Below are 57,671 nucleotides of genomic sequence, written 5' to 3'. Positions count from 1 at the left end.
CCCAGGACTATGATATTGCAGAAACAGTGGCTCTGGAGATCAATCTGGAGGTGCTGTTGAGGAATAAGCCGCAAAAGGTAAAATTCAGTGAAGTCAGCAAATATCCATCCATCAGCCGTGACCTTGCCTTTGTCGTTAAGGATGAGGTTAAGGTTGGTGATATCATCACTAGCATTAAGAAAAACGGCAAGCTGCATAAGGAAAACATCATTCAAAACGTAGAGGTGTTTGATGTATATACCGGTGAGCATGTGGAGAAGGGAAGCAAATCCATTGCATTGCGTATTGTCTTCCAATCTGCAGAGCGCACGTTGAAGGATGCGGATATCAATGAAATTCACAACAAGATTCTGGAAACACTGGAAAAGGATTTACACGCACAGCTGCGTGCCTAACCACAAACACAGATAACATATCCATTAACAAAAGGGATGGCTGACACCATCCTTTTTATGATTTCTGTGACCTGTATTGTTATATCACATGTGGATAGGTAAAACAGCATGAAAAAAACGTGTATAGGATGTTTTGTTCTTTCTTGACTCTGGTTATACGGGAATCGTGAGCTACAAAAGAATCGAGGGGTATCAAACCCTTTGAATGTCATTTCCTTTTTGTACCTTAACATGAAAACAACCTGATGCTTCCTTTGTCTTTTTATTTTACACTGGACGGCGATAAAAAAACTGACTGCTGTCAGTTCTTTGCGGCTTCATGCTGAAGTCGAAATATCAGAATTTGCGGAGGAGCCATCAGACGCATATCAATATCCTTGGTGCCCAGACCGTTGGATACATAAAGACTTGTACCATTGATATCATAGGAACCATGGTTATAGGTGGCTGCACCATCCATCGTATGCAGCGGCCCAAGTACCGGCAGATAAATCTGTCCGCCCAGGGAATGTCCTGCAATAATAAGATTGAGATACTGTGTATTGATACCGCTTGTTTTCACAATATCGGGACAGTGTGTAAGCAGAATGTTGAATTCATCCTTACTGACCTTTTTCATCGCCTTATCCGGCTGTGGATCTCCATTCAGCATATTGTTAAGCCCAATCAATGAGATGCTGGAATCACCCTTGTTTCTAAGGCGAATACTCGTATCACTCAAAATTTCAAAATCACTGTCATATAAAATCTGAGAAACGATGCTCTTTGTCTTGTCATTCGCCAAGTCCTCATCACCGAGCACCGCAAACTTACCTAGCGGGGCATCAATGCTTTTCAGGATGGTCGTCAGATCCTTACTCATTTGCGAATCCGGAGCCTTTGTTTGCGGATTGGAAAACATATCACCGCCGAAGATCACTACATCTGCTCCTACGGTATTGAGCTTACCGATCATACTGCTCAAACGCTCTTTATTCATATATTCATTGTATTTAATATCGCTGACAAATGCGATTTTTAAATCATTCATATCTTCTGGTATCTTACTGGAGGAAATCGTCTGGTAGTTGAGGTTGACGCGATCTACCGAAATATAGATAGAGTAGAAAAAAACGCCGGCGACGATCAAAGCCAGAAGTATCAGGACAGAAACGATTTTAAGTAGTTTTTTTACCATTACTGACACCTCATATTCTTTACTATTCTATCATAAAACAGCAGGCATTACCATAAAAAAAGACAGTCGTTTGACTGTCTAGGATTGTGCGTTTTGCGGTTCCTTCTTTTTCATTGGACGTTTTGTCTGTCTGGCAGCTCTCGCCTGTGCCATGGCAGCCATTGCCGTTTTGGAATTGATGATAACCGGAATGACGATCGGATTACGGTGCGTCTTATTGTACAGGAACGGCTCCAGTGTGGAGCGTACGCAGTTTTTCAGCTCGGAGAAGGTTGTCCGTTCTTTCATCTTTTCGTTTAAAGCAGCGTATACGATCTGTTCTGCTTCCCGCAGCAATCCCTGGGAATCCTTGATAAAGACAAAGCCTCGGGATACGATCACCGGCTTGCACAGCACCTTGTTTTCCTTGGAATCAATAGCGATGATGGCGGCAACCAGACCGTTGTCTGCCAGAATGGTACGATCCTTTAATACCGCTGTGGAAACACCGCTGATGTCGTTTCCATCCACATAGATGTCATCCGCCTGAATACGGAAGCTGCTTTCAAACACTTGGTGATTGCGCAGGATCAGTACATCCCCGTTTGCACAGGTGAAGATGTGGTCATCCGCAAGCCCGGTTTCCTTACCGGTCTCCTTATGCTGTACCAGCATTTTGTATTCACCATGGATCGGCATGAAATATTTTGGCTTAATCAGCTGCAGCATGAGCTTTTGTTCCTCCTGGGAGGCATGTCCTGTGGTATGCAGGTTACTCAAAATGGATTTGGTCAAAACATTGGCACCGGCACGAAACAGCTTATTGACAACCTGGTTGACACTGGCTCCATTGCCTGGAATCGGACTGGAGGAGAACACCACGGTATCTCCCGGTATCAGCTTGATGTAACGGTGCGTTCCGTTCGCAATACGGGACAGGGCAGCCAGCGGCTCTCCCTGACTTCCAGTACAAACGATACAGGTCTTATTCGCAGGTGTGCGGGACAGCTGATCCGGACTGAGGAAATGCTGCTCGCCGACCTTGATTTTGCCCATTTTGCGCCCGATGGTAACCACGTTTTCCATACTGCGCCCGAAAATAATAACCTTCCTGCCGCAGGCAACGGCAGCCTCCAGAATCTGGGAAACCCGGTATACGTTGGAAGCAAAGGTTGCGACGATCAGACGACCGTTCGTTTTCTTCATTGTATCCAGGATTTCAGCCGCTACCTTTTTCTCGGAAATAGAGAAATCCTCTACACCGGAATTGGTGGAATCACTCAGCAGCAGGTCAACACCGATCTGTCCCATATAAGCCATGACCTGATAATCGGAATTGGTTCCTACCGGGGTAAGGTCAAATTTGAAGTCACCGGTATGAACGATACGTCCGTTCGGTGTATTGATTAAAATTCCCAGTGAATCAGGAATAGAATGCGTTGTATTAAAGAATCCGCAGGTAAAGTGCTGCATTTTAACAGAGCTGCGATCATTGATTTCAATGATTTTCACACTGCGCAGCATTCTGCGCTCCTCCAGCTTCTTGTTAATCAGTGCCACCGCAAAGGCAGGGGCATAGATTGCCTCGATATCCACACTCTTTAACAAAAAGGGGATACCACCGATGTGATCTTCATGTCCGTGGGTAATGACAAGAATTTTTCTTTTTCGGTTGTTTTTTACCAGATAGTTGTAATCCGGTATGACATAATCAACACCGAGAAGGTTTTCCTCAGGAAAACGAACACCAGAATCGATAATCAGTATCTCGTTCTCGTGTTCAAAGCAGTACATATTTTTACCGACTTCGCCCAGACCACCCATAGCATAGATGAGTGTATCTCCGCGTTCCGTACTTATTTTATTATAACTGTTCTTTGTAGTCTCCTGATTGTTTCTCGGTGCAGTACTTCTATTATTACGATGATTGTTATTCATAAATAACTCCTTTCTTACATATCAAAAATGAATCTGCACCTGATATCTTTTACTATTATAGCATACCCAGAGGCATGGTGCATAATACTTTGAAAAAATAAACGTGTTTTCCTGGTGATTCCCCTATGTAAGCGCGTATCATTTCTCAAAATCGGCGCTTCAGCCATAAGAAAATGCTCATTTCTGAGCATTATTCAATGACGATTGCGTTTGGATCCTCCCGCCATGGATCCTGTTTGTTTATGCGGTCATAAAACAACGTTCCTGAAAAATGGTCGATTTCATGCTGAAGGACAATGGCAAGATAGTTCTTCGCCTTGATTGTGATTTCCTGCTTTTGCAGAAGGTCATAGCCCTTTACTGTTATACGTGCAGCTCTTGGCACGATCCCTTCATGCTCCTTCTCAACAGACAGACAGCCCTCTCCGTTTTTCAGATAGGCGCGCTGTACTGATTCTGAAATGATACGCGGATTGACGAGCGCATATTCATCAATATCCTCATCATTGGGCACCACAACAGCCAGCATCCGCTTTGCCACACCAAGCTGTATGGCAGCGATTCCCACTGCAGGGCGCAGGTTATTCGCCTCAGCTAGCTCTGCATCCTGAGAATCCCGGACGTAGCTGAGCATGTCCATCAGCAGTGCTTCATCCTCAGCAGTGAGGGGAAGCTTTACGACTTCACTTTTCGTACGAACGATTGCATCTGTATCCTTTACAATATCATCATAGTTCAAACTCATATGCAAACTCCTTTTCTTACCATACTATTTTAAACGCTTTTCTTCGAGAATGGAAGTGTTTTGCGAAATTATTGTGAAAAAACATGGAATCTATGATATTATAAAAGATACATGAGAAATGAAAAAGGAGAGGAATGCGCATGCGAATAAAAAATATTGTATTGACATTGAAAATGCCGAAAAAATTTGATTTTCTGATGCAGTTTGCGGTGCTGATTCTGATCCTGTTCGGTACCCTGATGATCGTATCCACCAATGTCGGAAATACGACAAAGGATCCCTATATCATCCCTAAGGTTCTGGCGAAGCAGCTGTTTTTCATCGTCATATCCTATGCGCTGATGACCTTTTTTGCGAATAACTTTACGATGAAGCGGGCGCAGAAGCTGTTTCCGATTTTTGGAATCGGCATCATCATCGCTCTGTTTTCCACCCAGTTTTTTAAAGGTGTTCTCGGAAGCAAGGCATGGATCCGTATTCCGGTGCCTGGTCTGGGAGAAATGACGATTCAGCCCTCTGAGTTCGCAAAGGTTTATATGGTTGTTGTCATGGCGGTGTTTGTGGAGCTGACTGCTCGCAAGCGGAAGTTTAAATTTTGGACGATTGTCCGGATTCCCGTATATTTCTTTCTGGTGATAGCAGCGGCGATTCTGCTTCAAAAGGATCTTGGAACCCTCTTTGTACTGATTTTGCTTTGTGCTATCTGCTTTCTGATTCCTTCGCACAGCAGCTTGCGGAAGCAGCAGCGCTGGGTACGGCTGGGGCTTGTGGTCGGCTGTATCAGTATCGTATTTATCATGAGTGAGCCGGTTATCAATTTCTTGAACAATATCGGGCCCTTGCAGCACGTTGCGGTGCGTATTGAAAATGCCTTAAACCCGTTCACAGACCCGCATAACAACGGATATCAGCTGATCAACGGTCTGTATGGCTTCGCACGCAGTGGCTTCACCGGTGTGGGACTGGGTAATTCCATTCAAAAGTACGGCTATCTGACACAGTCGGATAATGACTTTATTCTTTCCATTATTGTAGAGGAGCTTGGAATATTCGGCCTTTTAATTGTCATTCTGGGCTATGTGATCATTTTGCAGCGTTTGTTTTACTATGCATTTCACACAAAGAGTGAGGGATATAAAATCATTCTGGTTGGTACTGCTATGTACATCTTCATCCACTTTACATTAAATGTCGGAGGAATTAGTGGTCTGATTCCGCTGACTGGTGTTCCACTGCTGTTTATATCGAGCGGCGGCTCCTCGCTGATGTCCATCATGACGGCAATCGGTATTTCCCAGTCGGTAATCGCAAGAATTCGCAGACAGGGCAGCGTGGCCGTCAGTGCTGCGACAAAAGCACAAATCCCGAATAAATAAAAAAGAGCCCTAAGGGGTAAAGGGCTCTTTAAGAAAGGGAAGAGGAGAAACAAAGATTGGGGGGTAACAGCCGTTTTACCGGCTGCACTATTATACTTCCCGTATCCATTTGCTTTATACATAAGGAGTTGAAAAAAATGAGAATTGTTGCAGGGGAATTTCGATCCCGTGTGATTTCGGCTGTCGAAGGCAATAACACACGGCCTACAACGGATAAAATAAAGGGTGCCATATTTTCCCGCATCGGCCCTTATTTTGAAGGAGGGAGTATGCTGGATTTGTTCGGCGGAAGCGGCAACATGTCACTGGAGGCGATTTCCCGCGGCATGGAGCATGCTCTGATTAGTGATGTCAGCTATTCCGCTATTTCCACGATTCGCAAAAATGTGAAGGTGCTGGGCGTTGAGAACCGCGTGACGATATGGAAGATGGATTACCGTCAGGTGCTGGAGCAGGCTTCAAGGAGTGAACAGACCTTTGATCTGGTGTATATAGATCCTCCTTATAAGAAGCAGCAGATTCTCTGGATCCTGCAGTATCTGGATGCACATGATATGGTGAAGGAGCAGGGCGATATCGTGTGCGAAAGCCTGAAGGAGGATGAATTCCCGGAGCAGGTCGGTGCCTTGCATAAGGTTAAGGATGTCACCTATGGCATTACCCGTATAACCTATTATCGAAAGGAGCTGACAGAATGAAAACAGCTATTTTTCCAGGCAGCTTCGATCCGGTAACGCTGGGACATCTGGATATCATTGAGCGTTCCAGCAGGCTGTTTGACCGGCTGGTTGTGGTGATTTTGGAAAATTCCGATAAGCATGCCACCTTTTCCATAGAGGAGCGTCTGGCATTCTTGAAGGCCAATACTGCTCATTTGCCAAATGTCGAGGCTGCAGTGGATCATGGATTGACTGTGGATTTTGCACGCCATAAGAAGGCCTGTGCCATCGTACGCGGTGTGAGAAGCGTAAAGGATTATGAGTATGAGCTGGATATTGCCAGCGTTAACCAGCATATTGCTCCGGATGTGGAAACGGTACTGCTCTATGCGTCGCCGAAATATTCCTATGTATCCAGCTCCATCATACGGGAGCTGGTAAAATACGATCAGGATATCACCGCCTATGTCCCAGATGATGTATGTGCGGCATTTGCACAAAGGAAAAAATAGGAACATTTCAGGCTGTGCAGCTTTCTGTCTGCAGCATGCAGTCACAGGTACGCACGTACGATATACAGCATCAAATAATTATTTCTCCGCATATGCACAGGTATCCTGATAAAAAATCAGACGTTCCTTTATCATCTAAGAATGATACGTAGGAAAAGCAGGTAATTCAACATCGCCTGTTTTTTTTCAGTAATTCTCTTCACTGCACTCTTTTTCATTATCCAATACAGCTGTTTCCGGAATGTAATATGTGAAGCAGCTTGCATCATGTTTTTGCTTATATTCCTTTCTGTGGGTCATAAACCGCCATAATAAAAGTACTGATCTGGCGGCTTCCACAAAGAGAAGCAGGATGGTTAACTGACACAGCGCTTTTATAAAGCCTCTGGTCACTATTTTACGAAAGATCGCCAGCAGATACAGCAAAAAGATATAGATAAATATAGAACTACTGATATAGCGGTATTTCCTTTTATGTACCCATATTTATCTGTTTTTTTCAGCATGTGAATAGGCGTTTATTCTTCAAATTGTAAGGAAATTTTCAGATGGGGCACATAGTATTTCATAGAAAAGCATGGTATAATAACAAGGATATTGCAGAAAGGATGAACCGTATGAGTTCGATGCATTTTCAGCCGCCGAGTCGGGATGCGGTTAAAAATAAATTTATCACCTCCATGAGTATGCTGCTTATTGTTATCAGCCTGTATGTCACCTGCTATATGCTGTTCTTCCGTACGGTGGAGGTTGACGTTACCCGCGATGCCGGTATTGAATATCGCGGAGAGGATGGTTCCGCAAGTGTGCGTGTAATCAACCGGAATCAGAATTACAATCAGCGGATTCAGGAATTCATGGACTCCATCACCTATGAGGTAACACCTGCCAAAAGGCTGAAAAACAATGATGTGCTGACCATAACCGCAAAGTATGATGAAACACTTGCCAGCCGCTATCATGTGAATCCTGTTGCGGTCACCCGCAAGGTAACGGTTGAAAATCTTCCGGAGCGGTTTGCGGATGTAAGCGAAATACCGGCTTCCTTTCTGAAGAAGCTGGATGAGCGTACGAAAAGCTATCTCAATAAGAATATGGATCAGATTCTGGATGAGGATTTCACATCCTTCTTTATCCGCTCAGAAGTGGAGCTGGTGGATCAGAAGCAGATATACCGTGTATTTCTGGATGGTAAAAAATCGAGTGCAAAGGATAAAATCATTGATATTTATGCCATAACGGCAAAGGGAGAGGTCAATACCTCCAGTAAAAAGGAAACATTGAAGGTGAAGGAAGATACCATTTATTATATGATTACGTATAATGAAATCAATACGTCCCTCAGCATACTGGATGAAAACGTATATGGGGAAAAGCTGATCATCAATGACGCTCTGGACATGAATAAAGAAAATCAGTTTATTGACTTTATGAAAAGCAAATATAAAAGCATGTATGAGCTGCATATTATGAAGTCGTCTGTATAATTGCTTCCGTAGTAAAACAGAATGATAAAAAAGACTTATTCCTACAGATCCATTTTGTTCTGTAGGACAATAAGTCTTTTTCTGCTTTCGTGAAATGTAATGGTTATCGAAGCAAGGCTGCAACCTCATCCAAATCCACCGGAGCGCTTTCGTCAAACCGGATTACACAGGCATCCTGTTCACTGTAGCGGGGAATCAGATGGACGTGGAAATGCATGACGCTCTGTCCGGCTGCTTCATTGATATTGCTTAGAATATTCATTCCCGCTGCATGGGTGCGTTCCATAATGCGTACAGAGAGCATCTGGGCGACCTCCATGACATGCTTCATCAGTTCCGCATCACAGCTCATGAAGCTTTCTGTATGCTGCTTGGGAATCACCAGTGTGTGCCCTTTGGTCACCTGTGAAATATCGAGTATGGCAATTACGGTATCATCCTCATAAATACGGCTGGAGGGGATTTCCCCGTTCACAATACTGCAGAAAATACACATAAATATCCTTCCTTTCCTTTTCCCGTATTATATCAGAAACAAGGAAAAAGAAAAAGAGCACCTGGCTCTTAATCCTGAACGATATAGGATTCATTTGCGGATTTGATTCCATCATAGACATCCTTATCGTAAATAGTAAAATCATATTTCTTCAGATAGTAAGCAGTAGCTGCCGGTTCAATGTCACTGGAAGCTTTTTCAGCAATACTGTTAATCGCATCCTTCTCAAAATCCTTTGGTGTGACGCTGACTACGTTTACAACATAGTATTTCTTGTTTGTTGTATCCTCAATCACGCTGTCAATCAATCCCTTTTTATTGGTGGATTTGATTTTATCGAACACGGTTGTAGGCAGTCCGCTTTTGGAATTATAGATTTCCTCAGTACCCTTATAGGTTGTTGTCGTTCCATATTCCTTTACAGCTGCCTTGAAATTTTTATCGTCCTTTAAAGCCTTCAAGGCATTCTCGGCTTTCTTTTTGGAATCTGCTTCCAAGATCTGTGCCTTGACAGGATAATAGCTGTTAAACAGGGAGCTTTCCTTAGCCTTAATGTATTTTTTGTTTAATTCCTTTTGCTGCAGTCCCGGGTAAACGGATTTCTTCTTGTAATCCTCCAGATCATCATAGCCGTATTGCTTCAGTGTTTTCTCCAGATTATCGCCATACATGCTTTTCAGGGATTTTACAGATTCCTCTGCTTCCTTTTTCATCGCGTCGCTAACCTTGATGTTTTCCTTCTTATAAATCTGTTCTTTCACCAGATTCAGTGTTTCTGTAGCGCCGGCGCTTGTTTTGATCAGCCCATAGATATCGTCATTGGTGATTTTATTGCCGTCGATAGTAATCAGTGCTTCGCTTCCGTTTGAAATTCCTGCGGTTGCGTCCTTGCAGCCGGCCAGGGAGAACAGCATCATAGCGGCGAGCAGTGTATAAAGTTTTTTCATAGCTCTCGTCCTCCTATTCCTTTACGTCCAGGATGTCCATGATCTGTTTCTTGACATCATCATTTGCATATTTGATATCCAGCTTCTTTGCGGCTTCCCACAAATACGTGTTGGACAGGTTTTGTGTACCGTTGGCTATTGCCTTGTACAGAGATTCCTTTGCTTTTTTATCCTTTTCCAGCTTCGCCTTGTCTGTTTCCTCGACACGGATCAGATGCCAGCCGTTATAGTTGTCATTGCTTTCCTTGACCCAGTCGCTTGTTTCACCGGCCTTCAGCTTGAAGGCTGCATTTTTAAAGCTGTCTACATAAGAGGTATCGGAATCCATGTAGCCCAGGTAACCGCCGTCACTTGCACTGCTGTCATCGCTGTATTTCTTGGCAACATCCGCAAAGCTGTCACCCTTTTTCAGTGCATCCTCCACCTTCTGAACCTTTTCCAGCTCTTTCTTGGTTGGATTCTTGGCGTCCTCCATCTTAATCAGGATATGAGAAACCGTACGAGATTTCTTTTCCTTGTAAATTGGTGTGAACAGCTCGTCCAGATGCTTGTCGATATAATCGTTCTGCAGCTTTTCCATCTTTGCCACTGTCATGCAGTACTCATACAGCTGATCGGATGTAAATCCGTATTGCGCAATATTCTGTGCAATCAGCGCATCTGCATCCGCACCACTGCTGGATGCCTGGCTTTGCGCACTCTGCTTGATGTTGGATTCATACGTTTCTGCCGTTTTCTTCAGTTCATCACTCGTCTTGACGCTTTTGTTGATGACCTCTGCCTGAAATTTCATAAACAGCATGCTTTTTCCGTATGTTTTATTCAGATTCTTATACAGTTCATCGGCAGTGATATTGATATCACCCTTCAGTCCTGCAACTACATCCTTGCCGTCAACACTTTTTCCAGGCAGCTTGCCCTTGTTTGTGTCATAGACGCTGAAGATCGCAAAACCAATAAAGATCAGCGCAATCAGTACGACAAACCATTGCTTTTTCAGTATCTTGATCATAATGTCCTCCTAAATGAATACCGTAATATTATAGTGTATTTACCCTGTAATTGCAATTTTTTGGAAGTCTTTCCTGTAATTTCACACAAAAGTTCAGAAAGAAAACACACGGGAACGGGCATAATGAATAGAAAGGTCGGGATTTGTAAAATGAGCCGATATTTGCAGGTTTTTATGACAATCCCTATTTCTTTTGTATGAAATACGCTGAAATCAATCGTTTGAATTGTGAATTGTACAAAAATTTGGTATGATAATAACCGGACGAAAGGATGATGATTATGAGTTGTTTACGTATTCAGGATCTGCATGTCGATGTGGATGGAAAAGAAATTTTAAAGGGGCTTTCCCTTGATATACATAGCGGAGAAACCCATGCGCTGATGGGGCCGAACGGGAATGGAAAATCCACCCTGCTGGCGGCCATTATGGGAAATCCGAAATTTCACGTTTCCAGCGGCAGCATTCTGCTGGATGGGCAGGATGTGTTAGCGATGGATGTGGATGAGCGAAGCAAGGCCGGACTGTTTTTGGGAATGCAATATCCAAGTGAGGTCAGCGGCGTAACAAATTCTGATTTTTTACGGGCGGCGATCAATGCGCGCAGAGAGCGTCCGATTCCATTATTCTCCTTTATCCGTGAGATGGAGAAAACAATCAAAGAGCTGCAGATGAAAGAGGATCTGGCACACCGCTTTTTGAATGAGGGCTTTTCCGGCGGTGAGAAGAAGCGCAATGAAATCGTACAGATGAAGCTATTGAAGCCTGCCATTGCCATGCTGGATGAAATTGACTCCGGGTTGGATGTCGATGCATTGAAAATCGTGGCAGAGGCAGTGAACACGATGCAAAGGGAGCAGCAAATGGGACTGCTGATTGTTTCCCATTATGCCCGGTTCTATGATTTATTAAAGCCGACGCATGCACATGTACTCGTCGATGGCCGTATCGTTGTCAGCGGGGGCAGTGAGCTGGTTGAAAAAATTGATCAGCAGGGCTATGACTGGATTGAAAAGGAATACGATGTGCAGGTTGTCAGAGAGGAAGAAAAGAAAGTTGAGCTGCTTGGCTCCTGCGGCGCAAGCAGAGGTGTTTAGCTATGGAATATACCGTACGCAGCGGATTTGAGACACTAAAGCTCAGCTCCAAGATTCAGGAAGATGTGCAGCTTGTAGTGGACGAACGCATAAACGCTTCGCTGCTTGTGACATACAGTGGAAGGAAGGAGCTGCAGGTGGAGATACTTGCAAAGCCTGGAAGCTCTCTTGTCGTCATGCTGAAAAACGAAGGCAGTGAAGAAGTATCGCTGCAGGTGCGCGGAAGCGTATATAAGGATGCCGCTTTGACACTGGCGCTGTGTGAGCTGAATGCAGGGGATACCCGCGCTGAGGTTGCACTGGAGCTGCTGGAGGAAGGGGCAAGCGCTATGCTGCGCAGTGCTTGTATTGCGAAAAGCCGGAAGGAGTTTCAAATGCAGTGTACGCATCATTGTCCGCATACGGAGGGATTCATGGAGAATTATGCCGTTGTGGAGGATGGTGCACACTATCGCATGGAGGCTACCGGTAAAATCATCAGGGGTGCTTACGAAAGCAATTCCCATCAGAAAACAAGAGTTCTGACGATGAGTGAGCAGCATGACAGCGAAGTGGTTCCCGTGCTTTTGATTGACGAAAATGATGTTAAGGCAAGTCATGCGACAACGCTGGGGCAGCCCGATGAAAACCAGCTGTATTACCTGCAGACACGCGGACTTTCCCGCAAGCAGGCGCTGGGACTGTTGACAGTGGGCTATATTATGCCGATTACGGAGCTGTTTGAGCAGGAAGCTATACGAAATGCATTGAAGGACGAAATCGAAATGAAGGTGGGTCTACATGCTTGACAATGCAAACATAAGAAAAGATTTTCCCATGCTGCAGAAAACGATGCAGTCACATCCGCTCGTTTACCTGGACAGCGGGGCAACGACCTTAAAGCCCCGGCAGGTCATCGATGCGGTCGTTAATTACTATGAGAATTACGGTGCCAATGCGCACCGCGGCGATTATGATCTCAGCTATTTTGTAGATCAGGAATATGAACAGACACGCAAGGATGTCGCTGCCTTTCTGCATGCGGCAGATCCGCGTGAAATCGTGTATACCAGCGGAGCAAGTGCCGGATTAAATCTGGTGGCATACGGCTATGGCCGTAAGTTTCTGCAGGAGGGCGATATCATTTTAACGAGTGTGGCGGAGCATGCCTCCTGTGTACTGCCATGGATGCGGGTGGCACAGGATACCGGAGCGATTGTGCAATACGTGCCGCTGGATGAGGAAGGCCGTATTCGCCTGGAGGCGGTGGCTTCCATGATGAGTGAGCGGGTCCGGGTGATTGCGCTTGCCCACATCAGCAACGTACTCGGCTATCAGGCACCGATGAAGGAAATATGCGAGCTGGCACATCGCTATGGCGCAATCGTTGTCGTGGACGGTGCCCAAAGCGTTCCGCATATGCCCGTGGATGTAACCGATATGGATTGTGATTTTCTGGCGTTTTCCGCACATAAGCTGTGCGGGCCGACCGGAATCGGCATTCTGTATGGCAAGCTGGAGCTGTTAAGTGCCATGGATCCGCTGTATCTGGGTGGTGACAGCAATGCGCGCTTTGACATGTGTGGAAATATTCAGCTGAAGAATGCTCCGTATAAATTTGAGAGCGGTACCCAGCCGATTGAAGGAATCTTCGGTCTGCATGCGGCTTTACAATATATCCAATCCATTGGATTAGATAATATTCATGCGTGGGAGATGGAGCTGCATGAATATGCGATCCGTGAGCTTGGCAGGCTGGACAATATCGAGGTATATAATCCCCATGCGGATACCGGGATCATCACGTTTAATGTAAAAAATGTATTTGCACAGGATGCAGCGACCTTCTTTAATGCCAACGGGGTTGCTGTGCGCAGCGGACAGCACTGTGCCAAGCTGTTAAACAATATGCTGGATACGTCCGCAACCATACGTGCAAGCTTTTATCTGTACACATCCTATGAAGATGTTGACCGTTTTCTGGATGTATGCCACAGGGCTACGATGGAAGCCTGCCTGGATGTCTTTTTTTAGGAGGCCGTAACGATGAGTGACTTATTAAAGGATCCGATGATTCTGCGTTCCATTATCATGGATCATTATGAATATCCGAGAAATCATGAGCTGACAAAGGAGGACGGCTATGTGCAAAAGCATATGGCCAGTGAATCCTGCATTGATGATATCTATGTACAAAGCAAGATACGGGATGGGATTGTGGAGGACGTGCGCTTCGATGGTGTGGCATGTACGATCTCCACTGCCTCCACCTCTATCATGAGTGAGCTGCTGCGAGGAAAAAGTGTGGAGGAGGCAAAGGAAATCATCGCCAATTACTTCCATATGATCGATCAGCGCGAGTATGATGAAGAAAAGCTGGAGGAGGCAGTGGCGTTCCATAATGTGGGAAGTCAGGCAAACCGGATCAAATGCGCTACCATCGGCTGGAAGGCGATGAAGGAAATGATAGAAGAAAGTGAGGAACGTCATGAGTGAAACCAAGATTCCTGTAAATGAAGAATACAAATACGGCTTCCATGACGAGGATGTCAGTATATACAATACAGGCAAGGGATTGACCAGAGAAACGATTCTGGCTATTTCTCATAAAAAAAAGGAGCCGCAGTGGATGCTGGACTACCGTCTGCGTGCCTTTGAACAGTTTGAACGCATGCCGATTCAGACCTGGGGGCCGGATGTGACCAATCTGGATTTTGATGATTATACATATTACATCAAGCCGAGTGAGCAGACGGAAAAAAGCTGGGATGATGTTCCGGATACGATTAAGGATACCTTTGACAAGCTGGGGATTCCGGAGGCGGAGAAGGAATTTCTCGCCGGGGTTACCACCCAGTATGATTCCGAAGCGGTATATCACAATATGCTGGAGGAGGTGGAATCCAAGGGGGTTATTTTCCTGGATACCGATACAGCATTAAAGCAGCATCCCCATCTGTTTCAGAAGTATTTCGGTAAGCTGGTTCCTTATACGGATAATAAATTCGCAGCGTTGAACAGCTGCGTATGGAGTGGAGGAAGCTTTATTTATGTTCCTAAGGGCGTAAAGCTGGAAAAGCCGCTGCAGTCCTATTTCCGTATCAATACGGAGCGTATGGGACAGTTTGAGCGTACGCTGATTATCGTGGATGAGGGAGCAGATGTGCATTACGTCGAGGGCTGTACAGCACCAACCTATTCAAAGGATTCGCTGCATGCGGCTGTCGTGGAAATCTTCGTGCATAAGCATGCACGCTGCCGTTACTCCACTGTGCAGAACTGGAGTGACAATATTATCAATCTGGTGACGAAGCGTGCCAAGGTGTTTGAGAGTGGCAGCATGGAATGGATCGATGGCAATATCGGTTCGCAGACGAATATGAAGTATCCGGCCTGTATTCTGGCAGAGCCGTATGCGAAAGGAACGTGTATTTCCATCGCGGTAGCAGGGAAGAACCAGATACAGGATGCCGGGGCGAAAATGATCCATCTGGCAGATCATACGTACAGCAATATTGTATCAAAATCTGTTTCCCGAAACGGTGGGGAAGTCAATTACCGTGGTCTTGTACTGCATGGTCCCAATGCTGCCTACGCCAAGAGCAAGGTGGAATGTGATACGCTGATTTTGGATAAGCAGTCACGCAGTGATACGATACCGACAAATATTTCCAAAAATATGACGTCTCAGATCGAGCATGAGGCTACCGTATCCAACATCAGTGAGGAGCAGCTGTTTTATCTGATGAGCCGTGGGTTGAGCCGCAGTGCTGCGACGGAAATGATCGTCATGGGCTTTCTGGAGCCGTTTACCAGAGAGCTTCCGATGGAATATGCTGTTGAATTGAATCAGCTTTTGAAGCTGGATATGAGTGAGTCCATTGGATGACATCAGAGCCAGGGTGCTCAGGCGTCGAAATGCATTATCACCGCAGTTGCGCGAACAGTACAGCAAGGTGATCTGTGAGCGTCTGCAGCCGCTGCTAAAGGGGACGGTTGCCGCCTATTGTGCTACGGGAAGCGAAGTGGATCTTTCTTATCTGGATACAAAGGGAATACGCATGTGTCTTCCTGTATGTGATAAAGACTCCATGAGCTTTTATTATGTGGATGAAGCTACCGCATATCAAAAAGGCAGCTTCGGTATCTGGGAGCCTGTGCATGCACAGCAGGCAGAGCCGCAGGAGCTGGATATCCTTCTGGTACCGCTGGTAGCCTTTGATGAGGCCTGTAACCGTATGGGACATGGCAGGGGATATTATGACCGTTATCTACCCCAGTGCAGGGCAAAAACGATTGGGATTGCCTTTGCATGTCAGAAGGACAGGCTGCAGCTTCATGCGCAGGATGTGCCACTGGATATGATCGTAAGTGAAGAAACCATTTATACTAGAACGTAAACCGATGTGTGTATGCACACGGTTTTTTCTGTATCGGGTGAATAGGCTTTCAAGAACGGTCTTTACAGCAATCGGCTTATTATTCTGCCTGATGTCATTGCATCATGCACTATTTTAATGCCGGGTCTTTTATCCCCTGCAGAAGCAAGTTCGCCGTAATTTATCTATAAGCTCTATAATATAGCGATATACGCTTGGTATCGGATAAAAAGATTACTGTGTTATTCTGATGAGGGGCTGAACAAAACCCGTGCCTTTGCTAGAAAACAAGGGGCAGGTGATTGGTATGCCGTAGGGCTTCTTACTGTCTGGTTTTGATTCCAAAGCCGGTATGCTCTGCATATAAAAATAGCATATTGTACCTATTAAAAATTCAATTTGTCAGCTGGGAGTACCGCTATGACAGTCCTGCCTTTTGTGGCCTGCACGTTTTCTGTTGTATTATGCTTCAGGATGTAAAAAGCAAAAAGAGTGTACCAAAACGGCAGCAGGTAGGGTATACTGTAGCTGTTGGAGAGTGATGATATGGAACAGGAGTCGACACTATACCGGCAGATTGCCAGACAGCTTCTGCAGGATATTTATAAGGAAACCTATGCATACGGTACCAGACTGCCTTCTCTGCAGGCATTGTGTGAACGCTTTTCCGCCGGGCGTAACACTATTCGCGCCGCACTTGCTCTGTTAGAAGCGGATGGTGTGGTACACAGGGAAAAGGGCAGCTGTGCCAGAGTACGTCTGGATATTCATCAGCTGGAAAGCAATCCGCATTTTCTGTACCGCATGGCTTGCAGCAAACAGGGGATTGCGCATGCTTATGATGCACTAGGCATGTTGATGCCGGTGGCAATACAGGAGGCTTTAAAGCAAAGCGATGCCACTCAGTTGGAGGAGCTGCAGCAGGGGGTTCGCCAGCTAACACAGCAGGAGCATACGCTTTATGAGCTGAATGAGGCGTTGCAGCAGCTATATCTGAAGGTGCTTGGCTTTCTGCATAATCCCTATCTGCAGGATTTGGTGAAGCAACTGCTTGACTTTCTATATCTGCCCTATGCACATCATGCACATTCCGAGGAGGTACTGGCGGATAACAAGGTAAAGCTATCGGATACACTCGCCCGGATTTTGCTCTTTGTGGTGCAAAACAATCCCTTTATGATGAAAAAAACGATCCGTTATTTCTGTGATATAACAAAGAAAAACAGCAACCGTTATTTGAACCGGGTATGTGCCGGTATCACTGCACAAAGGGTCATTGAATTTGAATGGTATACGGGACGTGAGGTTTCCTATTTATATATGCAGACTGCCGGCTATCTTCTACAGGATATCGCAGAAAACTGTTACCCAAACGGACAGCTGCTTAATCTGGAGCAGCTCGCAAAACGCTATGCGGTATCGCTTCGTACCATGCGGCGCACTATGAAATTCATGAATGATTTGAACCTTGTGGCAACCGTAAACGGTTTGGGAAGCCGGTCGGTGTATTCCTGTAAGCAGACAGCCGCCTACCTGCAGGATGCACAGGTACAGGCACTGCTGGAGTATTACAGTTGTTCACTGGAGCTGCTGGAGCTGGTTGCGAAAGCGTCTCTGGCTTCGTGTATGGAACGCTGTCCAGCAAAGGAGCTGTATGCGATTGGAGAAGCAGTCTGTACGCAGCAGAGTCTGTCTCCTAAGCTTGTACTGCACATTTTGAAGCATCATGAAAATCCATGTATATGTAATATTGTGGAACAGATAGAGGCAGCAATGAATGGGAGCATGCTGATTCGGACCCTTTTACAGCGCAGCCCCGATGCGCAGACACAAACGGCACTTGCAAGCTGGAAGCAGCAGTTGAAAAACAAGGAGATCAAAAAGGCAGTACAGCTTACATTAGAGCTGCTGCAGGAAGAATGCAGCTACTGGAAACAGCAGAGGGATGATAATAGAAGCGGTTGAAAAGCATTGAAAAAAGCATGGAAAGAGGCTGTTAACGAAGCTATACCCTGTAAGGTGGCTACGTTGAGAGGAAGCTAGAAAACGCACATGTACAGATATGGGGAACAAGGAATGCTCAACCAAGGAAGCTATGATTGGTTTTGTATAAAATATGTGACATGCGTTATAGGTTTATAAAGAAAAAAGCATAGCAGCTCCGTTTTTTACAACGATAGAATGTCATGTCAAGCTATATTGGATAAATATCGAAATACCAGGGAAAAGAAAAGCAGGCAGGTTTGAAGTAAACCCCATAATTTGGAAAAGCAAATTATGAAGGTGCATTTCAGTTCATTGTCTGCTTTTTCAGCTTGTTGAATTAACATAGTTTACCAGGATATACACGTCTGGCTGGTGTGAAACAGGGAACAGGCAATCGACGGACGACATATAACACAGGATCTATTCCAGGTACACGGTTCTTAACCGTTGCGTATATGATCGCATAGGTGCTTTGTATTTGGCTTTTTTTAGTCATCAGTTTAATTATATATTGAAATTATCACATATGCGTCATATAATAAACAGAGATACTATTGCAGACAAGGACGATGAACAAAGCGTATATGGGAGTTTGAGTGTATGGGAATGATAACAAAACCTGATGAAAGCGTGCAGAAGACGAGACGGTACCAGATAGCGGATGAGAAGCAGTCACAGCCGATTTATGAAATGGTTCCATATTATGAGGAAGCTTTGATCCTGGGGGACTCTCTTGCGGAATCTATCCTGGATTTTCGCTTGCTTCGGAAAAACAATGTCGTAGCCAAACGGGGACGCTGTATTGATACCATTCAGGGGGATCTGCTGTTCGCCATCGCCATGGAGCCCGCAGTTATTTTCATGGAATATGGAAAAAATGATATTTTGCGGCTTCAGCGAGCTCCGCAAAGCTTTATCACCTGTTACCGCAGTCAGATTGCCTTTTTAAAAAAAGCCTTACCGGATACGGCGATATATATAAATTCCATCATTCCGGTACGCAGTGATATTATGGAACGCAATGGGGGAGAGCGGCTTTATCGTCTGTACAATGAGGCATTGCAGCGGATGTGTGAGGATCTGCAGCTTGGCTTCATCGATAACAGTACATTGATGAAGTGGAGAGACGAGCTGTATGAATATGACGGTATTCATCCCAAGTATCCGTATTATCCGCTATGGCTTCGCCACATGGCAAGATGTGCGGGATTGTTAAAGGATTTGATTGAGACATGAAAAAGGGAAGCATTCCCTGTAGAAACACTTCCCGATATCTATTTATTTCAGATATGTATGCAGAATGGCATCAAGCTGTTCTTTTTCTTTTGCCAGCCATGTCGCAAAATCCGTATGAGCCGCTGTTACAGCATCTGCGATTGCTGACAGAAACAGACACATATCGTCTTCAAGGATTACGCCCTTAATATCCCCGAAGCGTTCCTGAAGCAGACGGTCATTTCCGCTGACACTGAGTGTAAAGGCCGGATACGGCTTACGCTCAATTACCTTGACAGTTCCCTGAAAGCCGAGCTGTCCGATTTGATTGGTACCGCAGGAGCTTGGACATCCGGATATAAAGACCCTCGGCAATACATGATCCGGATAATTTTTCTCTCGCAGATACATGATAACATCTTTTAACACCCCCTGGGAATCCCGCAGACCCACCTGACAAGTGGCAGCTCCGATACAGGCTGTGCTTTCCTCAAATTCATTGCGGGCACCGTCATTTGTCACTGATAATACACGTTCAGCCTCCTGCGCTGTGCAGTTGATGATATACATGCCCTGCTGTGGCGTCAGGCGCACCTCCACAGCCTCCATATCCTGTATACAGTCATAGATTTCCTGCAGCTTCTGCGGTGTCAGACTACCCCCGATGGGATGATAGGAAACAGCATACAGACCCTTCTGCTTCTGTGAAAAGATACGGCGGTCATGGATTGCTTCATCCGGCCCTGTTTTGCAAATCGTTTCTTCCCTTATCGCGATATCAAGATTCTGTCCGGCAAGGGAACGCTGCAGCCGCTCCTGATAGGCCTTTACAAAACCTTCGCTGCCCAGTGTTTCCTGCATATAGCGCGTTCTTGCTTTTGCACGGTTTTCATAATTACCAAATTCCATAAACATCAGCACCATCGTGGACACATAATACAGCAGCTTTTCCGGTGCGGCATGCTCTTCCACACAGACACCCATACGCGGGTTGTTTCCCAGACCGCCTGCACAATATACCGCAAAGGTATGATCACGATTAGCGATAAAGCCTAGATCACGGAAGGTCGCATGTGCTTCATTTCTGTCGGAATTGGTAAAGGCAACCTTCAGCTTGCGGGGCAGTGTGTATTTGTTGACAATGGACAGCAGATATTCACCGACACGAGCCGCATAGGGAAGTACATCAAAGGTTTCTTCCGGATCGACGCCGCTTAATGGTGAACACATAACATTGCGGGGGAAATCTCCGCCTCCTCCTCGGCATACGATACCATGATCCAGCGCATCCGACATGATATAGGGAATCTCCATACCACTGAGGTCGTGCAGCTGAATCGTCTGGCAGGTTGTGATATGCGCCTTGCTGACATTGTGCTGTCGGCATGTATCACATACAAATTTCAGCTTTTCCTTTGTCATAACGCCCTGGTTCATACGCAGACGCAGCATAAAGCTGGTAGCACCGCGCTGGGCATAGCTGCCAAAGCCTCCGGAATAGCCCTTAAATTCCTTTACATTCAGTTCCTTATCCAGAAACCGTTTGGTCTGTGTACGGAAATCCTCGATCTCCGAACGCAGCTCCTCTCTCAGATCCTCGTTCATAAAATCCTCCTTGTTGATTTTTGCACTCAGATATCATAGTAGCACGTTTTTAAATCACCGACAATTTTTTCTGTGTTATAGGGGTATAAGGAATTCTTATACCGTTTCCATAAAGCCTGCTTGTATCTGCCACCTGCAGCCTTTATAATATATCTGGTCAGTATTTGAAAAAAGAGGTGTTATCATGGAATTCGGGGTACTTGGTGTTTCCTATAAGGAAGCATCTGCGGATATTAGAGATTTAACAGCTTTCACGGATACAGAGAAAATGGAGCTATATAACCGCCTGCTGGATATTGCTATTACACAGGCTGTGCTTGTGTCCACCTGTAACCGCAGTGAGCTCTATATTATATATGAAACAAGGAAGCAGCTGGATGAGGCGAAAAGGCTGTTTCTGCAGGCTGCCAATCATAACGTGCCATTGTTTTTAAAAACCGGCAGGGATGCGGTCCTATATTTGTTTGAGGTAGCAGCCGGGTATCATTCCATGGTGCTTGGAGAGGATCAGATTCTGGGACAGATACAGAGCAGTTATCTGCTGGCAGATCAGTGTCATGCCTGTCAAAAGCAGCTGCATCGTATATTTCAGAGCTGCTTTGCGGCAGTCAAGCAGCTGAAAGCAACCTATAAAATCAGTGAACACCCGCTTTCAATCGCTTATCTGGCAATTAAGAGCATCCGCCGTACAATATCCTTGGATAATGCCAGCATACTGGTGATTGGCAGCGGGGAAATGGCTTCGCTGATGCTGCAGTATTTGCAGGAGGAGCCGCTGTCAGCACTGTATGTATGCAGCCGCAGCAAGGAAAAGGCAAAGCGGGTGATGGCATCCAGGATGGACTATACTCCATTTGAAAAACGCTATGAGATACTGGAGCAATGTGATGTGATATGTTCCATGACTGCTTCTCCTCACCGCATTCTGCGAAAAGAGGATATGCCGCAGACACAGCGAAAGCAGCTGTATGTGGATCTGGCAATGCCAAGAGATATTGATCCGGATATCGCAGATGATGCATGGCGTACGGTGATTGATATCGATCATCTGCAGCAGGAAGCGGATGATCAGCTGCAGAAACGAAAAAGCCTTTTGCAACAGGCACATGGAATGCTGGAGCAGGCAGCGCAGGAAGCCTATGAACGTCTGCAGGGACAGCAGATGGATGAGCTGATTCAATCGCTGCAGCAGCGCAGTGAGCAAATGGCGGCAGATACCTTTGCATTGCTGCAATCCAAACTGCAGCTGAATTCGCATGAGGAGCAGGTTTTGAAAAAGGTTTTGCATACATCCTTTCTGCGTATGGTAAAAGAGCCGATGCTGACGCTGAAAAAAGCAAAAGGGCAGGATCAGCGACTGTATGCGCAGGTTTTGGAAACGATGCTGAAGGGAGACTGATTATGCATATACGAATGGGAACAAGAGGAAGCGCTCTGGCGCTGGCACAATGCAAGGAGGTAAGAGACCGTCTGCAGGAAGCATATCCGCAGCATACCTTTGAGCTATGCGTGATCTCTACCAAGGGAGACCGCAATCAGCATGTGGCATTGGATCAGATGAAGGATAAGGGTATTTTTGTAAAGGAAATTGAACAGCAGCTGCTCGAGGGAACGATTGATCTTGCCGTGCACAGCATGAAGGATATGCCCTCCACACTGGATGCGCGCCTATGCTTTACGAAGACGCTTCTGCGTGAGGATGCCCGTGATGTGCTTGTTCTGCGCACTGCCCCGACACTGGAACAGCTGCCGCCGCATGCACGTATTGCCACAGGCAGTAAACGCCGCAGCTATCAGCTTTTGCGTCAGCGAAACGATTTGGAAATCGTCGGTATCCGCGGCAACATAGAAACACGGCTACGAAAGCTGGAGGAGCAGCAGCTGGATGGAATCGTTTTGGCAGCTGCCGGTTTAAAACGGTTAGAGCTAAAGCCGTATATCACCCAGACGCTGAAGGAATGTATCATGGTACCAGCCGTGGCACAGGGGGCACTGGCGATAGAGGTATGTAAGGAACGCGAAGATTTGATTCAGCTTGTCAATGCACTGTGTGATCCGGCTCTGGATGAGGAGGTCTGTGCAGAGCGTGCCTTTTTACAGGAGCTAAACGGCGGCTGTCATACACCGCTTGGCGCACGCTGCATCCTGCATGATACAACCGCGGAGCTATATGCTGTTTATGGTAATGAGGACGGAACAAGACTCAAACAGCTGCATATCAGCGGTGCCAGAGAACAGGCGGTAGAGCTTGCCATACAGGCGGCAGCTGTCCTGCGGGAACAGGTAGGTGGGAAACAATGATTTATCTATGCGGAGCTGGCTGCGGGGATTGGGAGCTGATGACGCTGCGTGCTATGCGGATGCTTAAACGTGCGGATTGTATTCTGTATGACCGTCTGCTCGATCCGGAAATACTGCAGTTTGCACCGAAGCACTGCGAATGCATTTATGTCGGCAAGCAGGCTGCCAACCATGCCATGACGCAGGAGCAGATACAGGATTTACTGATCGAGAAGGGCAGACAATATGAAACGGTTATCCGGTTAAAGGGCGGAGACCCTTGTGTGTTTGGCAGAGTCGGCGAGGAAGCACAGGCGCTTGTACGCGCAGGAATGCCGTTTGAGATCATACCTGGAATTTCCAGCGGTATCGGCGGGCTGGCATATGCCGGTATTCCGATTACACATCGTGATTATGCGACAGGCGCACGCCTGATGAGTGCACACGGCAAGCAGGATACGCTGCCAGAGCTTGATTATGCAGGGATGGCGCATACCCGTGATACGCTGATTTTTTATATGGGACTGAAGCAGTTGTCCGCAGTTGTGAACGGATTGCTGGCCGCCGGTCGTGATCCCAAAACACCCATTGCGCTTGTCAGTAATGCCAGCCGTGCCACGCAGACAATGGTTTGTGCCACCCTGTGTGATATTGAAAGCAGAGATCTTTCCGCAATCATTTCTCCGGCGCTGATCGTCATCGGTGAGGTGGTTTCTTTGCATGAGGAATTAAATTTCATGGAACACCGTCCATTGTTTCAAAAGCGGTATCTGCTTCCCCGGTTTGCGCATGCAGATCGAGGGCTGCAGCTTCAGCTGCAGGATCTGGGTGCACTGACAGCATGTGTGACAACAGGCTGTATTGTGGCTAATCCAAATCTTTTAAAGGAAATTGCATTAAAGGACACTACCGTCCTGGTATTTTCCAGCCGCAATGCCATTGAGCTGTTTTTTGAACAAATGCTTGCCCAGCACATAGATTTACGGCAGCTTCATGCGATCAGGCTTGCCGTTGTCGGAGAAAAAAGCCGTCAGGTGCTGGCACGTTATGGGGTACAGGCGGATATTCTGCCAAAGAAGGAGGACAGCGAGCATCTTGCGCAGGAGCTGATCAAGCAGCTTACGGCAAAGGATCACGTTGTGCTTGTCAAAGCGGATAATGATAACGATGTATTGTATCTCCGGCTAAAGGAGGTTGCCACTGTTCAGGTCGTAAGGGCATATACGGTGGAATCGCTGCCGTTTCAGCTAGAGCCGCAGACCTATGATGGTGCACTGTTTACCTGCAGCTTTCATGTACACGCCTGTATGCAGCAGCTGAAAAAGCAGCAGGATATCACAAGTCTGCCTGTGTATTCCATGGGCTCGCATACAAGTAAAGCCCTGCGAAGCTATGGCTGCAGGCATATCATTGAGCTGCCAAGGGCGGATAAGGCGCTGTTTGGCCGTTGTATCGTAGAGGAGGAAGCACATGTATAGAGGAAGAAGATTGCGTAAAAATGCAACCATACGCTCCATGAGCAAGGAAACGGTATTATTGAAAAGAGATTTGATTTATCCATTGTTTGTAGTGGAAGGTGAGCATATCTGCCGGGAAATCGAAACACTGCCGGATGTCTATCATTATTCGGTTGACTGTCTGCCGCAGGTGCTGGATGAAATGAAGGAGGCAGGTATTCTTTCCTGTATTCTGTTCGGGATTCCAGACCATAAGGATGCCTGTGGTTCTGCAGCGTATGATGCGAATGGTATTGTCCAGCGGGCGATTCGTTTTATAAAGGAGTATGCACCGGAAATCTATGTGATCGGGGATGTATGCATGTGTGAATATACCGATCACGGGCACTGCGGTATTCTCGATGAGGCAGGGAATGTGCTAAATGATGAAACACTGTCCTATCTGAATCGTATCGCGTTAAGCTATGCGGCTGCAGGCATAGATATGGTCGCACCGAGTGATATGATGGACGGACACATTGCATCCATTCGCTCTGCCCTGGATGAACAGGGCTATACCGATGTGGCGATCATGGGATACAGTGCAAAATACGCATCCAGCTATTACGGGCCGTTTCGTGCCGCTGCCAATTCCACACCCTGCTTTGGAGACCGCAAGGGGTATCAGATGGATTTTGCGAACAGCAGAGAGGCTCTGCGTGAGCTGGAGGCAGATCAAAGGGAGGGGGCAGATGTGCTTATGGTCAAACCGGCTCTTGCCTATCTGGATATCGTGGCACTGGCGAAGCAGCGGTTTCAGCTGCCGCTTGCGGTATATAATGTGAGCGGGGAATATGCCATGCTGAAAATGGCAGTGAAGCAGGGACTGGTTCAGGAAGCTGTTATTTTTGAAAGTATACTGGCGATGAAGCGTGCCGGTGCTGATTTCATCATTACCTACTTTGCCCTGTATCTTGCCCGGCTGATCGATGAGGGGGTGCAGTGATGAAGCATGAGAAAAGCCTGGCATTGTTTCAGGAGGCAAACCGTGTGATGCCCGGGGGAGTAAACTCTCCGGTACGTTCTTTTTCCAGCGCACATGCACCCTGTCTGTTTGTCGAGCGTGCCAATGGCTCCCATATTGTGGATGTTGACGGGAATACGTATCTGGATTATATCGGATCCTGGGGGCCGATGATTCTGGGACATGCGCATCCATTGCTCAGTACGCAACTGGAGGACATCATACAAAAGGGAATCAGCTACGGTCTTTGTGCACCGCAGGAGGTGGAGCTGGCACAGCTTATCACACAGGCTTATCCGGGTCTTGCAAAGGTACGGATGGTAAATTCCGGTACAGAAGCAACCATGTCCGCAATCCGTGCTGCCAGAGGATTTACAGGCAGGGATAAAATCATTAAATTTGAAGGCTGTTATCACGGTCACAGCGATGGCTTGCTTGTGAAAAGCGGGTCTGGGGCGCTGACCTTCGGTATGCCGACAAGTCCCGGTGTTCCTGCGGATATCGTGAAAAATACACTGGTAGGCACCTACAATGATCTGCCTTCTGTTGAAGCGCTCATTGCGGCAAACAAGGGGGAGATCGCTGCGATCATCCTGGAGCCGATTGCGGGAAATATGGGCGTGGTAGCTGCTGAGCCGTCGTTTCTTCAGGGCTTGCGCAATCTTTGTGATGCACATGATATCGTGCTGATTTTCGATGAGGTAATCAGTGGCTTCCGTATCCGTTATGGCGGCGCTGCGCAGCTGTATGGCATCGTACCGGATATGGCGTGCTTTGGAAAAATTATCGGAGCGGGGCTGCCGGTTGGCGCTTATGGAGGAAGAGCGGATATCATGGATACCGTAAGTCCAAGCGGTGCAGTGTATCAGGCAGGAACTCTCTCCGGAAATCCTTTGGCAATGCATCTGGGCTGCCGTCTGTTACAGTATTTGAAAGAGCATCCGCAGGTTTATACACAGCTGGAGGAGAAGGGAGCCTATTTGAAGGCAGGAATGCAGCGTATACTGGATGAGCTGCAGCTGCCCTTTCAGATTCATCAGGCAGGAAGCTTACTGACACTGTTTTTCACCAAGCAGCCTGTTTACAGCTTTGCGGATGTACAAACCTGTAATGCGCAGCTGTTTGAACGATACTTTCAATATCTTTATGATCACGGTGTCCTGATTGCACCCTCTCCTTATGAAGCGATGTTTGTGTCGATGGCGCACACAAACAACGAATTGGATTTAACACTGGATATCATGCGAAAGGCATTACAGCAGCTATGAGTATGTGTGTACAACTGCGTCTGACAGGAATCCCGGTGCTGGTGGTTGGCGGTGGTCAAAGTGCCTATCGAAAATGCTGTCAGCTTACACAGGAGGGGGCAGACATCCGGGTTATTGCAAAGCGCTTTGATCCCTGCTTTGCGGATGCTGTATTTCCATGTATTATGGATGAATATCGTCCGCAGCTGCTGCAGGGAATGATGCTGGTGATCGCTTGCTGTGACCATGCCACAACCAATGCGCAGATATGTGCAGATGCCAGGGCAGCCGGTATATTTGCCATGAGTGTACAGCGGGATACACAGGCGAGCATGCATGCGCTGGCTGTTCAGGAGACAGGAGAGTATGTTCTTGCCGCCGGAACTAAAGGGGCAAGCCCGCTGCTTGCAAAGAAAATGCTGCAGGATATGGAAAACGTGGTAAAGGAACAGTATGCGGACCGTCTTGTTATGCTGAGAAAGCTGCGTGCCTATGCGTTAGAGTATGTCCCACAGGAAGCCCGTCGTGAGCTTATGCATGGACTGGCAGACCTGTCAAAGCAGGATTTATGTATTCTTGAACAGGTGCTGCAGGGGAAAACGCTGCTGCTTTTGTGCTTTCACGGTGTTAAACATTTGGCTTTGCAGGAAGTGGAGCCGTTTTGCGCGTCTATTGAACAGCGCTATCCGGGCGTGGTAACAGCGATTGCTTTTTTGTCCGCTGCTGTTTCTAAGCAGAGCGTGCAGCAATCGGTGAGTGCTTGGATGCACATACTGAAAGCATTCAAGGTGCAGCCGATTTTGATTCCGATGCTGTTTCAGCAGGGACGCTATTTTGAGCAGCTTTACTCATGGAGGACATCGGCCTTTAATGTGAAACCGATTATGTTTCAGAGTAAAACTGAGGTGGCACAGTGTCTGCGGCAGGTGCGTTATGATAGCGGCTGCTCCTGTCTGCTGGTTATCTATCATTCTTGTGTGAACGGTGCGTTTGAAGCGCTTCTTGAAGCAATCACAGAGGAGGATACAAAGATGTATGCGGTTCACGAAAAACAGAGTTCGGTATGTCCTTTACCCTTTCAGGCTACAAGTGTAGCGGTACTGCCGTTGTATATGCTGCGGGGAATTCATTTTCAAAAGGACAGTGAGGAAAATTCTGATCTGATCTTAAGGTTACAGAAACAGCAGTGCAGGGTGGAGGTTGTGACAAAAGCATGTATTGAGCTGGAACCGTTTCAAAAGCTGATGATAGAAAAAATGATGGAATGACACAGGAGCATTCCATCATTTTTAATAGATTTTAATTTAATAGATTTTGAAGCCGCCAAGCTTACGGATAGTTTCTCTGCCAGTTGTTTTGTTTTTGAATTTTACATACACACGACAGCTTTGCTTTCCCTTTAAATTTATGGTGGAGCCGGATTTCCATCCGCCTGTTTTTTTATAAGCCTTTCTTTTTTTTACAACTTTATATTGTACCTTGTATTTATAAGGATCACCATAGCTTGCGGATATTTATTTTATAAAAGTAATAGCTTCTTTGGCTATTTCCTCTTATATACAGTATTCGTATTTTTTATAAGGATATTATAGGAAATAAAAGCGCTTTCGTAGTATAATGAGGGTATAGAAAACGATGGAGATGAAGGAATACTATGACAACACAGCAATTTCGTATTGAAAAAGATTCTTTGGGGGAAGTGCAGGTTCCTGCGGATGCCCTATATGGGGTGCAGACAGTGCGTGCAACACAGAATTTTCCCATCACTCAGCTGCGGACACATCCGGTGATGATCCGTTCGCTGGGAATGATTAAGAAGGCCTGCGCAATGGCCAATCATGAATGCGGACATCTGGATGATGAACGCACAGGCTATATCCTGACAGCCTGTGATGAAATCATTCAGGGGAAGCTGGATGCCTGGTTTATCACCGATGTAATTCAGGGAGGAGCAGGCACAAGCACCAATATGAACACCAATGAGGTTGTTGCCAACAGAGCGGCACAGCTTGCCGGTAAGCCGTTGGGGGTGTATGACTATATCCATCCCAACGACCATGTGAATTTTGGTCAGTCCACCAACGATGTATTTCCAACCGCCGGAAAGCTGACATCCCTGTTTCTGGTGGAGGATCTGCTGGAGGAGCTGATGCTGCTGCAGGAAGCACTGCTCGATAAAAGTATTGAATTCAATGATGTGATCAAGCTGGGGCGTACGCATCTGCAGGATGCTGTGCCGATTCGCATGGGACAGGAGTTTCATGCCTTTGCGACTGCAATCGTTCGTGATATCCGCAGAATCAAGGTTGCCTTTTCCAACTTGAAATCTGTAAACATGGGAGCCACCGCTGTCGGTACGGGAATCAATACCGATGAGCGCTACAAGCGTATCTGTGTGAAAAATCTGTGCGACATCACGCAAATTGAACTGACCAGTGCGCGTGATTTGATTGATGGGACAAGAAATGTCGATCCGTTTGTATTTGCCCATGCTTCCCTAAAAACTCTTTGTGTTTCCTTATCAAAGATGTGTAACGATCTGCGTCTGATGGCCAGCGGGCCGAAAACCGGACTTGCGGAAATCGTGCTGCCTGCCCGCCAGCCGGGAAGCAGTATTATGCCGGGAAAGGTGAATCCGGTTATTCCAGAAGTATGCAATCAGGTGTGCTTTCAGGTATTCGGAAATGACGTAACGATCACCAAGGCGGCAGAAGCAGGACAGATGGAGCTCAACGTTTTTGAACCGGTGCTGTTCTTCAATCTGTTTCAATCCATAGACCTGCTGCGCAATGCCTGTCATACGCTGCGTGTCCATGCCATCATGGGCATTCAGGCGAACACGGAGCATTGCCGTGAGGTGATGGAAAACTCTTTAGGCACTGCAACAGCGCTTGCTCCGCACATTGGCTATGCACAGGCGAGCCGTATGGCTAAGCTTGCACTCAAGGAAAATCGGAAGCTGAAGGAGCTGATACTGGAAAACGGCTTGATGAGCAAGGATAAACTGGAGGAAGTACTCAACATACGGGAAATGACGCGTGCCGGCATACCGGGTATGCATAAAAAAGCCAAAAAACAAACCGGCCGCTAAACATAAAAAACATACCGTTTGCATCATCAGCATACATACCGTTAGGAAGCATACAGGGACAGAACATGCAAATAAATATTCTGCCCCTTTTCCTATGGAAGATAAACAATTCTTTTTTCATCCTTTTGACATAAGCCATTCATTTTCCCATATACTTTACTGAGGTAGATGCAAATGAAAAAACTAATTGTACTGTGTCTGAGTGCATGTCTTGGTATGGGACTTTTACCGCAACAGCTTCACGCACAGGAAGCGGAACCAAAGCAGCAGTCTGCACAAAATTCACAGGATCTGGCACCGAGTGCCAAAGCTGCGTATCTGGTTGAAAACACCACCGGAAAGGTGATTTACGCCAAGCATGAAACAGATAAGCTGTACCCTGCCAGCATGACGAAGATGATGGGTCTGCTGCTGATATTTGAAGCCCTTCACGATAAAAAAATCACATGGGAGGATTCTGTATCCGCAAGTGAATATGCGGCCAGCATGGGTGGCAGTCAGGTCTTTCTGGAGCCGGGAGAAGCCATGAGTGTACGCGATATGGTAAAATCCATCTGTATTGCCAGTGCCAATGATGCCATGGTAGCTATGGCGGAAAAGGTGGGTGGCAGCAATGAGCGCTTTGTCGAAATGATGAATGACAAGGCGAAGGAGCTGAAGCTGAGCAATTCCCATTTTATGAATGCGACAGGACTGCATGACCCCGAGCATTATACGTGTGCAAAGGACATGTCCGTGATTGCCCGCGCACTGATCGCTGAGGGCGGTGAGGAGCTGCTAACCATCACGTCCACCTATGATGCCTACATCCGGGAGAATACGGATAAGAAATTCTGGCTGGTCAATACGAACAAGCTGCTGAAGCAGTATGAGGGCGTGGACGGATTAAAAACAGGCTTTACCACTGAGGCGATGTCCTGTATCACCGTTACGGCAAAGAAAAAGGATTTGCGCCTGGTTGCTGTAGCTATGGGGGAACCTAGCAGCAAACAACGAAACGCAGAAATCAAGCAGATGCTGGATTACGGCTTCTCGCAATTCGCGCAGGGTCTGCTTTATCCCAAGGGTACCAAGCTGGAAGCATATACGATGGAAAACGGTAAGCCCGCTACCGTGAATCTGATCACACTGAAGGATCTTGTCTATGTATTTGAAAAAGGCAGTGAGCCGAAGGAAAAGAAAAAGGAAATCACGATAACCAAGGATACCCCGCCTTATAAAGCAAAAAAAGCAATCGGCAGTGTGAAAATCACCATGAGTGATGGCTACACCATGGAGGTGCCAGTCGGTGTCGATCAGGATGTGGAGCAGCTGAATTATCTGGATATTTTTATGAAGGCATTCAGCGATACCCTGGCCTGATTGTCAGAACTTGGCGTGTGTATGCACGAATGAGATATGCATAGACACATACAATAGAAACAGAAAAGAGGGATATGATGACAAGTATATTATGGATTGTCGGTATCGCAGCAGTCTTCTTTCTGTTTGTTCTGCTGTATGCGTTATGCAGAGTCAGTGCGGATGCCGATGAGCAGGCAGGCTATATGGAGGAATACAGCCGTGACCTGGATGAAGGCTTTGATGAGGATGAGCTGTAAGGGCTCCTCCTTTTTCTTTCCTCAAAACGGGTAGTAAAGAAAATTTCTGTCGAACCTGTGGATGCTTTGTCGAATATCCCCAAAGGAATTTGAAAACGTGGTACTATGGTCAGCGGAGGGATGAACATGAAACATCAGTATATTGACGGTATCCTTTACTTTTATTTTTACGGGGATCTGGATAATCTTACCGTTTGCAATCTCAAACAGATCTGCATCGACCTGATAGATAAATATCAGCCCAAGACGGTAAAGCTCGATTTTGAGGAGGTCACATTTGTGGACAGCACCGGCATCGGCTTTGTGCTGGCACGCTACAAGCAGCTGCAGAAGCTGCACGGACAGCTCATTTTGTGCAATCTGTCCAGAGTCAACCAGACGCTGTTTAAGATGTCCGGGATCTTTCAGATCATGAAGCATGAGAGAAATGAGGTAAAGCTATGAATACGATGAAACTGGAGTTTGTAAGCAGATTGGAAAATGAAGCGTTTGCGAGAACGAGTGCGGTAGCTTTCCTGATGCCGCTGAATCTGGATATGGAAGCAATCATGGAAATTAAGACCATGCTTGCTGAGGCGATTGTCAATGCCATGATCCACGGCTATGAAAGCAGAGAAGACGGTACCATCGTATTGCAGATCACGTATGATGAGGAATACATATATATGAAGGTAAGCGATGAGGGCTGCGGCATTGACGACCTGCAGCTGGCGATGCAGCCATTGTATACGAGTAAAAAGCATATGGAGCGAAGCGGTATGGGAATGACGATCATGCAGACCTTTGCGGATGATTTCCATATTGAATCGGAAAAGGGAAAGGGAACGCTTGTCACGATAAAGAAAAGAATCCATCATGGAAAAGACAGCGAGCAATGAGGAGCTGATAGAACGGATCCGATTGGGGGATGAAGAAGCGAAAAGCTGCTTTGTTCAACAGAACAGCGCGCTTGTCTATTCGATTATCCGAAGGTTTTCCCGACAGCGAATATCGAATGAGGATCTGTTTCAAATTGGCTGTGTCGGTCTGATGAAGGCTTTGAATAACTTCGATACCAGCTATGAGGTGAAATTCTCTACCTATGCGGTACCGATTATCATGGGAGAAATCAAACGGTTTTTCCGTGATGACGGCAGCATTCGTATATCCAGAAGTCTGAAGGAGGGCTATCTGCAGATGGTTAAGACCAAGGAGATGCTGCTGCAGAAGCTGAACCATGAGCCTACCTATCAGGAGATAGCCGATGCGATGGAGCTGGAGGTGGCGGATGTTATTCTGGCATTTGAAGCAAACCAGTTTATCTATTCACTGGATGAAACGATTTATGAAAATGACGGATCACCGATTCTATTAGAGGATAAGGTTTCCAATAAGAAGGAAGAGGATGTAGTGATGAAGGTTTCCCTACGTGATGAAATCCAAAAGCTGGATCAGCGGGAGCAGCTGCTGCTGCATTACCGCTATGATTTATCTATGAAGCAGGAGGATATCGCGAAGAAGCTGAACATTTCTCAGGTCCAAGTAAGCCGTCTTGAAAAGAAAATTATCAAAAAGCTGAAGGAGCGTCTGGCGGTTGCCTGATGCTTTTTTAATATGACAGCCCTTCAGATATGGAAGCTACAATATGTATCGACAAAAGCTTTTGCTTGTCGCGTTGTTTAAAGTACAGCATAGGATAAAGCAATAATGAAGCAAACAATATTTTTATGGAATATCTTAGCGTGCTTGCTATAGAAAACTATGAAATATGAAGCAGCTTGTGAGAATCTGTTAAATATATATCCCGCTATCCCTGTTCTGTAATGCGTGCTGTTCGTACAGTAAACGATTATTATTTGATAACATCCCTGTATAGAAACCACGGTTCCATGCGGGTATTACAGCACCTGCATCTTTTAGCTTTCACAGCGTCCGCATCATCCTTGTGCCCGAGAATAAAACATGCTATAATATGGGTTCGAAAAAAAGATTGGATGTGTAACCTATGCCGTTATCTGAATTTTATCTGATGAATGACGAGCAGATTGCCACACTGCATATGCAGCTGGCTGAAAACTTTTACGACGACGACCTGTATAAGACCGTGTTCATGGACGATCGAACAAGGCTGAAAACACTGCGGTATTTATTTCGCCACTATCTGAAGGCACTGAAGCCGTACTGTCATTTTTTGGCAGACAGTGAGGAATGCAGAAGTGTCATGGTAGTATGGGACTCTACCCTGGAGCGTCCGTTGCCGTATCATTTGCAATTACTGTGGCTGAATATGAAAATGATTCCCATGCTGCTTGGACTTCGTTCTTTAAAAAGCATGAAGCATGTCGTGGAATGCTGGGATATGTTTACCAGCCGCTGGATCGCAGAATTCGTACAGGGGGATTATTTGCATCTGGATCTGTTTTTCACACAAAAGGAATCACGCGGAAGCGGTGTGGGAACCATGATGCTGCAGGCCCTGCTGAAGCATGCACAGAAAATCGGCAAGGATGTCACCATGGAAACGCACCATGCTGAAAATCTCTCCCTTTACTATAAAGCAGGCTTTGTACTCATGAGTGAAATCACGCATCCCGATCATGACATCCATCAATATAATCTTATGCATAAATGCAGCAGAGAGGAGAACTTGAATGAATAGTAAACATCGTGTACAAAGCTTCTGGAGCTATTTCCTTACCATACAGGAGCCTTTGGAGGCTGCTCTGCGTGCGCAGGATCAGCACGAATATAAGCATTTGCTCAATGATATCAATGAGCATCTGAAATCCGTTTGCGGCTGTAAGCTGGAGGTGGAGCTGAGTGAAACCGGCTTTTTTGAAATGACATTTGCCACTGGGGGAGATAAGACGGCACAGCTATGCAGTGCCTTATTGAAAAAGGATGCTCCCAAAGAGCTCAGTGAAAACTGGATCATCAATGCATTTCGACCGCCGTTAAGTGAGCGGGCATTAAACAGCTATCTTCAAATACAGGATAAAACGGTTCGCGGTGCGGATTTTAAGGTATATTATACCATCGATGAGGAAAGCAAAACGGTGGAGCTGAAGGTGTATTGTGAGGCGCTGCTGTCGCTTTCGGACACACAGAGAGAAAACATCGTTGCCTATATGCTGGAGTTATTCATCGGTGAGCTGGAGCTGGAAGCGCGTATTTCCCGCGTGGAAATTCTGGAGGAGGAAAGCGATGAAGAAAATGTCTGTCTCCTTCCGAATTTGTATGAGGATCTGTGTGATATCATCGTTGATCAGGAGTGGATGGAATATCATGATCCGCTTTCTATTTATATGGCCTATAAGCTGGATGAAAAGCCGGTCAGTGAAACACTAAGAAGAGATATGAAGCTCATTGTCACCACGAATCCGCAGCTGCAGGAGGAAGTGCTAAACAAGGAATATGCGACCTGTAAGGATTTTGCGGATAAGGGCGGAGAGTACGGCTATCTGTATTATGAAAAGCTGTACGAGGATGAAAAGGAGGCTCTTGTACGCCAGCAGCTGGAAAAGGAAATCAATGATTTGCTGTATCCGATGTCCATTGCCCGTACCATGGGAGGAGCCATTGGAATCTATTACTCCTATATCGATGTGGCTGTCTTTGACCGCGACGGATTTGGCATAGCCCTGGAAAAAATCAATGAAAAAATGAAATTCAAAATTTACTACCATTCCTTTTTGGAAGACTAAAGTCCTGTACGGGACTTTTTTTCGACATAAAGCTACAGCATTTCCCATATACTGGTAACAGGTGATCGTATGTTTACAACAATATTTGAAGTATTATCCAATGCTTTGTGCTATGTGGGCTATATCCGCAGTAATTCCTTTCAGCAGCCGCTTGATAAAGAGGAGGAGGCCCGCTGTATCTCTTTGCTGAGTGAGCACGATGAGGAGGCCAGAAACAAGCTGATTGAACACAATCTGCGCCTGGTTGCGCATATTGTAAAGAAATATGATATCAAAAAGGAACAGACAGAGGATCTGATCAGCATTGGAACCATCGGTTTGATCAAGGGAGTGGATTCCTTCAAGCCCGAAAAAGGGCATAAGCTGACAACCTATGCATCCAAATGTATTGAAAATGAAATTCTCATGTATTTGCGCAGCAGTAAAAACTATTTTCAGAATGTTTCCCTAAATGAGCCAATTGCCACCGATAAGGATGGCAGTGAAATCACATTGATTGATGCGATTGCATCTCCCGAGGATACCAGTATTATCGATGATATGATCGTAGAGGACAACATTGCAAGGCTGAAGCGCTTTATCCATGTTCTAGATGCCCGGGAGCTGGAAATCATTACCAAGCGCTTTGGCTTGTATGGACAGGAGGAGGAAACGCAGCGGGAAATTGCCCGCCAGCTGCATATATCCCGTTCCTATGTGTCCAGGATAGAAAAACGCGCCTTTATGAAGATTTATCGGGAATTTCAAAAGGAAGAAAAGCGCAAGGAGCGTGCCCGTCAGAGTAGAGATGAGGATAACAAGAAATCAGCTGCATCATAAAAAAAGACCATGAATGGCATGCATGGTCCTGATAGAAAGCGATACCGATTGCAGGCATCGCTTTTTTTGTTATTGCAATTCACAGATGCTCATGAATATATGATGTATTTATGAGCTATTGGATTCGAAAGGAAAGGCTAGAGCTCATATGGATCATACCTTTTATTTGCTGATTGTGAACTGTTTTCAAATGCTACAGTAGATCGTTTCATTTCCTCTTACATGCGAATACTTTTCCAGTATCCAAAGGGCTGTGCATAGGGGCTTCATTTTCCTGGCTTAAACACTCATCAGATAGGCATACAACAGTTTGGCTGTTTGTACGATACTGGAAATATGACAGCGCTCCATGCCATGGGAGGCAAAGCAGCCCATACCGAAGGCAGCCGCATACACGTTATTTCCCGAGCGAATTGCAGCGGAGGCGTCTGTTCCGTAATGGTAAAACACATCCACGCTGTAGGACAGCTCTTGTGCTTTTGCCAGCTCTATGAGCTTTGTGGTAAGTGCACGGTCGTACGGTGTATAGTTATCCTTTGCACAGATACTCACCTTTGTTTCACTTCCGCAGTAATCCGGTCCGATCAATCCGATATCCAGTGCGACATATTCACTGACATCTTCCGGCAGATATGCTCCGCCGTGCCCGATTTCCTCATAAAGCGGAAAGGCAAACAGGGTGGTATACTGCGGCTTTCTGTTTGTTTTTTTCATATCCTCAAGGACGGCGAACACTGCAGCTACCGCAGCCTTGTCGTCAATAAAGCGGGATTTGATAAAGCCGCTTTCCGTGTAATGATATTGCGGATCGATGGAAATGATATCCCCATGCTCTATGCCCAGAGCACGTACCTCCTGTGCACTGTATACCAGCTCATCCAGGATTACCATCATATTGCTTTCCTCACGCACTGCACTTCTTGCATCATCGAATACATGCGTGGAATGTGAGGTACAGGCAAGCAGTCCGGTATAGGTCGTTCCCCCACGCGTATGCACCTGCACGCTGCAGCCTTCGATATTGTTGTAATTGATACCGCCCAGATTACGCAAAGCAAGGGTACCGTTATCGTTGATGTGCCGGATCATCAGTCCAATCGTGTCCAGATGCGCGCCTACGCAGACGGTTTTTGAGGTGTCCTCCCCCTCCACACGGATATAGGCAGTACGCTTACGGTCATAGGTGATGGTATAGCCAATCTGTCGGGCAATACGCTCCATCAGGGGATGAATTTCCTCATAATAGCTGACCGGGCTTGGTGTTTCAATCAATTCTCTTGTGAATCGTTCAATCGTTGCTTCTTCTACATGATAGTTCATGATATGCCTCCTTAAACGTATTTATTGTAGCAGGACAGCATCCATTTCACAATCATTTCCTATGGATTTCAAGGCTTTTCTGCTCAGCAGGGAGATCATAAGGGAGGCAAGGCAGGCACCGGTAATCAGGAGTGCAATGCTGGAGGAAAAGCGTTCCATGAGCATACCATATACGGATTGTCCGATTGGATAGGAGCACATCACAACCATTGTCACCAATGACGCAACTTTACCCAGCAAATGATTGGGTGTGGATTTTTGAAGAAAGGTCTGTGCGTAAATATTAAACAGAGCGGCAAACAGCATGATGCAGATGCTAGATACAAAGATGCAGCCATAGGCAATATATACCGGAGCTTTAAAAAACAGAACGAGCGCCATCGGTAAGAGAAACAGACTGCCGCCCATCAGAAACCGCCAGGCTCCGGATATATCCACCCGTTTCATAACAAAGGGTACTGTCATGCTGCCGGCGATGGAGCCAATACCGATTGCGGCCTCCAGCCAGCCGTAAAAGGCAGGGGACAGGGCAAGGGTGATATTGGAAATCACAGGAAGGCCCACCGTGATAAAGCTGGACAAAACAAGATTGAGGGCTGCCAACAGCAGCAACAGGCGAATCAGAGCCGGATTTTCATAGCGCAGGAAATGCAGGCTTTCCTTCATATCGGTACGTATCACAGCCAGCATCCTGCCGCCTGAGGGTGCGCTTTGAAAGGGAATCCGCATGATACATTCCAAAATAGCGGATAGAAAGAAGGCGGTCGCAGCTATATTCAGCAGCAAGGAGAAGGGAAGCAGCGAAAACAGAAGACCACCGAGAATCGGCCCCAAAAGGGTCGCCAGTGCATTGATCTGAACAACGATTCCGTTTGCCTGCATGAGCTGTTCCTCCTGAACAAGCAGGGGGATGCTGGCCTGTACGGAGGGCTGATAAAAGGCCTGTATCACGGACAAAGAAATCATGAGTACAGCTACTAGGGGAATGCTGAAATGCTGTGCACTGATCATGGAAAAAGCGAAAATTAAAAAGGAGGTCAGAAAATCAAGTCCAAGCATGATGGTTCTGCGGCTTACACGATCTGCCAGAACACCTCCAAAGGGGGAAAGCAGGATCGTTGGAAGGATGGAAACGGCCAGAATCGTGGCAAAGATGGAGGCGCTACCGCTCACCTTCAATACATACAGGGAAAGCGAAAAGCGTAGAATTGCATTACCGAACAGGGAAATGATCTGCCCGATGATCATGAGTTTAAAATTATGATTATAAGCGTTCATGGGAAGGTTCCTTTCTTTTATGATACCGAACGACGGTATGTATATTGGTTAAGAGAAACTACCCGATGGGGTAGTCTTACATAGAATTGGCAAGGGTACGAAAATAAGCAGTCAGCTCCTGTTCCAGTATGTCATCAATAACCGGTATGCCGATGTCATCGCACAGCTTGCGGAAATAAGAGACCTTGGCAGGAATGGCACTTCGATCTGCCAATACAACAGGAGAACAGATCCAGTAATTCAACAGCAGCATCAAAACCTGTGCGGCACATTGTGCATCCTGCTTGCGGATACTACCATCCTCCATGCCTTCCTTTAAAATCCCTTCCACGATTTGGGAATTGACGCTCATATTTTCACTCATTCCGTTCATGAAGATTTTGGGATTCTTCCACAGGTTTATGGAGATTGCGTCAATCTGCTGCTTTTCCTCATTTTGAATCTGGCGGTACATGATCGCACGCAGCTTTTCAATACCGGTTTTATCACTGGCCCTGCGCAGCTGCTCCAGCTGTACATCCCCGTGATAGCATCTCTCACTCAATGCCTCGATAATCTCATCCTTGGATTTGAAGTGGTGATAAATGGCACCCTTACTCATGCCGAGAGCATTGACGATATCCTGGATTGTAGTCTTTTCATAGCCCTTTTCATTGAAGAGAGCCAGGGAAACCTCCAGGATTTTTTCCACGGTTCTCTCGGGGTATTTATTGCGTGCCATAGCTCCTCCTTTAACATACATACGTTCGGTATGTATATATTCTAACATACGATCCTTCCACTGTAAAGGGTGCATGTGAAAAATCAGTTTGAAGTGATGTAGAAATATGATAAAATAGATATGGTTTATACAAAGAATAGGAGAAATGAGGATGCTGAAGCTGTTTACACCCGATTATTATATACATAGCTTTGCGGCATTGCGGCCGCAGTATCTGAAGGAGCATGGTATCCAGCTGCTTGTCTGTGATATAGATAACACGCTGGTTCCTCACGATGTAGCCGTACCGGATGAAAAGGCTGTCCGTTTTATTCGCGGTATGCAGGAAGCGGGGATCAGAGTCGTGTTTATCAGCAACAATGTGGAGGAGCGCGTCATGACCTTTGCGAAGGGTCTGGATGCGGATTGTTATCCCTTCGCCATGAAGCCGCTGCCAAAAACGTATTGGAAAATGCTGAAGGAACAAGGCGTTGAAAAGCAGGAGGTTGCGGTTATTGGAGATCAGCTGATGACGGATATTCTGGGTGCAAACCTGGTTGGTCTGCATACGGTCTTAACAGCGCCTGTGGTTACCAGAGACCTGTCATTCACAAAGTTTAACCGTTTTTTTGAATCAATCGTATTTCAGCTGCTGCAAAAAACCGGGCGGCTTCGCAAAGGAGAATTTGATGAGTAAAATATGTAAGGGCTGCGGCGTTGTGCTGCAGAATAGCGATGCAAACAGCATCGGATATACACCGAAAATGGAGGCAGACTATTGTCAGCGCTGTTTTCGGATTCGGCATTATGATGATGTAGTCATCAGTATGAAGCAGGGAATTGACAGCGATGCGGTATTGCGGAAAATCAATGCCATAGATGCGCTGGTCGTTTGGGTTGTGGATTTGTTTGATTTTGAATCCAACCTGTTGCCGGGAATCAACCGCCACTTACTGGGAAAGGATATTCTCATGGTGGCAACCAAACGCGATCTGCTTCCGGCAACCCTGGGTAATGACAAGCTGTCTGCGTTTATGCTGCGACGTTTAAAGGAAGAAGGCATTGTTGTACAGGGAATCGTGGTATGCGGAGATTTAGCGGCTCATGCACGGCGCGAGGAGAATGCATCCGTGGATGAGGTGCGCTCAGCCATTGCACACTATCGAAGAGAACGTGATGTTGTGGTGATGGGCATGGCAAATGCGGGAAAGAGTACCCTGTTGAACGCCATCTGTGACCATACCGATCTGACGACCTCACGGCATCCGGGAACGACGCTGGATTTTAATTCCATTGCCATGGTGGGGTATCAGCTGTATGATACGCCGGGTCTGACGCGTATGGATTCCCTGTTGACCCATGTCGATGAGCGCCTGCTGAAAACCGTCATCCCGTTAAAGCCCTTAAAGGCAAGGGGCTATCAGCTGAAGGGGAATCAGACATTATCACTGGGCGGTCTTGTCCGTTTGGATCTGATTGGCTGTGAGAGTGTCAGCTGTGTTGCCTATTTTTCAGAGCGCTTGAAGCTGCATCGCAGCAAGCAGGAAAAGGCGGATGATTTATGGAGGCAGCACTATGATGAAATTTTGTCTCCGGTAATCGGAGAACAGAAGGATATGAAAAAATTCTCCTATGGTCATGTACAGGAGTATAAAGTGGATGTTGTTATTCATGGCTTGGGCTGGTTCTGTATCAGCGGCCATGTCCAGGAGCTGCATGTCTACGTGGCAGAGCAGGGAAGCGTAACGTTTAGAAAGGCGATGATATAATGTTAACCGGAAAACAGAAAAGTGAGCTGCGCGGGATTGCGCAGACAAAACGGCCCCTTTTTCAGATGGGAAAGGATGCTGTCAGTGAAAATTTGATCAAGACGATTTCAGATTCTTTAGAGGCGCACGAGCTTGTAAAGGTCTCTCTTTTAAAAACCTGTGGAATCAGTGCCAATGAGGCGGCTATAACCATCAGTGCAGCGACGCACAGTGAGGTGGTCCAGGTAATCGGGCGCACCTTTACGCTGTATCGCAGAAGCAAGAAAAATAAGCTGGGGATGTAGGGTATGCGAATTGCTGTATTGGGCGGAGCCTTTGATCCGATACATAACGGACATCTGCAGATTGCCAAGCAGGCAGTAAAGCAGCTGCGCATTGATGAGGTCTGGTTTATGCCGAGTGCCGCAACCCCTTTGAAACAGGAACAGGCAGCCTCCTTTCAGGATCGTGCAGCGATGATTTCCCTGGCGATTGCGCCTTACCGGCATATGAAGCTGTGTACGCTGGAGCAGGAGCTGGAAGGCGTTTCCTATACCATACGGACTGTGAAAACGCTGTTTCAGCGCTATCCGCAGCATTCCTTTTGCTGGCTGATCGGGGATGATCAGGCGCTGCAGTTTGAACGATGGAAAAGCAGTGATGAGCTGAAACAGCTGCTTCCGTTTTATGTGTTCACAAGAGACGAACAGGATATTTCGCTGCCGGACGGTCTTCATCGTGTGCATATGGAGCTGCTTGCGGTATCGAGCAGTGAAATACGGCAGGGACAAAAGCTGTATCAGGTGCCTGATCGTGTACGGGACTATATGGGAGCACACGGGTTATATCTGGAACGCATGGTGCGCCAGCGAATGAGTGAAAAACGCTTTTTGCACAGCCAATCGGTCGCTGCGCTTTGTGTACAGCTGGCAAGGGCTCATCAGCTGGATTGTCGTGTTGCCTATCTAATGGGCATCACCCATGATGTGTGCAAACAGCTGCCCTACGCGCAGGCAGAGGCCTGGATGCGATCCCATATGCCGGATTCCTTACAGGAAGCACCTGCCATATGGCACGGCTATATCGGTGCGGATTATATAAATAAAGTGTTCCATATACATGACCGCCGGATATTACAGGCTGTTTATCATCATGTAAAGGGAAGAAACCGCACGGATTATGATCGTATTCTGTTTATTGCAGATAAGCTGGATCCCTCACGCGGCTATGATTCCAGCAGGGAAATCGCAATCAGCATGCGCAGTCTGAAGGAAGGCTATCGCATTGTAAAAGAACAGCAGGAGGCCTACCTGAAAAAGGAAGGCACGCTGTAAGAAAATAAGGAGCTTGTATATGGAAGAACTGGTACGTATCGTTCAAAAGGCAGTGGATGAAAAAAAAGGAGAGCGTCCGCTGCTGTATGATTTTCGTGAATTAAATCCGTTTATTGACCATGTGGTGATTTGCAGTGCACAAAGCGTGCGGCAGGTACATGCCATAGCGGATAATATCAAGGATCGCGTCAAGGAGCATGGCTATGCGATCCGTGCAATCGAGGGAAGCAGTGAATCCCGCTGGGTTCTTGTGGATTTGGACAGTGTGGTGGTGCATGTGTTCGTAAATGAGGAACGGGAGCACTTCCAGCTGGAAAAGCTGTATGCCGATTTACCGCATGAGGATTTTTCCCTATGATGTATGAGCTGCTGGCGCATGTATACGATGCGCTGGTCAAGGATGATGAGGCGACGCAGGAATGGGTGTCCCTGATTAAGAAGCATATCAAAGGGAAGGAACTGCTAGAGCTGGCATGCGGAAGCGGAGAGATTACCATTGCGCTTGCACAGGAAGGCTATCAGGTGACTGCCAGTGATCTGTCCGCGGATATGATTGCCGAGGCAAGGAAAAAATCCGGCAGTGAGCTGGTTGAATGGAGCGTTATGGATATGTGTGAGCTGCATATGGAGAAGCAGTTTGACGGTATTCTGTGTCTGTGTGACAGCTTCAATTATGTATTAAAGGAAACACAGGTGCGCGCTTTATTCCAGGGGGCATATGCGCATCTGAAGCCGCAGGGAGTCTTCCTTGTGGATATGCATTCGCTGGATCGTCTTGCGGAGTTTGAAGAAGAATACAACGAAGCAGGACAGGTAAAGGAGCTGGATTATCAATGGACGATCACCAGTGAGGAGGATCGTATCTATCAGAATTTCGCGTTTTATGATGCCGAGGGAAGAATCACACTGGAGCAGCATGAGCAGCGGGTGTATGCGCCTGACTGGATTCTTGCGGAGCTGGAAAAAAGCGGATTTCAGGTAGAAGTCTATACTGATTTTACAAAGCCAGGTATCTGTGAAGGTGAAAAACAGTTTTATATATGTAAAAAAGGCGGAGGTGTACAATGATTGCAGTAATTGCAGCGATGGATACGGAAGTGGATGCAATCGTATCACTCATGGAATCCCATGAGCATCTAATCACAAGCGGTATTGAATTTGATAAGGGAATGCTGTCCGGCAGGGAGCTGATTGTGATGAAAAGCGGAGTCGGCAAGGGAAATGCATGTATGGCAACGACGATTCTTTTGGAGAATTATGCGATTGATTGCATTGTGAATATCGGAACAGCCGGCGGTCTGAAGGCAGAACAGAATATCCTGGATGCAGTAGTCAGTACCCGCATCGTTCAGCATGACTTTGATACGAGTCCGGTAGACGGCAAGGAAGGCATCGGGCTGTATTTTGAGGCAGATTTAGAGCTTGCAGCGCTATGTGAACAGGCCTTGCAGCAGCTGGAGGTTTGCGTACACCGCGGTCTTATTGCGAGCGGCGATCAGTTTATCGCACGCAAGGAGCAGCTATCCCGCCTGCAAGAGCTGTTTCCGGAGGCAGTCTGTGCAGAGATGGAGGCAGGAGCGGTTGCGCAGGTTTGTGCACATTACCATATCCCGTTTGTAGTGCTGCGCTCGCTGTCTGATATCGCACCCCGCACAGATTCTCACATGGATTTTATTACGTACGTGAAGCATGCCTCTGCACGCAGTGCACAGTTTTGCAAGGCGCTGATGAAGCTTCTGGCATAAAGGCGGAATATCCGTCTTTTTTCTTACAATTTGCAGTTGTTATAGGCAGAAAATACAGCTTCTGGTATAATAGAACAGGCAGTCTTCAAAACAGCGTTTTTTTAAACCGGAGGGCTTTTTCAAGACAAATTCTCTAAAATTGTGTATAATAAAAGACGGAAGAAAAAAGGGCTTTTACATGAAAACGTAAAAGGACCCATCCGTATTAAGATAAAAGAATTTCAAATATCGTATAAGCTCGATTCGTTTTTATGCTTTCGTAATCTGAAGCGCCAAAGCAGTAAGAACAAAGATAAATAAAGGAGGTCCAAAATGAAAATCAATGGAAAATCACTGGCGGTAAGTGTTGGATTGATCGCAGTACTACTGGTTGTGCTGCTTGTGGAGTCCTCAATCTTTATCAGTGGGCCATCCCGAAAATATGAAGAAAAGATAGCCGAGCAGATGGCAGCTATTCAGGGAACCTATAAGGAAATAAAAAATCTGCATCGTGATGCATTTTATTATATCACATATGTGGGGGAGGATGCGGACAATTATGTCTGGTTTAACGATGCGGGAAAAGCAATCGTATCAAGAAAAAAGGATACGATACAGATGGATAATGTAAAGCAGGAGGTAGAAAAGCGCTACGGGGCAAAGGATGTTCAGGTGGCACTGGGATATGGCTATGATAATCCGGTGTATGTTGTTAATTGCTCTGTCGGGCAGATTCTGCTGGATTATGACAATCTGCATGAGGTGTATTATCTGAAAAAGGGAGAGGCATAATATGGAAAAGTGGTGGAATGAGCGCTTTATCAATCGCAGGGACTGGATCCTGGATCATTTAAAGGATCTAAGTCTGACGATTGAAGAAACGATGGTCGTGCTTGTTATTGATTTTATGAATGAGCATCAGATACCGATTACGCATGGGATTCTGGCGGATAAGCTAAAGAAGGATACGGATGATATCGATGATATTCTGTCGCATCTGACTGCGAAGGGATATCTGGCTCTGCAGTTTCAAAATGGAAAGATTTTGTTTAATATCGACGGTGTTTTTGCGGATAACAATGAAAAAAGCCTTGCATTTGATCAGTCGCTGTTTGATTTGTTTGAGTCTGAATTTGGCAGACCACTGTCACAGATGGAGCTGCAGCGTATGGCTGACTGGCTGAAGGATTATGAGCAGAAGCTGATCTGTTATGCATTGCGGGAGGCACTGACCTACGATCATAAGAGCTTTGATTACATAGAGCGTATTCTGGTGGAATGGAAGAACCGTGGAATGACGGCTGAAAAATATGAAGGAGGGGAACGCTGATGACAACGGATGAAATTCTGGATATTTTAGAAGAGATGTTTCCGGATGCCCATTGTGAGCTGGAGCATAAAAACCCGTTTGAGCTGCTGGTGGCAGTTGTCCTGTCTGCACAGACGACAGATGCGGCAGTGAATAAGGTTACTCCTGCACTGTTTGAAGCCTTTCCGACACCGCAGGCGATGGCAGAGGCGCAGCTGCAGGATATAGAGGATAAAATACGCCGTATTGGCTTATACCGCAATAAGGCGCATTCCATTCAGAATCTCAGCCGTTCACTGCTGGATTCCTTTGACGGTGTTGTTCCTGAAAGCATGAAGGATTTAACATCACTGGCAGGTGTCGGCCGGAAAACGGCAAATGTCGTGCGCAGTGTCTGCTTTGATATTCCCAGCATAGCTGTTGATACACATGTAGAGCGCATTTCCAAGCGGTTGGGGCTTGCAAAGGTGCAGGACAGTGTGGAAGTTGTGGAGCAGAAGCTCAAGCGGAAGCTGAAAAGAGAACGCTGGAACAGAGCACATCATTTATTCATCTTTTTCGGACGTTATTTCTGTACCGCAAGAAATCCGAAATGTGAGGAATGTCCGTTCAGGGAATTTTGTAAAAAGGATAAGCTGGAAGCATACCGCAACGCAAAGAAGGCATAAGGAGCAGGGCGTTTCCTTGCTCAGGGTATATGAGGATTGTGAGCTACAAAATAATCGATGCTTCTCAATTCCTTTGTATTCCATTTCCTTCCTTGTACCATAAAGTAAAGGAACCGAACAGGGTACGATCCCTGTTCTTTTTTGCTGTTTCATCCCAGCTTATGTGAAGAAACGACAATAAATTGCGTGTGTAATTACTGAAATGAGTGAAAACAAAGCATATACATTTTGAAGGCAATGTCCTTTTGTATAAGAAAAATCCCCGGAAAATGCGGGGATTTTGTGATTTACTGTGCAGGCTTTAAAACCTCTGTTAATGCACTGTTTATTTTGGCTGTCTGATCGTCAATCTGTGCCTGTGTAGCATTGGCATCACTGTATACGGCTTTTGCGTCATTCAGTATATTTTCAAATTGCACGATACTTTCTGCTGTATAGGAATTGCGGTTAATAGCGTTTCCCTTATTGATTGCCTCATTCAACGCATCTCTGCTGATGACTGGTTTCTGTACCAGGGTATTGATGGCATTGTTTACCGCCGCTGTCTGTGCATCGATTTGTGCCTGTGTGGCCTTTTTATTTTCATTGACAGCCTTAGCACTGTTTACAGCAGCCTGTAAAGCACTTATGCTCTCCGGTGTATATAGGGAGGTATCAATGCCTGCAGCCTTGCTGAGTGCAGCATTTAGACTGCCTTTATTGGCACTGGATACAAGGTGATCCATAGCGGCCTGTAAATCAGCTTTTGCCTTATCGATGTCCTCCTGCGGTGCGAGATCATCCTTTAAAATCTTTTCCGCAGCTGCGATCGCCGCCTGCAGCTTACTATAGGTTTCTGCAGTATAATCGCTGGCTTTCATACCCTTCGCAGAGCTTACGGCAGATTTTAAAGCCTTGTTGTTCGTCTTGGAATTTGCAATAGTCAGCGGATTATTTTTCTTCGCACTTGAAAGCCACTCACTCTTAATCATACCGCCGCCATAGCTACTGATACCGCCCGGACTTGAAATCATATGCTCATTTCCGGTAGCGATACTATCCAGCATATACTTGTTGATCCAGCCTGGTATATTAGCATTCAGAATTTCATTGCTGATATAGGTTGGCTTACCCTCGATACCTCTGTCAAAGCCGCTCCAAGTGGCGATGGTATATTCACTTGTATAATTGATCATCCATTCATCCTTCATCGGACCACCATATTTCCAGGCATCATCCGCCCAGTCACTCGTTCCGGTTTTTCCGTATACCGGATAGGCTCCGAATCCTAACTGACTCATCAAATTGAGCCTACTGTCATTCCCGAAAATGGCTCGGTACAACAAATCACTCGTCATATAGGCAGCCTGTGGTGATAATGGCTGATGGGTTGCGACCTTTGCCTTGATGGTTTTATCTTCATTTTTATATACAATTTTACGTACCAGATGCGGCTCATTGTATGTACCGCCATTCGCAAGTGCTGCATAAGCTGCCGCCATTTCGGTAGGGGAGGCCATCATACCGGAAGCCCCTATGGAATACTGAATATCCATATTTTTAGCAACATCCGGATCAAAGCCCATCTTTTTCGCATAGCTGATCATTTCATCATAACCGGCATGGTTCAAAAGATCATCAAATGTACTTACGGCTGGTGTATTTAACGATTGCGCAATAGCACGCTCCATGGATACCTTACCATAGTAACCGCCGGTAGCGTTGATAACATTCCAGTTTCCAAAGCTGATAGCCTTATCCACGAATACACGGGAGGTACAATACCCGATTTTATCAAAGGAAGGGGCATAATCGAAAATCGGCTTGATACTGGAGCCTGGCTGATGCGGCTCACGGAATCGGAAATGCACCTGTCCATCTGCGGACTTGATATCGGTTCTTCCGGCACTGACCGCTACGATCTCACCATTTCTGTTATTCAATACAGTGAATCCAATCTGATAATATTTATTATCCGTTAATCCGACAATCTCACCGGAGGATACCTTGTTTGCGGATTTTTGCGCATGGATATCCAGTGCCGTATAAACCTTCATCGGTGTTGTGGCGGGATCGACTCCATATTTTTGTATAATCTCATCCGCTGCAGCCCGGACATAATCCTTATACGGATCGGTTTTTGTGGAATCCGGCTCTCCGGCAATCTGGAATGCCAGCTTTGTTGCTTTCGCCAGCTTGTATTCCGTTTCTGTTATGTATCCGTGATTCAGCATCTGATACAGCGTTTCATCCCGCCGCTTCATTGCCTGCTTATAGTAATTCTCTCCATCAAGGATACCATTGTATGGATTGTTATTGTTCGGTGCATTGATAACACCTGCTAGAAAGGCGCTTTCCGATAAATTAAGATCCTCTACATTTTTTCCGAAATAATACTCCGCACCCTTTTGAATACCGCGCGTATGCTGACCGAAATTGATCTGATTCAGATATCTGGTCATGATATCCTCCTTACTCAATTCACTGTCCAGACACATGCTCAGATAGATTTCCTGAATTTTGCGTTCAATTTTTTCCTTCGTGCTGAAATATTTTCCTTCCATCTGCATCTTGTCCTCCACCGGCTTCATGATGAAGTTATCGACCGTCTGCATCGTCAGCGTAGAACCGCCCTGTGAAAGGTCACCTGATTTCAGGTTATTGATCGCACTGGAAATGAAACGGGGAAGGTCGAAGCCGTTGTGCGAATAGAAGCGGGAATCCTCAATCGCCAAAAAGGCGTCAATGGTCGACTGGGGCACCTGCTCATATGTAATATTTTCACGGCTCTCCTCGCCCAGCTCTCCGATAATCGTTTTACCGTCACTGGCGTAGAACACAGAGGGCTCGTCGCTTCTCATCTGCTCAACCATTCCATCCGGATCCGCCTTGTGGGCGATATGATAAAGCAGGTAGGCACCGGTACTGCTGCCAAGCAACGCAATGGCTAGAAAAGCAATGATGATGCCGTTTACGATTTTGCGTCCTCTGCTCAGCTTCGGCTTATTTTTCTTTTTCTTCGTTTTCTCTGCTGTATCACTTGGCAGATCCTCACCATCGTTCTCCGCATTCATATCAACAGGAGGAACCGCTTCTTCCATACTGTCCTTTGTATCAGAGCTTGTAAGCTGATCATACGTATCTCCTGCTGTATCTTCGATTGGACAAGCTGCATCCGTAACATCTGTTTCCAGAGCTTCCTTGTCAGCTGCCACCTGATCTGCTGCCATACCCTCTGCTTCCACAGCTGCAACTTCTACCGTCTCGTTTTCAGATGATGGTTCTGCAGCTTCTCTGGCTTCTTTCTCAGCATCGTTTTCTGTTATCGAAGCATCCTCAGAAAGGGTGTGTGTTTCAACGGAAGCCTTTGCATCGGCTGTTTCTTTGTCTGTTTCTGTAGGCATAACTGCTTGTGTATCAGCCTTTACCACCTCATCAGAGCTGCTTTCATGCTCGGTAGGTGTGCTTTCAGCTGCTTCAGGCATACCGTTATCTGTGACAACAGGTATTTCTTCTTCTTGGTGCTCAGCGGCAAAGCTGTCTGCTTCAGCAGCCTGTTTCGTCTCAATAGAATCCTGTGTTATTGTGTCATCTGTTGTTTCTCTGGTGTCCTTTGCTTCTGGTTGCTTCGGCGATGTATTTACATCAACCGTTTCCTCGTTTGGATTTTGTTCCATATGATTTTTCCTCCTTGAAGTACAGGGCATCGACGTTGTCAAGATAACATAATCTCGGTGTCAGACCCATACGGATAAGGGAACCTACTTCCTTCACCTTCATGTAAGATATTGATTTGCGTTCTCCCTCATAGTACATATCGATCAGTATGCCGGCATCGATTAGATAGGTTTCCTCCAGCGTGGTGAAGCGGATAATGAAAAAGCCGATTCCTCCATGCTGTAATACCTTCTTTAAATGCTCGATCTGATGCGGATGGATGCTTTTGAAGGGGAAGGAGGTTTTCTGCCTTGTTTCCTTTGCTTCAAAATCAATGGCTCTTCCGCGGTAGATCCCGTTATAATCGGTTGTACTCGGTGTTTTATAATAGGCTTCCGTAATTTTAGCAGCGCTGCGCTCAGGATAATCAACCTTTACGACCTGAATCGGTGTGGGCTTTTTATGTATTAAGGCGCGCTCACAGCTGCAGTAATATGCATTGGAATCGTTTAAATCATGCTCCAGTGACATGCCTCGTCCCATATGGTTATCTGAGACCTTTGTGGCTGTTACCGGCTTTGTTTTTCTGTTTGGATATCCTATCACATGTATCACCTTTTTCTATTATATACAAATTTCACCCTTATTTCTACTTTTGAAGGCAATGTTCTTGGAAAAATTTACTTTTATAAAGGTGAAGAAAAAAAGATTGGTTAGGTTTCTTAACTAAAATCATTAGCTTGTTCTTCACGAAAATCACAGAATACTATAGCTTTTGAAATCTATACTACTTGAAAAAGTGCTATATAGGTTTCTTGCAAAACAAAAAGCTATAGCTTAATATCTTGTGCCTAGAAGCCATAGCCTATTTTTCATTGATAACGCATTATCATAAATTCATACTTGGTGGCCTATATACATAATATAATACTTATAATACTTTTAAATACAAAGCTCCAACATAGGTTTAGCATAAACCCATGTATTAACATATGTGCTAGAATTTTTTTTAATTTTTATAAGTACACTGTCAGTAGGTGCATCAACGCCATAAATTTTAAATATATAATCATATTTAAAACTGCTACCATGGTTAAATATGAAATAATCACCTACTTTGAAAACCTGATTATCTGTTCGTGAACCGCTAGACGTAGTCTTTGTAAGAGGATATGCTGGAATCCAATTACCTAATTGATCGCACCATACTCTATCACCTGCAGCATCAACTTTATTAACCTTGAAAATGATCCAAGCAAAAATATCACCAGTGTGAGGATGTTGGAATGTACCATAGCTACCAACCTGCATGATTTGATCATCACAAGCTTTCTTTGTTGAATATACTTCACATGATGAATTGTCCTCCATATCGTCTTTAACGGTTGCTGCGTTTACATTGAAATAAAAAGGTAATAGCAACAAGAAACATGAGATAAAGATAAATGAATGTTTTTTCATATAGTCTCTCTTTCTGTATAGTAAAGTGATAAGAAAATATGATAATGCATATGTATTTGATATATTCCACCCTATACATAATCATTATAAACTATTTTTAAAAATTGTAAACAAATAAAATACGATTAAGCTAAAAAGCCATAAGACTTAAACTGCGATTAGAATGTTAGTATATGAGCAATTTCTCACAAGACGTGCCATGCAGAGAAATTTAATATGATTTTTACAGTATCTATCTGTTAAATTTGAAAAGGGATATATATTATCTGTATGAGGGTGCTTTATATCGATGGTTAATTATAAACCATTTTACAACATTTATCTGGTTAAAGAATGTTTTATAATTTGATTTCCTAAAAAACTTTATGCCTTGCATTATTCATATTTTAATAAAACAGAGCATAAAAAAACACACTATTTTTGTAAAGTTTATAGCATGTTTTTTTACTATGGATTTAATCCAATGTCTATTTTAGATTATATACACATATATTAAGATGTTTAATTAGTCATGCAAAGTTCCCACATAGGTTTAGCGTATACCCAGGTGTTTACATATGTAGAAGCATTCTTTTTGATTTTTATAAGAACACTGTCCGTAGGAGCATCTACCCCGTATATTTTAAATACAAAATCATATTTGAAACTACTACCATGGTTAAATATAAAGTGATCTCCAACTTTAAAAACTTGATTTGATGTTATATAACCATCAGACGTAGTTTTCGTAAGAGGATATGCTGGAATCCAATTTCCTAATTGATTACACCAAATTCTATCTCCAGCAGCATCAACTTTGTCTACTTTGAAATAAATCCAAGAAAATATGTCTCCTACATGTGGATTTTGAAAAGTACCATAACTACCAACTTGCATTACTTGATCTTCACATGCTTTTTTAGTTGAATACGTTTCACATGTACTATTTTCCCCAGAAGTATTTTCTTTTACTGTTGCAGCGTTAACACTTATATTGGAATATGCTGTGAATAACAAAAAAGCTGAAACAAATGATAAAATAATTTTTTTCATATTAACCTCTTTCTGTACAGAGTAGTGTTAAAATATGAGTTATGTAAAGATATGTGTATATATCCCACCCTATACAAACAAATAATATACTATTTTTAAAGAAAAGTAAAGTGATATTAAAACATAAAATGTAAGAGTAGAAAAAGTTATTGTTCATAGCTGTATAAGAAAAAATTTATATGCTATCCTATATGTATGATTAAGATGATTTTATGACAGTTGAATTTTATTTATCATATAAAAAATAAGCATCATTTCATAATAAAATTCATTATCTAGACACAGAAATCATTCAAAAAGTTGTTAACTCTATCATCTATGAAAATTATAGTTATATGTAAGTATGAATAAAGATGTCTTGCTGTTTTTTTATGTGCAAGATATGAGTCAAAATAAAAAGGTGATAAATGAGGATAATACAAAAAGTGATTAATTTTCTGAATATATTTTACATATATAAAAGGAGTAATTTGTTCATTTTCCGAACTTTATTACTCCTTTTTGAAATACCAAAATTATCTAGATACGTTTTCACTAAACACAATGATAGTTGAGAGTCCACTTTTCTTATTTCTGTAAAAGTAAATGAGTGCAGATGTTTGATTTCCAACATTCTAATTTCATGCTATAATCAATACTTTGCTTTGTTAACTAATTGTTCTGTGAAGTATCGGGATTTGGTGTTGTAGCGGTGCCGTTATTGGTATCGTCTCCGGTGCCGGTATCCGGCGGAGTTGTTTGTACAGGAGAGCTGATGCAGTTTTGTACGGCCGTATTTATTGCAGCGGTAGCCGCATCAATTTGTTCCTGCGTACTTTCTTTATTTGCGAGCACACTGTTTCCGATACTGATGGCGCTTTGCAAGGCCGCAACCTTATCACTTTGATATTTGGTGGTATCTACATAGCCCTGAGCACTATTCAAGGCGGAGCTTAATGCCGATGTATCCGTCTGTGGTGTTTCCTCTTTCTTGACCAGTCCCTGCATAGCGGATTCCAGAGCGCTTCTTGCTGCGTCGATCTGTTCCTGCGTAGCGGCAGAGTTTTGCATTACCTTTCTTGCCGCATCCAGAGCTTCCTTCAGCTTGGCATAGCTGTCAGCTGTATAATCATCGGCATTCATGCCCTCTGCACTGGATATGGCTGCCTCCAGCTTACTGCTTGTGACATTGGCATTTTCCTCAGTCATCGGGTTGTTCTTGGCAGCTGATGAGAGCCATTCTGTTTTGATAAGACCGCCGCCATAGGAGCTGATACCATCCGGCTGCTGAATGCGTACAGCATTCGAGCTGATGGTATCGAGCATGGATTTATTGATCCATCCTGGAATATTCAATCTAATCATATCCATGGTGAAGTAGGCACCTTCCTTGGCGGTGTCAAAGCCTGACCAGGTGGCTATCGTATATTCACTTGTATAATTGACCATCCATTCATCCTTCATAGCTGTTTGAGGAATACCGTATTGCAATCCTGAATCGCCCCAGTCACTGGTACCGGTCTTACCATAAACAGGGTAGGCACCAAAGCCCAGAGAGCCCATCAGGTTCTCACCCTTTGTTTTTCCGTTGACTGCCTTATACAGCAGATCACTCATCATATAGGCTGCCTGTTCGGATAAGATTCGCGTCTTTTTCGGTTTATTATCAAAGGTGCGGGATTCATCCTTATATTCCACCTTTGTGACCATATGAGGCTCAATGTAGTAACCGCCGTTCGCAAATGCGGCATAGGCAGCTGCCATCTGGTTCGTGGATGCCATCATATCAGCGCCACCGATAGCATACTGCAGATTGAAATTATCAGCGACCTTTTCACTGATGCCGGCATCCTTCAGATACTGAATCATGGCATCCTGCCCTTCGCTATCGATCAACGCCTGCAGGGACTGTACGGCAATCGTATTCAAGGATTTGGAAATAGCACGTTCTAAAGAAACCTTTCCATAGAAATTGCCATCGGAGTTCTGTACCGTCCAGCCCGGGATGCTTAACTGCTTGTCATCCATGACACGAGAGGTCGCCCATCCCAGCTTATCAAAGGTCGGTGCATAATCCAGCAACGGCTTGATGGTAGATCCGGTACTCTTTTCTTCCTTGAATCGATTCAGATAGGTTTTGGATTCCACATCGCCCCGACCACCGGACACGGCAACGATTTCACCGGTCTGATTGTTTAATACGGTAAAACCTATCTGGAAGTTACTATCATCAAAGAACTGAATGGATTCACCGCTGGATAATTCATTTGCTTTATTCTGTGCATTGATATCCAGAGAGGTGTAGATTTTCATTGGTACCAGTGCCGGATCCTCTCCGGTCAGCTGCTTCACCTCTTCTACCGCCTCATATGCAAAATCATAATACTTTTCATTTCCGGCAGAGGATTTTTTCTTTTCCCCGGTCAGCTGGAAGGCCAGCTTTGTATTTTTCGCCAGATTGTACTCTGTTTCTGTAATATAGCCATGATTCAGCATCAGATTCAGCGTTTCATTTCTTCTCTCACTTGCATACGCATAGAAATTGCTTTTGGTATCCTTATCATATCCGCGATAGGGATTATAGCTGTTCGGTGCATTGATCACCCCGGCCAGAAACGCACTCTCCGCAAGATTGAGATCCTCAACATTTTTTCCAAAATAATATTCCGCACCCTTCTGTATACCGCGGGAACTGTCACCGAAATTGATTTCGTTCAGATATTTCGTAATAATATCCTCTTTTGATAAATCCTTTTCCAGACTCATACTCATGTAGATTTCCTGGATTTTACGCTCAATCTTTTCTAGGGAGGAATATGCTTTTCCTTCCTTTTTAGCTTTATCCTCCTCCGGCTTCATGATGAAATTATCAATCGTCTGCATCGTCAGCGTAGAGCCGCCCTGTGCAAAGCTTCCGGATTTTACATTGAATAACGCACTGGATATAAAACGGGGAAGATCAAAGCCGTTATGGGAGAAATAACGGGAATCCTCGATTGCCAGAAAGGCATCGATCGTTGATTGGGGAATCTGCTGGTAGGTGACATTCTCCCGGCTGACACCGCCCCATTCATAAATTTTTGTACCGTCTGCGGCATAAATCGTTGAAGGCTCCCGGTTGACGATTTTATCTGCCAGATCATCCGTATCCACAGAGCCGACGATTGTGCTCAGCATGAAGAATACGGAAACACCTCCAACCAGTACCAGTGCTAGAAAAACGATGACAATGCTGCGGAAAATCCTTCCGCCACCCTGGCCTGATTTCTTACGGCCTGCTTTTGGCTGTTGCTTCTTATCCATAATGATGATTCCTCCTTAGTCGTATCGCTTGCACGCGAAAGAAAACGTGTCTGATAATTAAAGTTATGATTGTGTATTTACACATCCTATATCATAATCTACTATAAACAATTTTACAAACGATTTCCACTGCTTTAAGAAAATCGTTTGAATTTTCACATAGAATTCACATCGTCCTATGTCTGCATAGTGTACCAAAGACAACCTTATAATAATATGTGCGATTGTCGAACGATAGGAAAGCGTGCGATTGTGCAAATTTCCCTTGCTTTTTTTTAGAAATTCTGAGAAACTATGTAGGTGGAAGGTGAAATTCATGGAAAAAAGATTCAAGTTAAAAGTGGAAGATGTATTGAATAAACAGTTTAATATAGATTTCAAGGGCTATTCATCTGTGGAAGTGGATGAGTTTCTGGATCTTGTCATCAATGACTATCAGGAATATGATGCCATGATTGAGAATCTGGGAGAGCGTCTGCAGGAGTATGAAAAGCAGGTCGCTGCCATGAAGGCAAAAATCATTGAGCTGGAAGGGAAGCAGGGGGCTGTTCAGGAGGAAAGCAATGCCACAGGCGGCAATGTGGATATTCTGAAGCGTCTGACCCGTCTGGAAAACGCGGTATTTGCCAGTAAAAAATAAACTGCTTCTTCTGCGGCAGTCGCTGGCCATAAGGTCAGAGGAAAGTCCATGCTCGCACATTCTGTGACGAATGTAGTGTTTGTGCTGGATGAAACGATAAATCCAGGCAGCGTAAGCTGACGGCTGGAGAAGGCCTGTGGCGAAAGCTATGGCGGACTCCTTTAAAAGTGCCACAGAGACGAGCTTTCCGGGAAACCGGAAAGATGGAACGGGTAAACCCCGCAAGCGAGAAACCCAAATTTGGTAGGGGAATCTGATCACGGCGAAACGAAGCCAGTGGTCGGAACGTGTTGTCACGTAGATAAATGACTGCCACTCCTTACGGAGTACAGAACATGGCTTATGCAGTGGAAGCAATCAGCGAAGGCGCTTGTCCTTCGCTTTTTCATAATTTTACAGGATAACCGGGTTTGGAAAAGCAGGATTTATGGGATAAAAAAGTGAAAGACGAATTTTGTGAACGATTCATTTACATAAAAGAATTTGACTGATATAATAATAGGGATTATAGAATCTGTTCATACTGATATGTGACAAGTAAACGTAAATAAAGAGGTGCTCTATGGAAGAAATCGGTAGACTGTTAAAAGAAAAGAGACTAGAGCTGGGGCTGACAATCGAAGAAGTAAGCGATCAGACACGCCTGACTCAGAAACATATAAAAGCGCTGGAGGAGGGAGACATCAGCTTTTTTCATGATGATCTGTCCTATCTGCGCTTCTTTGTGAAATCCTATTGCGATGTGCTGGGGATTGATTTTGACGATATTAAGGATGAGCTTCGCAAGGATGTCAATGATTATACGATGACCTTTACAACCTCAACGCAGCTGAATCATGAGGAAATCGAAAAAAATGTAGCGAAGTCAGAAAAGCTGAGTAAGGTTACAACAGCGAATGTGAAAACGCGGCAGAAGCGACGGTTCCGCAAGCCGGATATGTCGCTGGTATCCCTGATTGCCATTGTGGCAGTGGTTGCCATTGTTATCATGTTTGCCTTTGTTGTCTTTCTGAAGTCGGATGCCGGAAAGGGCAAGACAGCGAACAATGCGCAGCCGACGGCTCCGCAGCAGACGGAAAACGGAGAAAACAATTATCCAAGCAGCAGTGAAAAAGAAAAGGAAGAAGAGCAGCAGAAGGAAGAACAAAAGGAAATCAGTATTTCCAAAACGGATGCGACGCATTATACCATCGAAAATCTGAAGGATGGAGACGAGCTGAAGTTTGAGGTTACCTTTGCGGGAAGTTCTTCCGGCTTTAGTGCAAGCGTGGATGGCAAGGTGCTGGATGAGCCAAAGGCACAGGTATATGATTACCAGTCCTCTGCCAAGGGAAGCGTACCGGTGAAAAAGGGAATGAAGCTGGAGCTTTATGT

56 protein-coding genes and 1 other RNA gene (2 of these 57 only partly in view) are annotated in these 57,671 nt (G+C 45.4%); 41 read left to right on the top strand and 16 right to left on the bottom strand.

Features of this window, described 5'->3' with window-relative positions; translation table 11 throughout:
* Positions 1-395: the 3' end of a phenylalanine--tRNA ligase subunit beta gene (gene pheT, locus GKZ87_12085; protein QSI26175.1), read on the top strand. The gene continues 2,008 nt to the left of window position 1, outside the view; 395 of the gene's 2,403 nt are visible here — the last part of the coding sequence; its start codon lies off the left edge, out of view; it ends in the stop codon at positions 393-395.
* A gap of 301 nt (positions 396-696) precedes the next feature.
* Here the strand turns inward: pheT and GKZ87_12080 are convergent, their stop codons facing one another.
* From GKZ87_12080 to GKZ87_12070, 3 genes are all read right to left on the bottom strand, one after another.
* On the bottom strand, positions 697-1,572 hold the full coding sequence (locus GKZ87_12080; protein QSI26174.1) for a metallophosphoesterase: 876 nt from the start codon (positions 1,570-1,572) through the stop codon (positions 697-699).
* 78 nt (positions 1,573-1,650) lie between these two features.
* Entirely contained in the window at positions 1,651-3,489 is a 1,839-nt protein-coding gene (locus GKZ87_12075; GenBank protein QSI26173.1) for an RNase J family beta-CASP ribonuclease, read from the bottom strand.
* Positions 3,490-3,679: 190 nt separating this feature from the next.
* Positions 3,680-4,234, bottom strand: coding sequence for a peptide deformylase (locus GKZ87_12070; protein ID QSI26172.1), 555 nt, complete (start codon positions 4,232-4,234; stop codon positions 3,680-3,682).
* Positions 4,235-4,374: 140 nt separating this feature from the next.
* Here GKZ87_12070 and GKZ87_12065 point away from each other — a divergent pair, with 140 nt between their 5' ends.
* The 3 genes from GKZ87_12065 to coaD all read left to right on the top strand — a co-directional run bounded on the left by GKZ87_12065 (position 4,375) and on the right by coaD (position 6,781).
* Positions 4,375-5,610 (top strand): FtsW/RodA/SpoVE family cell cycle protein, encoded by a 1,236-nt coding sequence (locus GKZ87_12065; GenBank protein ID QSI26171.1) that lies wholly within the window; start codon positions 4,375-4,377, stop codon positions 5,608-5,610.
* 137 nt (positions 5,611-5,747) lie between these two features.
* Positions 5,748-6,308, top strand: coding sequence for a 16S rRNA (guanine(966)-N(2))-methyltransferase RsmD (rsmD, locus tag GKZ87_12060; GenBank protein QSI26170.1), 561 nt, complete (start codon positions 5,748-5,750; stop codon positions 6,306-6,308).
* Complete coding sequence (gene coaD, locus GKZ87_12055) at positions 6,305-6,781, top strand: pantetheine-phosphate adenylyltransferase (GenBank protein QSI26169.1); 477 nt, start codon at positions 6,305-6,307, stop codon at positions 6,779-6,781. Before rsmD ends, coaD begins: the two co-directional genes overlap by 4 nt.
* Before the next feature lie 186 nt (positions 6,782-6,967).
* Here coaD and GKZ87_12050 read toward each other — a convergent pair whose 3' ends face one another.
* A complete protein-coding gene (locus GKZ87_12050) occupies positions 6,968-7,207 on the bottom strand; it encodes a hypothetical protein (GenBank protein ID QSI26168.1) in 240 nt (79 codons plus the stop codon).
* Between the two features lie 191 nt (positions 7,208-7,398).
* On the opposite strand from GKZ87_12050, the gene GKZ87_12045 reads away from it, so the two are divergent.
* A complete protein-coding gene (locus tag GKZ87_12045; protein QSI26167.1) occupies positions 7,399-8,268 on the top strand; it encodes a hypothetical protein in 870 nt (289 codons plus the stop codon).
* A gap of 103 nt (positions 8,269-8,371) precedes the next feature.
* Here the strand turns inward: GKZ87_12045 and GKZ87_12040 are convergent, their stop codons facing one another.
* From GKZ87_12040 to GKZ87_12030, 3 genes are all read right to left on the bottom strand, one after another.
* Positions 8,372-8,764 carry an HIT domain-containing protein gene (locus GKZ87_12040; GenBank protein QSI26166.1) on the bottom strand — a complete coding sequence of 131 codons (393 nt, stop codon included), beginning with the start codon at positions 8,762-8,764 and terminating at the stop codon, positions 8,372-8,374.
* Positions 8,765-8,832: 68 nt separating this feature from the next.
* Positions 8,833-9,711, bottom strand: a complete 879-nt coding sequence (locus tag GKZ87_12035; GenBank protein QSI26165.1) for a hypothetical protein — start codon at positions 9,709-9,711, stop codon at positions 8,833-8,835.
* Between the two features lie 13 nt (positions 9,712-9,724).
* The gene (locus GKZ87_12030; protein QSI26164.1) at positions 9,725-10,723 is read right to left on the bottom strand and encodes a foldase; all 999 of its coding nucleotides are present in this window, start codon (positions 10,721-10,723) and stop codon (positions 9,725-9,727) included.
* 281 nt (positions 10,724-11,004) lie between these two features.
* On the opposite strand from GKZ87_12030, the gene sufC reads away from it, so the two are divergent.
* The 8 genes from sufC to GKZ87_11990 all read left to right on the top strand — a co-directional run bounded on the left by sufC (position 11,005) and on the right by GKZ87_11990 (position 19,400).
* The gene (gene sufC / locus GKZ87_12025) at positions 11,005-11,820 is read left to right on the top strand and encodes a Fe-S cluster assembly ATPase SufC (GenBank protein QSI26163.1); all 816 of its coding nucleotides are present in this window, start codon (positions 11,005-11,007) and stop codon (positions 11,818-11,820) included.
* 2 nt (positions 11,821-11,822) lie between these two features.
* On the top strand, positions 11,823-12,608 hold the full coding sequence (locus tag GKZ87_12020; protein QSI26162.1) for a SufD family Fe-S cluster assembly protein: 786 nt from the start codon (positions 11,823-11,825) through the stop codon (positions 12,606-12,608).
* Positions 12,601-13,833, top strand: a complete 1,233-nt coding sequence (sufS, locus tag GKZ87_12015) for a SufS family cysteine desulfurase (GenBank protein QSI26161.1) — start codon at positions 12,601-12,603, stop codon at positions 13,831-13,833. The genes GKZ87_12020 and sufS overlap by 8 nt, the downstream gene beginning before the upstream one ends.
* Positions 13,834-13,845: 12 nt before the next feature.
* Entirely contained in the window at positions 13,846-14,295 is a 450-nt protein-coding gene (locus tag GKZ87_12010) for an SUF system NifU family Fe-S cluster assembly protein (GenBank protein QSI26160.1), read from the top strand.
* Entirely contained in the window at positions 14,288-15,688 is a 1,401-nt protein-coding gene (sufB, locus tag GKZ87_12005; GenBank protein QSI26159.1) for a Fe-S cluster assembly protein SufB, read from the top strand. Before GKZ87_12010 ends, sufB begins: the two co-directional genes overlap by 8 nt.
* On the top strand, positions 15,672-16,199 hold the full coding sequence (locus GKZ87_12000) for a 5-formyltetrahydrofolate cyclo-ligase (protein ID QSI26158.1): 528 nt from the start codon (positions 15,672-15,674) through the stop codon (positions 16,197-16,199). Before sufB ends, GKZ87_12000 begins: the two co-directional genes overlap by 17 nt.
* A gap of 525 nt (positions 16,200-16,724) precedes the next feature.
* Positions 16,725-18,143: a GntR family transcriptional regulator gene (locus GKZ87_11995; GenBank protein QSI26157.1), complete on the top strand. Its 1,419-nt coding sequence runs from the start codon at positions 16,725-16,727 to the stop codon at positions 18,141-18,143.
* Positions 18,144-18,764: 621 nt separating this feature from the next.
* On the top strand, positions 18,765-19,400 hold the full coding sequence (locus GKZ87_11990) for an acetylhydrolase (GenBank protein QSI26156.1): 636 nt from the start codon (positions 18,765-18,767) through the stop codon (positions 19,398-19,400).
* A 42-nt stretch (positions 19,401-19,442) separates the two neighbouring features.
* On the opposite strand, the gene GKZ87_11985 is transcribed toward GKZ87_11990, so the two are convergent.
* Positions 19,443-20,984: a nitrite/sulfite reductase gene (locus GKZ87_11985; GenBank protein QSI26155.1), complete on the bottom strand. Its 1,542-nt coding sequence runs from the start codon at positions 20,982-20,984 to the stop codon at positions 19,443-19,445.
* A 184-nt stretch (positions 20,985-21,168) separates the two neighbouring features.
* Here GKZ87_11985 and hemA point away from each other — a divergent pair, with 184 nt between their 5' ends.
* The 15 genes from hemA to GKZ87_11910 all read left to right on the top strand — a co-directional run bounded on the left by hemA (position 21,169) and on the right by GKZ87_11910 (position 36,165).
* Positions 21,169-22,383, top strand: a complete 1,215-nt coding sequence (hemA, locus tag GKZ87_11980; GenBank protein ID QSI26154.1) for a glutamyl-tRNA reductase — start codon at positions 21,169-21,171, stop codon at positions 22,381-22,383.
* Between the two features lie 2 nt (positions 22,384-22,385).
* Entirely contained in the window at positions 22,386-23,285 is a 900-nt protein-coding gene (gene hemC, locus GKZ87_11975; protein QSI26153.1) for a hydroxymethylbilane synthase, read from the top strand.
* Positions 23,282-24,742: a uroporphyrinogen-III C-methyltransferase gene (gene cobA / locus GKZ87_11970; protein ID QSI26152.1), complete on the top strand. Its 1,461-nt coding sequence runs from the start codon at positions 23,282-23,284 to the stop codon at positions 24,740-24,742. The genes hemC and cobA overlap by 4 nt, the downstream gene beginning before the upstream one ends.
* A complete protein-coding gene (gene hemB / locus GKZ87_11965; GenBank protein ID QSI26151.1) occupies positions 24,735-25,706 on the top strand; it encodes a porphobilinogen synthase in 972 nt (323 codons plus the stop codon). The genes cobA and hemB overlap by 8 nt, the downstream gene beginning before the upstream one ends.
* On the top strand, positions 25,706-26,992 hold the full coding sequence (hemL, locus tag GKZ87_11960; GenBank protein QSI26150.1) for a glutamate-1-semialdehyde 2,1-aminomutase: 1,287 nt from the start codon (positions 25,706-25,708) through the stop codon (positions 26,990-26,992). Before hemB ends, hemL begins: the two co-directional genes overlap by 1 nt.
* Complete coding sequence (locus GKZ87_11955; GenBank protein ID QSI26149.1) at positions 26,989-28,239, top strand: siroheme synthase; 1,251 nt, start codon at positions 26,989-26,991, stop codon at positions 28,237-28,239. Before hemL ends, GKZ87_11955 begins: the two co-directional genes overlap by 4 nt.
* 386 nt (positions 28,240-28,625) lie before the next feature.
* Positions 28,626-30,062 carry an aspartate ammonia-lyase gene (locus GKZ87_11950; protein ID QSI26148.1) on the top strand — a complete coding sequence of 479 codons (1,437 nt, stop codon included), beginning with the start codon at positions 28,626-28,628 and terminating at the stop codon, positions 30,060-30,062.
* Between the two features lie 174 nt (positions 30,063-30,236).
* The gene (locus GKZ87_11945; protein ID QSI26147.1) at positions 30,237-31,424 is read left to right on the top strand and encodes a D-alanyl-D-alanine carboxypeptidase; all 1,188 of its coding nucleotides are present in this window, start codon (positions 30,237-30,239) and stop codon (positions 31,422-31,424) included.
* Between the two features lie 74 nt (positions 31,425-31,498).
* Positions 31,499-31,663: a hypothetical protein gene (locus GKZ87_11940; protein QSI26146.1), complete on the top strand. Its 165-nt coding sequence runs from the start codon at positions 31,499-31,501 to the stop codon at positions 31,661-31,663.
* 126 nt (positions 31,664-31,789) lie between these two features.
* On the top strand, positions 31,790-32,107 hold the full coding sequence (locus GKZ87_11935; GenBank protein ID QSI26145.1) for an anti-sigma factor antagonist: 318 nt from the start codon (positions 31,790-31,792) through the stop codon (positions 32,105-32,107).
* Complete coding sequence (locus tag GKZ87_11930; GenBank protein ID QSI26144.1) at positions 32,104-32,541, top strand: anti-sigma F factor; 438 nt, start codon at positions 32,104-32,106, stop codon at positions 32,539-32,541. Before GKZ87_11935 ends, GKZ87_11930 begins: the two co-directional genes overlap by 4 nt.
* On the top strand, positions 32,519-33,244 hold the full coding sequence (locus tag GKZ87_11925) for a sigma-70 family RNA polymerase sigma factor (protein QSI26143.1): 726 nt from the start codon (positions 32,519-32,521) through the stop codon (positions 33,242-33,244). The genes GKZ87_11930 and GKZ87_11925 overlap by 23 nt, the downstream gene beginning before the upstream one ends.
* 403 nt (positions 33,245-33,647) lie before the next feature.
* Positions 33,648-34,301, top strand: a complete 654-nt coding sequence (locus GKZ87_11920; GenBank protein ID QSI26142.1) for a GNAT family N-acetyltransferase — start codon at positions 33,648-33,650, stop codon at positions 34,299-34,301.
* Positions 34,294-35,346, top strand: coding sequence for a hypothetical protein (locus GKZ87_11915; GenBank protein QSI26141.1), 1,053 nt, complete (start codon positions 34,294-34,296; stop codon positions 35,344-35,346). The genes GKZ87_11920 and GKZ87_11915 overlap by 8 nt, the downstream gene beginning before the upstream one ends.
* A gap of 69 nt (positions 35,347-35,415) precedes the next feature.
* A complete protein-coding gene (locus GKZ87_11910; GenBank protein QSI26140.1) occupies positions 35,416-36,165 on the top strand; it encodes a sigma-70 family RNA polymerase sigma factor in 750 nt (249 codons plus the stop codon).
* Between the two features lie 279 nt (positions 36,166-36,444).
* Here the strand turns inward: GKZ87_11910 and GKZ87_11905 are convergent, their stop codons facing one another.
* From GKZ87_11905 to GKZ87_11895, 3 genes are all read right to left on the bottom strand, one after another.
* Positions 36,445-37,485 (bottom strand): M20/M25/M40 family metallo-hydrolase, encoded by a 1,041-nt coding sequence (locus tag GKZ87_11905; GenBank protein ID QSI26139.1) that lies wholly within the window; start codon positions 37,483-37,485, stop codon positions 36,445-36,447.
* Between the two features lie 21 nt (positions 37,486-37,506).
* Positions 37,507-38,763, bottom strand: a complete 1,257-nt coding sequence (locus GKZ87_11900) for an MFS transporter (protein QSI26138.1) — start codon at positions 38,761-38,763, stop codon at positions 37,507-37,509.
* Between the two features lie 76 nt (positions 38,764-38,839).
* Positions 38,840-39,484: a TetR family transcriptional regulator gene (locus GKZ87_11895; protein QSI26137.1), complete on the bottom strand. Its 645-nt coding sequence runs from the start codon at positions 39,482-39,484 to the stop codon at positions 38,840-38,842.
* 151 nt (positions 39,485-39,635) lie between these two features.
* On the opposite strand from GKZ87_11895, the gene GKZ87_11890 reads away from it, so the two are divergent.
* The 10 genes from GKZ87_11890 (at position 39,636) to nth (ending at position 46,246) form a co-directional block, all read left to right on the top strand.
* Entirely contained in the window at positions 39,636-40,160 is a 525-nt protein-coding gene (locus GKZ87_11890; GenBank protein QSI26136.1) for a YqeG family HAD IIIA-type phosphatase, read from the top strand.
* A complete protein-coding gene (yqeH, locus tag GKZ87_11885; protein QSI26135.1) occupies positions 40,150-41,232 on the top strand; it encodes a ribosome biogenesis GTPase YqeH in 1,083 nt (360 codons plus the stop codon). Before GKZ87_11890 ends, yqeH begins: the two co-directional genes overlap by 11 nt.
* Complete coding sequence (gene yhbY / locus GKZ87_11880; protein ID QSI26134.1) at positions 41,232-41,516, top strand: ribosome assembly RNA-binding protein YhbY; 285 nt, start codon at positions 41,232-41,234, stop codon at positions 41,514-41,516. Before yqeH ends, yhbY begins: the two co-directional genes overlap by 1 nt.
* A 3-nt stretch (positions 41,517-41,519) precedes the next feature.
* Complete coding sequence (nadD, locus tag GKZ87_11875) at positions 41,520-42,545, top strand: nicotinate (nicotinamide) nucleotide adenylyltransferase (protein QSI26133.1); 1,026 nt, start codon at positions 41,520-41,522, stop codon at positions 42,543-42,545.
* Between the two features lie 19 nt (positions 42,546-42,564).
* Positions 42,565-42,903 carry a ribosome silencing factor gene (gene rsfS, locus GKZ87_11870; GenBank protein ID QSI26132.1) on the top strand — a complete coding sequence of 113 codons (339 nt, stop codon included), beginning with the start codon at positions 42,565-42,567 and terminating at the stop codon, positions 42,901-42,903.
* Complete coding sequence (locus GKZ87_11865) at positions 42,900-43,613, top strand: methyltransferase domain-containing protein (protein QSI26131.1); 714 nt, start codon at positions 42,900-42,902, stop codon at positions 43,611-43,613. The genes rsfS and GKZ87_11865 overlap by 4 nt, the downstream gene beginning before the upstream one ends.
* Complete coding sequence (locus GKZ87_11860) at positions 43,610-44,290, top strand: 5'-methylthioadenosine/adenosylhomocysteine nucleosidase (protein ID QSI26130.1); 681 nt, start codon at positions 43,610-43,612, stop codon at positions 44,288-44,290. Before GKZ87_11865 ends, GKZ87_11860 begins: the two co-directional genes overlap by 4 nt.
* Positions 44,291-44,602: 312 nt before the next feature.
* Entirely contained in the window at positions 44,603-45,061 is a 459-nt protein-coding gene (locus GKZ87_11855) for a hypothetical protein (GenBank protein QSI26129.1), read from the top strand.
* Position 45,062: 1 nt separating this feature from the next.
* Positions 45,063-45,599: a DnaD domain protein gene (locus GKZ87_11850; GenBank protein ID QSI26128.1), complete on the top strand. Its 537-nt coding sequence runs from the start codon at positions 45,063-45,065 to the stop codon at positions 45,597-45,599.
* Positions 45,599-46,246, top strand: a complete 648-nt coding sequence (gene nth, locus GKZ87_11845) for an endonuclease III (protein ID QSI26127.1) — start codon at positions 45,599-45,601, stop codon at positions 46,244-46,246. Before GKZ87_11850 ends, nth begins: the two co-directional genes overlap by 1 nt.
* Positions 46,247-46,533: 287 nt before the next feature.
* On the opposite strand, the gene GKZ87_11840 is transcribed toward nth, so the two are convergent.
* The 5 genes from GKZ87_11840 to GKZ87_11820 form a co-directional block, all read right to left on the bottom strand.
* Entirely contained in the window at positions 46,534-49,902 is a 3,369-nt protein-coding gene (locus tag GKZ87_11840; protein ID QSI26126.1) for a penicillin-binding protein 2, read from the bottom strand.
* On the bottom strand, positions 49,871-50,488 hold the full coding sequence (recU, locus tag GKZ87_11835) for a Holliday junction resolvase RecU (protein QSI27949.1): 618 nt from the start codon (positions 50,486-50,488) through the stop codon (positions 49,871-49,873). Before recU ends, GKZ87_11840 begins: the two co-directional genes overlap by 32 nt.
* Positions 50,489-50,824: 336 nt before the next feature.
* Entirely contained in the window at positions 50,825-51,343 is a 519-nt protein-coding gene (locus GKZ87_11830) for a hypothetical protein (GenBank protein QSI26125.1), read from the bottom strand.
* 501 nt (positions 51,344-51,844) lie between these two features.
* On the bottom strand, positions 51,845-52,375 hold the full coding sequence (locus GKZ87_11825) for a hypothetical protein (protein ID QSI26124.1): 531 nt from the start codon (positions 52,373-52,375) through the stop codon (positions 51,845-51,847).
* Between the two features lie 651 nt (positions 52,376-53,026).
* Entirely contained in the window at positions 53,027-55,657 is a 2,631-nt protein-coding gene (locus GKZ87_11820; GenBank protein ID QSI26123.1) for a penicillin-binding protein, read from the bottom strand.
* 316 nt (positions 55,658-55,973) lie between these two features.
* On the opposite strand from GKZ87_11820, the gene GKZ87_11815 reads away from it, so the two are divergent.
* The 3 genes from GKZ87_11815 to GKZ87_11805 form a co-directional block, all read left to right on the top strand.
* The gene (locus GKZ87_11815; protein ID QSI26122.1) at positions 55,974-56,297 is read left to right on the top strand and encodes a DivIVA domain-containing protein; all 324 of its coding nucleotides are present in this window, start codon (positions 55,974-55,976) and stop codon (positions 56,295-56,297) included.
* Positions 56,298-56,304: 7 nt separating this feature from the next.
* Positions 56,305-56,645, top strand: an RNA gene (gene rnpB, locus GKZ87_11810) — RNase P RNA component class B.
* A 214-nt stretch (positions 56,646-56,859) separates the two neighbouring features.
* A protein-coding gene (locus GKZ87_11805; protein QSI26121.1) for a helix-turn-helix domain-containing protein crosses the window boundary here: on the top strand, positions 56,860-57,671 show its 5' portion. The gene runs 133 nt beyond the window's last position; only the first 812 of its 945 coding nucleotides appear in the window; the start codon lies at positions 56,860-56,862; its stop codon lies beyond the right edge, outside the window.

It is taken from the genome of Erysipelotrichaceae bacterium 66202529 (assembly GCA_017161075.1).
In the GTDB taxonomy this organism is placed as follows: domain Bacteria; phylum Bacillota_I; class Bacilli_A; order Erysipelotrichales; family Erysipelotrichaceae; genus Clostridium_AQ.
This window is presented reverse-complemented; position numbering and strand designations above follow the sequence as displayed.

What these genes read in the sequence shown, in the direction of transcription:
- GKZ87_12080 (QSI26174.1), bottom strand. Translation starts at nt 1,572, where the DNA reads ATGGTAAAAAAACTACTTAAAATCGTTTCTGTCCTGATACTTCTGGCT.
- GKZ87_12075 (QSI26173.1), bottom strand. Translation starts at nt 3,489, where the DNA reads ATGAATAACAATCATCGTAATAATAGAAGTACTGCACCGAGAAACAAT.
- GKZ87_12070 (QSI26172.1), bottom strand. Translation starts at nt 4,234, where the DNA reads ATGAGTTTGAACTATGATGATATTGTAAAGGATACAGATGCAATCGTT.
- GKZ87_12065 (QSI26171.1), top strand. Translation starts at nt 4,375, where the DNA reads ATGCGAATAAAAAATATTGTATTGACATTGAAAATGCCGAAAAAATTT.
- rsmD (QSI26170.1), top strand. Translation starts at nt 5,748, where the DNA reads ATGAGAATTGTTGCAGGGGAATTTCGATCCCGTGTGATTTCGGCTGTC.
- coaD (QSI26169.1), top strand. Translation starts at nt 6,305, where the DNA reads ATGAAAACAGCTATTTTTCCAGGCAGCTTCGATCCGGTAACGCTGGGA.
- GKZ87_12045 (QSI26167.1), top strand. Translation starts at nt 7,399, where the DNA reads ATGAGTTCGATGCATTTTCAGCCGCCGAGTCGGGATGCGGTTAAAAAT.
- GKZ87_12040 (QSI26166.1), bottom strand. Translation starts at nt 8,764, where the DNA reads ATGTGTATTTTCTGCAGTATTGTGAACGGGGAAATCCCCTCCAGCCGT.
- GKZ87_12035 (QSI26165.1), bottom strand. Translation starts at nt 9,711, where the DNA reads ATGAAAAAACTTTATACACTGCTCGCCGCTATGATGCTGTTCTCCCTG.
- GKZ87_12030 (QSI26164.1), bottom strand. Translation starts at nt 10,723, where the DNA reads ATGATCAAGATACTGAAAAAGCAATGGTTTGTCGTACTGATTGCGCTG.
- sufC (QSI26163.1), top strand. Translation starts at nt 11,005, where the DNA reads ATGAGTTGTTTACGTATTCAGGATCTGCATGTCGATGTGGATGGAAAA.
- GKZ87_12020 (QSI26162.1), top strand. Translation starts at nt 11,823, where the DNA reads ATGGAATATACCGTACGCAGCGGATTTGAGACACTAAAGCTCAGCTCC.
- sufS (QSI26161.1), top strand. Translation starts at nt 12,601, where the DNA reads ATGCTTGACAATGCAAACATAAGAAAAGATTTTCCCATGCTGCAGAAA.
- GKZ87_12010 (QSI26160.1), top strand. Translation starts at nt 13,846, where the DNA reads ATGAGTGACTTATTAAAGGATCCGATGATTCTGCGTTCCATTATCATG.
- sufB (QSI26159.1), top strand. Translation starts at nt 14,288, where the DNA reads ATGAGTGAAACCAAGATTCCTGTAAATGAAGAATACAAATACGGCTTC.
- GKZ87_11995 (QSI26157.1), top strand. Translation starts at nt 16,725, where the DNA reads ATGGAACAGGAGTCGACACTATACCGGCAGATTGCCAGACAGCTTCTG.
- GKZ87_11990 (QSI26156.1), top strand. Translation starts at nt 18,765, where the DNA reads ATGGGAATGATAACAAAACCTGATGAAAGCGTGCAGAAGACGAGACGG.
- GKZ87_11985 (QSI26155.1), bottom strand. Translation starts at nt 20,984, where the DNA reads ATGAACGAGGATCTGAGAGAGGAGCTGCGTTCGGAGATCGAGGATTTC.
- hemA (QSI26154.1), top strand. Translation starts at nt 21,169, where the DNA reads ATGGAATTCGGGGTACTTGGTGTTTCCTATAAGGAAGCATCTGCGGAT.
- hemC (QSI26153.1), top strand. Translation starts at nt 22,386, where the DNA reads ATGCATATACGAATGGGAACAAGAGGAAGCGCTCTGGCGCTGGCACAA.
- cobA (QSI26152.1), top strand. Translation starts at nt 23,282, where the DNA reads ATGATTTATCTATGCGGAGCTGGCTGCGGGGATTGGGAGCTGATGACG.
- hemB (QSI26151.1), top strand. Translation starts at nt 24,735, where the DNA reads ATGTATAGAGGAAGAAGATTGCGTAAAAATGCAACCATACGCTCCATG.
- hemL (QSI26150.1), top strand. Translation starts at nt 25,706, where the DNA reads ATGAAGCATGAGAAAAGCCTGGCATTGTTTCAGGAGGCAAACCGTGTG.
- GKZ87_11955 (QSI26149.1), top strand. Translation starts at nt 26,989, where the DNA reads ATGAGTATGTGTGTACAACTGCGTCTGACAGGAATCCCGGTGCTGGTG.
- GKZ87_11950 (QSI26148.1), top strand. Translation starts at nt 28,626, where the DNA reads ATGACAACACAGCAATTTCGTATTGAAAAAGATTCTTTGGGGGAAGTG.
- GKZ87_11945 (QSI26147.1), top strand. Translation starts at nt 30,237, where the DNA reads ATGAAAAAACTAATTGTACTGTGTCTGAGTGCATGTCTTGGTATGGGA.
- GKZ87_11940 (QSI26146.1), top strand. Translation starts at nt 31,499, where the DNA reads ATGATGACAAGTATATTATGGATTGTCGGTATCGCAGCAGTCTTCTTT.
- GKZ87_11935 (QSI26145.1), top strand. Translation starts at nt 31,790, where the DNA reads ATGAAACATCAGTATATTGACGGTATCCTTTACTTTTATTTTTACGGG.
- GKZ87_11930 (QSI26144.1), top strand. Translation starts at nt 32,104, where the DNA reads ATGAATACGATGAAACTGGAGTTTGTAAGCAGATTGGAAAATGAAGCG.
- GKZ87_11925 (QSI26143.1), top strand. Translation starts at nt 32,519, where the DNA reads ATGGAAAAGACAGCGAGCAATGAGGAGCTGATAGAACGGATCCGATTG.
- GKZ87_11920 (QSI26142.1), top strand. Translation starts at nt 33,648, where the DNA reads ATGCCGTTATCTGAATTTTATCTGATGAATGACGAGCAGATTGCCACA.
- GKZ87_11915 (QSI26141.1), top strand. Translation starts at nt 34,294, where the DNA reads ATGAATAGTAAACATCGTGTACAAAGCTTCTGGAGCTATTTCCTTACC.
- GKZ87_11910 (QSI26140.1), top strand. Translation starts at nt 35,416, where the DNA reads ATGTTTACAACAATATTTGAAGTATTATCCAATGCTTTGTGCTATGTG.
- GKZ87_11905 (QSI26139.1), bottom strand. Translation starts at nt 37,485, where the DNA reads ATGAACTATCATGTAGAAGAAGCAACGATTGAACGATTCACAAGAGAA.
- GKZ87_11900 (QSI26138.1), bottom strand. Translation starts at nt 38,763, where the DNA reads ATGAACGCTTATAATCATAATTTTAAACTCATGATCATCGGGCAGATC.
- GKZ87_11895 (QSI26137.1), bottom strand. Translation starts at nt 39,484, where the DNA reads ATGGCACGCAATAAATACCCCGAGAGAACCGTGGAAAAAATCCTGGAG.
- GKZ87_11890 (QSI26136.1), top strand. Translation starts at nt 39,636, where the DNA reads ATGCTGAAGCTGTTTACACCCGATTATTATATACATAGCTTTGCGGCA.
- yhbY (QSI26134.1), top strand. Translation starts at nt 41,232, where the DNA reads ATGTTAACCGGAAAACAGAAAAGTGAGCTGCGCGGGATTGCGCAGACA.
- nadD (QSI26133.1), top strand. Translation starts at nt 41,520, where the DNA reads ATGCGAATTGCTGTATTGGGCGGAGCCTTTGATCCGATACATAACGGA.
- rsfS (QSI26132.1), top strand. Translation starts at nt 42,565, where the DNA reads ATGGAAGAACTGGTACGTATCGTTCAAAAGGCAGTGGATGAAAAAAAA.
- GKZ87_11865 (QSI26131.1), top strand. Translation starts at nt 42,900, where the DNA reads ATGATGTATGAGCTGCTGGCGCATGTATACGATGCGCTGGTCAAGGAT.
- GKZ87_11860 (QSI26130.1), top strand. Translation starts at nt 43,610, where the DNA reads ATGATTGCAGTAATTGCAGCGATGGATACGGAAGTGGATGCAATCGTA.
- GKZ87_11855 (QSI26129.1), top strand. Translation starts at nt 44,603, where the DNA reads ATGAAAATCAATGGAAAATCACTGGCGGTAAGTGTTGGATTGATCGCA.
- GKZ87_11850 (QSI26128.1), top strand. Translation starts at nt 45,063, where the DNA reads ATGGAAAAGTGGTGGAATGAGCGCTTTATCAATCGCAGGGACTGGATC.
- nth (QSI26127.1), top strand. Translation starts at nt 45,599, where the DNA reads ATGACAACGGATGAAATTCTGGATATTTTAGAAGAGATGTTTCCGGAT.
- GKZ87_11840 (QSI26126.1), bottom strand. Translation starts at nt 49,902, where the DNA reads ATGGAACAAAATCCAAACGAGGAAACGGTTGATGTAAATACATCGCCG.
- GKZ87_11830 (QSI26125.1), bottom strand. Translation starts at nt 51,343, where the DNA reads ATGAAAAAACATTCATTTATCTTTATCTCATGTTTCTTGTTGCTATTA.
- GKZ87_11825 (QSI26124.1), bottom strand. Translation starts at nt 52,375, where the DNA reads ATGAAAAAAATTATTTTATCATTTGTTTCAGCTTTTTTGTTATTCACA.
- GKZ87_11820 (QSI26123.1), bottom strand. Translation starts at nt 55,657, where the DNA reads ATGGATAAGAAGCAACAGCCAAAAGCAGGCCGTAAGAAATCAGGCCAG.
- GKZ87_11815 (QSI26122.1), top strand. Translation starts at nt 55,974, where the DNA reads ATGGAAAAAAGATTCAAGTTAAAAGTGGAAGATGTATTGAATAAACAG.